Genomic DNA, 57,671 nt, shown 5'->3' with positions numbered 1-57,671 from the left:
TCGGCGCGCCGGTCGTGGGCATCGCGACGGCCCGGACCGGCCCTCCGCGGCTCGTGCGTTGCGCTCGTTGCCACGGGCATTCCGCCGAGGGCATGCGGTTCTGCAAGTACTGCGGCGCGCCGCTCGACGAGGGCGAGAAGGCCGCCCGCGCGGAGGCCGAGCCGCCGTTCGCCGAGCCCGTGACCGCGGGGCGAAGGGACGAGCGGCTCGTGTCCGCGTTCGTGGCCCCGGCGCCCGTCGCGCCTTCGGGGACGCCGAGTGGTCGCCTCCAGACGGGTCGGCTCGTCGTGATCGTGGAGGATGGCAGCGAAGGCAAGTCGTTTCCGCTCGTGGACCGCCAGGTCGACGTGGGCAGGTCGGAGGGGGACATCCTTCTGGCGGACGATCTGTACGTCTCCCCGCGGCATGCGCGCCTCCTGCCTCAGGGTGGTCACTGGATCCTCCGGAATCTGCACTCCACGAACGGGGTCTACCGGCGCATCCGGGAACCGCACGCGCTGAAAGACGGCGACTTGCTCCTCCTGGGCCTCGAAGTGTTACAGTTCGAAACCGTGAACGACGCGGAGCGAGGGCTCGGGCATGCAACCCAGCATGGGACCCTGTTGTTCGGGTCTCCCTCGACCCCGCGGCGCGCACGGCTCTGTCAGCGGACGGTCGAGGGCGTGACCCGCGACGTGTACCATCTGTTCCGGGATGAAACGGTGATCGGGCGAGAGGTGGGAGACATCGTTTTCACGGCCGACCCTTTTCTGTCGAGGCGGCACGCGGTCCTTCGCAGGAGCCTGATGAGCGGGGAGTTCACGATCACGGATCTGGACTCTTCCAACGGCACCTACGTGGCGATCCGCTCGGACGTCACCCTCGACAACGGCGACTATCTCCGCATCGGCCAGCACCTGTTCCGGGTGGACCTCTCGTAGTGAGCCCATGAGCGAACAAGCCTCCCGAGAGACGCAGCCCGACTCGAACCGCCCCGCGGACAGCGCCGAGGGTCTGCCCAGCGAGCGCAAGCCGAAGAAGCCGGCTCCGATCAAGCTGCGCTTGTTCGGCCGTACGGACGTGGGCCAGGTGCGCGAGCACAACGAGGACAACTTCATCGTCGCGGACCTGACGAAGGCGAGCCGCGGCTTGATGGAGACCGATCGCAACCAGGTCGTCGGCGAGCGGGGCGTGCTGCTCGGCGTCTGCGACGGCATGGGTGGCGCGGCCGCCGGCGAGGTCGCCAGCCAGCTCGCCGTGGACATCATCTTCCAGAAGATGATCTCGGGTGAGCCGCCGAAGGATCACGACGACATCGCGGCGAGGCTCGTGCACGCGATCGAGTCGGCGGGCCTGCGCATCTTCAGCGAGGCGAAGCTCGATCGCACGCGGCGCGGGATGGGCACGACGTCCACGGTGTCGGCGCTCGTCGACGATCACCTCTTCATCGGCCAGGTCGGCGACAGCCGCGCGTACATCCTGCGCGGCGACAGGCTCGTGCAGGTCACGCGTGATCAGTCGCTCGTGAACCAGCTCATCGAGGCCGGTCAGCTCACCGAGGAAGAGGCCGAGACCTTCGAGCACAACAACATCATCCTGCAGGCGCTCGGCACCTCGGACAGCGTGCAGGTGGACCTCACGTTCGTCGAGCTCAAGCGCGGCGACACGCTCCTGCTTTGCAGCGACGGCCTCTCGGGCATGGTGCGCAACGAGGAGATCCGCGAGGTCCTGCGCACGATCGACGATCCGCTCGAGGTCTGCAAAACCCTCACGGATCGGGCGAATCAAGCGGGCGGCCACGACAACATCACGGTCGTCGTGTCGAAGTTCGAAGGCGAGGCGCTGCCCGAGCCGACGGAGGAGGACATCGCGGGGCTGCGCTATCGCAAGTACCAGCTCCCCGAGCCCATGCCGCCGAGCTCGCTCACGGCCCCCGATCCGAGCCGCCGTGTCAAGGAGCTCGATCAGCCGAAGATTTCGGTGCCGCTCACGCCGCTGCCCTCGTCGACCTCGTCCGAGGGGCACCGCCGCGAGAGCGACTCCGAGCGGCGGGAAGACGCCTCCAAGGACGGAGAGGGTCCATCTTCGTACGGGCCGCGTTCGCACGGCCCAGACGATCCGATCCACATCCCGACCGACGGCGCGCCGCAGTGGCTCATCGTGATGATGATCGCGAGCGCGCTCGCGTGTATCACGATCGCCGGCTACTACCTGCTGAAGCCCTAGCGTTCGGCTGGCGAAGCCCGGCCGCCAAAAATATACTCGCGGGATATGCCGAGCGAGGTGCCGCGCGAGGCGATGGACGCGGACGGTCGTGTGGACGTCGCGACCGCGCAGCGCATCGTGGAGAACGCCGTCGCGCGCGCGACGAGCGGGCCGGACAAGAGCGCGGGCATCATCGAGGCGAAGGTCGCGGAGGCGACGCGGCGAGGCGCGCGGCTGAACGCATTGCTCGCGTTCGGCGTGGCCGTGACGCTGGTCGCGCTCGGGGTGGCGGCCCTCGTCGTGTACCGATCGCAGCGCGCGGCGGCGATCCTGAAGGCCGAGGCGGGGCTCGACGCGCGACCGGTGGCCGCACCCGTGGGCACGTTGCCGACGAAGGTGCTCTCGGGGCGCGAGCTCTACGAGCAGAACAAGGGCGCGCTCTACGTCCTCGCGTACACGCAGAACCGCCGCATCAGCGGCTGCTGCAGCGCCTTCGCGATCGGCAAGAACATGCTCGTGACGAACGCCCACTGCGTCACGTCGTGCGGGACCCGCGGCGGAAAGGCCGTGGTCGTGCAGAACGAGTCGGCGGGGAAGGTCGAGCTCGAGGTCGTCGCGCAGCGCGCGCACCCGACCTACAACGCGAGCTCGAAGCGCGCGGATACGCCCGACGTGGCGCTGCTCCGCGTGAAAGGGACGCTCCCCGTGGCCGTGACGCTGGCGAGTGACACGGAGCTGCGCGCGCTCGGCCCGGGCGACGACGTGTACGTGCTCGGCTTCCCCGGGCGTGTGATGGATCCGGTGAGCCCGTCGGCGACGTTCCTGAGCGGGCACCTCGGCCGGCTGATGGGCTTCGACGAGCAGGCCACGTCGGCGGACAAGGCCACGGTGATCCTGCACGACGCGGTCACGCGCGGCGGCAACAGCGGCAGCCCCATCTTCAATCAGTACGGCCACGTCATCGGCGTCCACGCGGCCCACGTGGACGACGAGGAAGACATCTCCATCGCCGGGCAGAAGACGAAGATCGTGCAAGCCTCTCCCTACCGCATCGGCATGCGGATCGATCTCGTCCGCGGGGTACCCACGCCGTGAACCTCCGGATCGTGCACATCGCAGGGCAAAAAGCCGGGACGTCGCAGCTCTTCGAACGCGACGTCGTGCGGCTCGGCCGCGCGCCGGACAACGACGTCGTCTTCGACGCGAACCACGATCGCGAGGCGAGCGGACATCACGCGGAGCTGCGTCGCGAGGGCGGCGCCTGGTACGTCGTGGATCTCGGGAGCCGCAACGGGACGTTCGCGAACGGGCAGCGGATCCAGCAGCGCTACCCGCTCGCCCCGGGGACCGAGGTGAGCTTTGGCGCGAAGGGCCCGCGGATCCGGATCGAGCTCGTGCCCGCCGCGCCGCCGATGCTGCCGCTGCAGCCGATGCCGCCCATGCAGCCGATGCAGCCGATGCCGATGCCGCCGCCGCTGGATCTCGCGCCCGCCGCTGCGCCGCGCGTGCAGATCGCGCAGGCCGTGCAGCCGGCGCCTCCCGCGGGCGCGCGCGTCGGACAGCGGACGATCGCGATGATGATCTCGCAGGCCGTGGCCGTGGCGAGCGGGCGTCAGAAGTTCGGACGGACGGCGGAGCTCAACGCGATCGTCGAGGAGAAGGTCACGGCGGCGACCGCGTCGCAACGGAGGACGGCGTATGCGCTCGGCGGGCTCCTCGTCGTCGCGCTGCTCGCGCTCGGCGGGCTCATCTTCTGGAGCACGCGCTCGCAGGACGATATTCAGCGCCTTCGCGAGGAGCTCGCGCAGATGGCGCCGGAGGATCCGCGTCGCAAGGAGATCGAGGGCCGGCTCGGCAACCTCCACCCGTCGAACGCGAGCTTCGGCCGAAACCTCTACGACCGATCGAAGAAGGGCATCTTCATGCTCGCCGCGAAGGGCGAGGGCTTCTGCACGGCGTTCGCCGTCCGGCCCTCGGTGCTCGCGACGAGCGCGCACTGCATCCAGGAGGCGAAGGCGAAGGGCTCGGTCGTCGCGCTGGAGAACGAGGGGCGCGGGCAGGCGCGCTTCGACGTGATCGAGATGCGCACGCATCCCAGCTATCGCCCGACCGATCAGGAGAGCATCACGCCCGACGTCGGCGTCTTGACCATCCGGGGCCGCTCGGCCGTCGTGCTGGAGATCGCGACGAAGCAAGAGCTCACGGGGATGGGCGCGGGCGACGACGTCTACCTCATCGGCTTTCCCGGCCGCTTGATGGACGCGACGAACCCCGCCGCGACGTTCCTCGCCGCGCACATCGGCCGCGTCACGGGCGCGTCCGGCCGGCCTGCGGCATACCAGGACGCCTGGCTCGTACAGCATGACGCCGCGACGACACGCGGCTCGAACGGCAGCCCCGTCTGGAGCGGCCAGGGCAAGGTGATCGGGGTGAACTCGGGCGGCTACCTCGAAGAGGGCGAAGAGAAGATCGCAGGTCGGAAGACGGAGGTCGTGAAGGCCTCGCCCTACAAGTTCGGCATGCGGATCGATCTCGTCGAGGCGCTCCTCAAGTAGTCACGATGTTGAGGCTCGCGATCCGCAGGCTGCTGCTCATTCTTCCGACGTTGATCGGGGTCTCGGTCGTCACGTTCCTGTTCCTCTCGTACGTCCCCGATCCGACGGACGATCCGGCGCTCGCCGTCACGCCATCCGAGCGCGCGCGCCTGCGCCGTGAGCGGTTCCTCGACTTGCCGCGCTTCTTCAACCTCGGGACGCGTGACGTCCGCGCGCGCGCCGCCGAGGCGATGCACGCGATCGTCGACGGCGACGTCGATCAAAAAGCGCAGGGGCGCGAGGAGCTCGCGCGGCTCGGCGGAGCGGCGCTCCCGCACGTGCTGCCCGCGCTCGACTCGCTCGCGCCCGGGCCACGCGCCGAGGTCGCGCTCGCGCTCGCGCCCGTCGGCGAGCGGATGGGCTTCGCGGGCGAGCGGCTCGCGGATCCGGCGCGCGCGGTGGCGTTCTGGACGCGGTTCTGGGACGACCGCGGCATCGAGTTTCGCCGCGCGTCCGTGCGCAGCGCGGTCCGCAGGCTCTCGCGGTACGGCAGCACGTCGCGCGCGGCCGAGCTTCGCGAGCTCGACACGTTCGTGCTGGAGGACGTGCTCGGCGCGCTCGAGCATCCGACCGACTCCGCCTCGTTCGAGCGGGCCCGGGCCCTCGTCGACATCGCCGCGCACGTCACGGGCCGCGACGATCGCATCTCGCCCGGCGACGACTACGGCACGGCCCTCGCCTGCGTCGAGCGGTGGGGCTCGTTCTGGATGGTCTACAAGAACGACTTCGTGACGCTCGACGGCCCCTCGCGGTTCGCGGGCATCGTGCTCGAGACGCGCTACGGCAAGTGGGCGCTCGGCGCCGTCACGCGGCGGCTCGGCGTGGGCATCGACGGCGTGCCCGTCCTCGATGGCATCGCGCAGCGCGCGCCCGTCACGCTCACGCTCGTGTTCGGCGCGATCGCTCTGGCGTACGCGGCGGCCGTCCCGCTCGGGCTCCTCGGGGCTGCGTCGCGCGGGCGGCGTCGCGACGGGCTCACGGCGGCGATCGTGCTCGTGCTCTATGCGATCCCGACGGCGTTTTTCGCGATCCTGGCGGCGCGTGGCTACCCCGGGCACGGGCTCTTCTTGCCCACGGTCGTGCTCGCGCTCGGCCTCGTGGCCGCGCCGGCGCGTCAGGCGCGCGCGGGCCTCGCCTCGGCGTTCGCCCAGGACCACGTGCGCGCCTCGCTCGCGCGAGGGGCGAGTCGCGCGCGTGCGCTCGTCGTTCACGCGCTCCCCGGCGCGCTCCTCCCGGTCGTCACGCTCGCCACGCTCGAAGCGCCGATGGCCCTCGGCGGCGCCTTCGTCGTCGAGCGGGTCTTTGGCCTCGAAGGCCTCGGCGCCGCCACGATCGTCGCCGTGCAGTCGCGGGACACGAGCTGGCTCATGGCCGTCTCGATCTTCATGGCCGCGACCGCGACGATCGGGGTCATCATGACGGACCTCGTGTACACCGCGCTCGATCCGCGGCTCGCGCAGAGCATCCTGCGCCAGAGGCCGCGCACATGAGCCACCGCAGGATCGTGCTCCGGCGCGTCGCCCATAGCCGCCGCGCGGGCCTCGGCGCCGCGCTGCTCGGCTTGCTCGTGCTCATCGGCGTCTTCGCCGAGATCCTCGCGGCCCCCGCGCCGCTCGTCGCCGTCGGCCCGCGTGGCGTCGAGCTCCTGCCCGCGATCGTCCACGCCGAGCGGTACGAGCGGCTCTCCGAGGACGAGATCGCGCGCTCCTATGCGGACGCCTTCGCCGTCTGGCCCCTCGTGCGATCCGGCCCGACGGCGCCGAGCGCGGCGGGCGCCTTTGCGCCCTCGTCCCGCGCGCATCCGCTCGGCACCGACGAGAAGGGCCGCGACCTCTTCGCACGCCTCGTCTACGGCGCGCGCACGGCGCTCGGCCTCTCGCTCGCCGCCGTCCTCGTGAGCGCGCTCCTCGGCGTCCTGCTCGGCGGCCTCTCGGGCATCCGTGGTGGCGCCTCGCGTGACGTCCTCGTGCGCCTCGTCGAGACCGTCGACACCTTCCCGGCCATCCTCGTCGTCGCGCTCGTGCGCGCCATCGAGCGCGAGCCTTCCGCGCTCTCGCTCGTGCTCGCCGTGGCCTTCGTGCGCTGGGCCGAGGTCGCGCGCCTCGTGCACGCGGAGACCTTGCGCGGAGCCTCGGAGGAGTACGCCCTCGCGGCGCGCGCCCTCGGCGCCTCGCGCGCGCGCATCTTCCTGCGCCATGTCCTTCCGAACGCGCTCGGCCCCGTCACCGTGAGCTCGGTGTTTGGCGTGGCGTCCGTCGTGCTCCTCGAAGCGGCGATCTCGTTCCTGGAGATGGGCGCGCCGACGTCGGCGGCGTCCTGGGGCGAGACGCTCGCGCAGGGCGCGCGAAACCCCGCCGCGCTTCGCTTGCTCGTCTTGCCGGTCTTCTTGCTCCTCGTGACCGTGGGCGGCTCGTACCTCGTCGCCGATGCGCTGCGCGACGCGATGGATCCGCGCGCGGCCCGAAAGCGACGCGACGAAACGTACGATTCGTTCGGTCGTTCCGCGGACGAGCCGCACACGTCCTGATGACGATACGTCACCATCCGTGATGGGCTTGCAACGCGTCGCGCACCCGACGTACGTTGAAAAAAGCCCGGTCTCCTTGGAAGGCTTGGGCTCGGCCCGGCGTGCTGACCAACCTCGCCGGGCCTCTTTTCATTTCAGCCGCAAGGATCGCGTTCTCACGACTCGACGGAGATGAGATCCACGGCGAAGCATCGGAGCGCGTGCAGGCTGCGGCGTTGCCAGTGCATCTCGGGGTTCGAGAGGAGCCGGATCTTGTACTCCTTGCTCCTCTCGAGCTCGCCGATCTCGCTGATCCACGACACGAAGCTCTTGAAGCAGGACGAGTTCATGAACTCGAGGTTGCGGAAGTCCACCTGCACCTCGGCGGCGCTGATCCGCAGGGCCTCGGCGTGCACGCGCGGCAGCAGCGTGTCGAGGCTGTCCTTCGCGGCCATGTCCGCGTTGCCCGAGAGGCTGAGGACGAGCGAGCGGCCCTCCGCGCGCACGTTCGCCGAAAAGTCGCGGAGCGCGACCGAGAGATCCGAGGCCGCGCTCACGAGCTCCTCCGCGTCGTGACGGTCGTCTGCGCCAGGATCGTGACCCTGTCGTCCTCGATGGTGTGGCTCATCGTCATCTCTCCTTCGGCACGCACGCGCACGAGGCCGAGCCCCGAGCCCACCTTCCGCTTGGCGCTGCGCGCCATCGCGATCTGGTAGTGGCCGAAGGGATCGTCGTGCCGGCTCATCTCGTCGAAGATAGTGGCAAGCGTTGCGATGTGCTCGGCGTTCGCCCGGTTCATGAGCCGGATGGAGACTGTGCTCGACGTCTCGCCCGGCTCGAACTTGACGGATAAAAACGTCGCGCCGTCGCTCGCATATTTGACGGCGTTCTCCAGGAGCTCGTGGGTCGCGAGCGCGATGCGCGACACCGTGTCCTGGTCCTCGATCATCCGCTCGTAAAAGTCGGACAGGAACCTGCGAACGATGGAGATGAGCTCGACATTGGGCTGGAACGTCAGCTCGAACGCGGTTGGTGTCTCGATCATCGTTCCTCGCGGTCCTGGATCCCGGGCGCGGCGGTGCGCATCGGCTGCAGAATCTATCTCAGCCTTCGGCGCGCGTCTCGCTCGCCCTGTACCGCACGACCACGAGCGTCACGTCATCCTCTTGACCTTTGCCGTCTGAGAAGCGGGCCACGTCGTCGAGGATCACGTCGCGGATCCGCTCCACGGGTTCGCCCGCGAGCGCCTCGATCTGCGCCGTGAGCCGTTTCATCCCGTACATCTCGCCCGACGCGCTCCGCGCTTCCGTGACGCCGTCCGTGTACAGCACCATCACGTCTCCGTCCTGCAGGACGAGCTCGTCGTCTTGCACCGTCCGCGCGACGTCGCGGATCGCGCCGACCCACGGGCCGAGTGTCGGGATCGTCTCGATCTTCCCGGTGCTCGCGCGCAGGATCACGATGTCCTCGTGCGCGCCGGCGAACACCACGCGTCCGCTCCGGTGGTAGCGCATCACCGTGAGCGTCACGTGCTCGTCGTTGCGCAGGCGGTTGCGGATGTTGTCGTAGAGCACGAGGTTCAGCACGCGCACGAGGTCCTTCGGCCGTGCCTCGGGATCCTCCCGCCCGAGCGCCGCGATCGCGCTCTGCACCATGAGCATCACGAGCCCCGATTGCAGGCCGTGCCCCGCCACGTCGCCGATCGCGAGGACGCCGCCTCCCTCGACGGGGAAGACGTCGTAGTAGTCGCCGCCGACCTCGCTCGCCGGGATCATCCGCGCCGCCACGTCGAGCCCCGGCACGTCGAGGCGCCGCGGCAAGATCGACGTCTGGATCCGCGCGCTGATCTCGAGCTCTTTTTCGAGCCGCTCCTTCGCCGCCATCTGCTCGCGTGACTCCGCGATCTCGCGCGCCATCCGGTTCATCGCCTCCCCGAGGGCGCGGATCTCCGTCGGGCCTTGCACCGCGGCCCGCGCGTCGAGCTTTCCGCGCGAGACGTCGCCCACGAACGCCATGAGCCCATCGAGCGGACGCGAGAGCCTGCGCGAGAGCACGAGCGCGAGGGCCGCCGCCGCCGCGAGCGCGACGAGCGCGATGAGCGCGACGCGCACTTCGAGCTCGCGGGAGGGAGCGAGCGCGCGGTCGAGCGAGCGCGCGAGGTGAACGGTCCGCGCCTTGCCCGTGCCTGTCTCCAGCGTCCGCGACGTCGACAGATACGGCCCGCCTTCGGGCGCGGGTGACGCCGTGAACATCCGGAGCACCTCGCTCGGCGCCTCCGTCCCATCTTCGAGCTTCGAGTGCGCCACCACCGTGGGCCCATCCGTCACGGCCACGAGGCTGCCCGTCTGGAGACGCACCTCCTCGACGAGCGCATGGTCGAGCGCGAAGCCGAGCACCAGCACGCCGACCGTGTCGGTCCCGAACGAGAGCCGCCGCGCGATCACCTCGTAGAGCTTGCCGTCGTTCGTCCAGAGCCCGGACGTCTCGCCCTCGCGCAGCGCGCCCGCCACGATCGGATCCTTCGACATGTCGAAGCCCGACGCCTTCGGATCGGCCACGTCCGCGAGCAGGATCCCCGCTCCGTCCGTCATCAGGAACAGATCGCTCTTCACGGCTTTGCGCAGCTCGTCGGCCACGCCGTAGACCGTCTCCGGCGACACGTCCTCCGTCGCCACCACCGCCTTGAGGCGCGGCTCTTCCGCCACCACGTGCGCCTTCACCGCGTGCGTTCGCAGCCGCTCGGTGCGGTGCGACGCGAACACGCGCGCGCTCCGTTCGAGCGCCTCGCCGAGCTCCTCCCGTGCGCGCCGCTCCAGCACGATCGCCGCGCTGCCCGCCGTGGCCACCGTGATCGCCGCGATGAGGAGCACGATCCAGAGGAGCAACGAGCTCCGGAACTTCATGGCCGCGCCACCACCGTCTTCGGCAGGTGCTCGCGCCCCTTGCCGCTTCGGTGTCCGCCGAACGGCATCTCGATCTTCCCCATCGAACGTTCCTCCACGGGCACGCCGAGCGCCTCCGAGAGCGCGGGCGACATGGAGCGCCACGCCACGTCGATCACGAGCGAACCCGCCTTGGGCGCGTCGAGCTCGAACGCGAACGTGCGCGCCTCGCCCGCCGCGATCCGCTCGTCGATCTTCTCGGCCCGCGCGGCGTAAAACGGCACCTCGCGCCCTGCTTCGTCCACGAGCACCCGCCCGATCGTGCGCTCCTCGCGCGCTTGCGCTCGTCCCTTCTCGTCGAGCGCTTGCACGCGCACGACGACCTGCCTCCCGGGCAACCCCGACGGCACCGCGTGCCCCGCGCCTTCGTTCTTCAGCTCCACGGACACCACGAGCTTACCTGCTCGTGTTGTCGCCGATGCCACGATCACGAGCGCCTTGCGCACGAGGTCGCCCTTCTCGCCCATGAACCCGTGCTGCCCCAGGCGCACCTTCCGCGCGCTGCCCGTCGCTGCGTGGTCCACCTCCGGCGGCATGTGGCAGTCCTGGCACGCCGTCCCCGAGACCGAGAAGCTCGACGCGCGCCACTCGGCGTACTCGTTGATGATGGGCAAGCTCTTGCCGTCCGCGAGCGGCATCGAGAACGTGTGACAGCCGCCGCAGAGGCGCGCGTCGCGGAACCAGGGCGCGCAGCCCATCCTGTGGAAGTAGTTGTCTTTCCCGTCGCAGTACGGCCCGAACTTGCGGTTGGCTGCGAGGTCGAACGTGTAGCGCGGCTCGGCCGCATTCTCTCCGACGTCGCGGATCGCGTGGCACGCCTCGCACGTCACGCCCTCGTCGATCACCCTCTCCGTGGGATCGGTGAGCGTCGCGAGCGGCGCGTGGCACGTCTCGCAGACGACGTTCTTCGCGCGGTCGCGCATCGCGACGTAGAACGGCGAGCTTCGCGCGCGCGCGTGTCCCGACGTCTTCCACTCCGCGTGGAGCGTGCCGTGACAATCGCCGCATCGATCGGCGGGGAACGCGCGCGCGCGCGGCGGCGCGAGGGAGGGTTTGTCCGGGGACGAGGACGCGGGCGCCTTCGTTTCGACGTTCGTTCCCGCGCGCTCTTCGCCTTCCCGTGACGCTTTGGGATTGCAGGCGAGCGTGCAGGCGAGGAGCGCCGTTACTTGTACCGACCGTATGGCGTCCCGTCCTTTCTCAGATGCCGTTTCGACGCCGTGCCTTCCGCGAGCGTCGGCTTGAACGCCGAGGTCCCGCCCGCCGTCACCGTCACCTCACCCCGCACCTCCGGCCCGTGCGCTTGCCACGCCACGACCGGGTAGGTCCCCACCGGCGCGTTCTTGATCTGGAACGATCCATCCGCGCCCGTCACGGCGTAGAAGCCGTTGTCGAGCACCTTGATCTTCGTGACCATGTGCGGGTGGATGTTGCAGTAGACGTCCACCACGCCGGCCTCGCGGAACGTGACGGACTTGCTCTCGCCGCTCTTGTAGAGCCCGAGATCGAAGCGCGCGGCCTTCGAGACCGAAAAGACGTTGTGGAAGACCTTGTCGTCGTTCGGGAACTCGACGGTCGTCCCTTTCACGATGACCATCAGCCCCGGCGTGAAGGCGAGGTTCTTCTGGCGGATCTCGCGCTTGCCGGCCGGGGCGGCCGCGCCGGGCACGTTCTCCAGGTAGACCACGATGCCCGATCGATCGGCCTTCGGCGCGTCGTCCACGAGGACCGTGACCACGCCCGAGACGTTCCCCACGGCCGGCGCCTCGGCGCGGCTCTCTTGCGGGGCGAACAAGGACAAGGTGAGCGGCAGCGTCACCGCGCCGAAGGTGATCACGAGGCCTGTGGGGCGAGAGCAGAGACGCATGCGCCATTCTCCTCGGGAGCTTCAGTATTTCAGGAGCATCGAGCTCGTGAACACGTCGTTCGGAAACTGGGGGGCGCGGCCCAGCTCGCGGTTCAGATTGTACTCGGCCTTGAGGATGAGATGGGGCCCGAGCTCCATCCGCACCCCGGCCGTCGCGCGCAGGACCTGGGACAGGTAGACGAAGCTCGCGCCGCTCCGATGTATCGCATCGCGCGCGTCGACCCGGGCATAAGGTGTGAGCCAGTTCAGCACCCGATAGCCCACCTGAAGATAACCGCCGCGGTACCGGAGGCAGGGGGCGAGGCCGCACTTCGTGTCCCCCGGCGCGCTCTTCCCGGCGAACAAGCCGTGCATGACCTCGGCCGTCACATCGAAATCGTGCCAATCGAGGTGCAGGTCCACGCCGACGTGCTTGTGCAGCGCGTCCTCGGCGTTTTGCAGGTCCTGCGCGCCGATCGAGCCCGAGAGCCCGACCTCGAGGCCGGCGCCGAGCGGCGCGCGTGAGGCGATCCGGCCCGCCACGGTCTTCCAGTCGTTCCGATCGATCTCGCCGTGAAATGGGAAGTTCTCGCTCCCGTGGCTGCCGTTCGTCACGGCCACGTTCAGGATCATCGCGCCGTCCCAGAATTTTCCGCGCGCCTTCAGCCCGAGCGGAGAACCGCAGGTGTAGCGGCAGAGCAAGGACGGCGTCACGGTGAGCCGGTCGGGCGCCTCGCGGCTGCGGTACTCCCAGCCGAGCACCGAATCGAACTTCCCGGCATAGAGGCTGAGCTCGAACCGCTCGATCGGGACGAGGTACTCGGCGTACGCGAGCTTCACGTCGATGAAATCGCCGAGCGCGCGATCCCCCGGCGCCGACACGTCCCTCGCCCGCGGCACGAAGTCGATCGACGCCGTCAGCGTGAGGTCCTCGCGCGGCGCCGCGAAGAGCTGCATGTTGAGCGCGTTCACCGCGAACGACGATTTTCCGCCGCTATCGATCGCGTCGAACGTGAGCGCCCGCGATTCGCCCGTGTCGGCCGGCTCGCCGCGCGCGTTCACCATCGTCGACAGCGGATCCCCATAAAAGACCCACGACGCCGGGATGTCGCCCTCGTACTCCGGGAAATACCTGTACCCCGTGTCGCTGCGTATGCCCGCGCCCGTCCCCGTCGCCCGGAAAAACCCGAAGTCGAGGTACCCACCGAGCTTGCTCACGAGCGGCAGGAGCCGCGTGATCTGCTGATCGAAGAAGGTCGCGTCGTCCTCGAGCTTCGCGACCTTCTCGCGCGTCGCTTCGTTCTGTTTGGCCGCGCGTTCGAGCTCCGCCACGCGCTCGCGCATGCGACGGTTCTCTTCTTCGAGCGCCGCGAGCCGCGCGTCGAGGCGCTCCGTCGCCGTTCGTTCGCGTGCCTCCGGAGAAGCCTTCCCGTCCCCGTCGGCAGCCTGCGTCGCGCGCGGCACGATTCCGACGACGGACAGGAAGAGCACGATCACGAGCGGCTTCCTCACGTCCTCTGCTCCAACGCGCGACCCTACAGGCACCGGCGCGCCCCGTCGAGCGTTGATTGCGCTCCCGCTTCTCTCTTCGCTTCGGTATGATGCCTCCCGTCCAGGGGGCGCAATTGTTGTCCGAACCCGTGAGCGATCCTGCCGTGCGGCGAGGGGAGCCTTGAGCCTGGCCGCGCTTCCCAGCGAGCTCCTCGCGCGTTTTCGCGGCGTGGCGCTCGAACGGCTCGACCGCGCCGAGGTCGATTGGGGCAACTTCATGCACGGCGACGCCGGGCCCGAGATCGCCACCGCGATGCAGCAGGAGCTGCACACGCTCAAGGGCGAGGCCCGCATGATGCACTTCGGCGGGCTCGCCACGCTTTGCCACGCGCTCGAAGGCCTCGTCGCGGCCGTGGCGCGGCGCAAAAAGCGCGTGCCCGAAGAGGTCGACCTCGTCGTGACCATGGCCATCCGGTTCATGGTCGTGATGCTCCGGCGGAAGGACGCGGCCCCGAGCGCCGGGATGGATGTCGACGGGTTCGTGCACCAGATCGAGGAGGTCCTCGCCGAGGTCTCGGCCGACGAGCCCGAGAGCCGCGCGCCCATCCCCGAGGCCCGCTTTGCCGTCGTCGACCTGCCGGATCGCGTATCGATGTCCACGCAGCAGCGCCTCGCGGCCCTCGCGACGCGCGTCTTCCTGGAGCACGTCGCGGCCGGGCGCGTGCGCGGGCGGCTCGGCGACGTCGTCCGCGCGCTCACCGCGGAGGTCACCTCGCTCTCGGCCGTCACGCTCGGCCCGCGGCTCGCGCCGCACGAGGAGGCGGCGCGGGGCCTCGCGGAGAGCCTCTGCAAGGAGGTCCGCGTCGCCTTCGACGTGGACGACGTGCGCGTGCGCGCCGAGGTCGCCGAGTCCGTGGAGGTCGTCCTCCTGCACGCGCTCCGCAACGCGGTGGATCACGGCATCGAGCGACCCGAGGCGCGCAGGGCCGCGGGCAAGGCGCCCGTCGCGTCGATCCACGTCTCGGTGCGGCAGAAGGGCGGCGAGATCGAGATCTCGGTCGAGGACGACGGCGCGGGCGTGAACCTCGAAGCGGTGCGGGCGCGCGCGATCGACCTCGGCATTTCCACGCCGGAGATCGCCCTGCGCGCGCAGGACGACGAGCTCACGGAGCTGCTCTTTCGTCCGGGGCTGTCCACGCGCACCGAGGTCACGGACGTCTCGGGCCGCGGCATCGGCCTCGACGCCGCGCGCGCCGCCATTCAGCGGGTCGGCGGGTGCATATCCATCTCCACGCGCCGCGGCCAGGGCACGACCCTCCGGCTCCGCGTCCCGCAGGCGAGCCACGTCCTGCCCGTCATGTGTTTTCCTGCGCGGGGCGCCGACCTCGTCCTCGCCGTGGCGACCGGGCCCGGCGTCCGCGTCTTGCCGGCCGAAGGTGGGATTCCTGTCATCGATCCGGTGGAATACTTCGATATGGCGCCACCGGGCGGCGCGCGGAGCGGCGAGGGCGTGCGGATCGAGGTTCGGCGTGGGGAAGCGCGCTTCACGTTGCGCGCGGGCGGCGAGCCTTACGCGGCCGTGGCGACGCGCCTTTGTCCCACGGCCGACGATTGCCCTGCCGAGATCGTCACGGTGGACGGAGCCGAGGTCCTGCTCGTGCGGCCCGAGGTATTCTGACTCCGTCCATACCCCCGTTTTTCCGTCACGCGCGCGAATCGTGCCCTATGGTTACGTCCTTCTTGCCGTGGCAACGGCTCCTCGATACGATGCCGCCAATGGCCCGGGCATGACGCGCGGGAGCCCTTACCCTCGGGAAGCGAGAGGCAGCCATGAGCGCGACGAAGCGACGGATTCTCGTGGTCGACGACAGCGAGATTTGCCGCGAGCTCGTCAAGCTGCTCCTGCAATCTCGTGGCTTCGAGGTGATCACGCTCGACTCGCCGTTCGGCTTCGGCGCGGCCGTGGCGCGTGAGCAGCCGGATCTCGTGCTCGTCGACGTCAACATGCCGGCGCTGCACGGGGGCAAGCTGGTCGAGGTGGCGCTCCAGAAGGGCATCCTGACGTGCCCCATCGTTTTTCACTCCGACCGGCCGGCGCGGGAGCTCCAGAGCCTCGTTTTGAGCACGGGCGCATCGGGGTTCATCCCGAAGACGAACGACGGCGACGAGCTCGCCTCGCGCGTCGAAGAGTATCTGAATGGCACGTGGCAAAAGCGGGACCGCGCGCCGGAGAGCATCCGGCCGAGCACGGCGCCGCCGGGCCCGCGCACGGACGTGCCGCCGCGCATCGCGCGGGCCTCGGAGGTGCCGCCCCTCTCCGGCTCCTCGTCCCAGTCCTTGCCCCCGCTCTCGGCGGCAGCGCTTTCGGCGGCGCGCACCGCGGACGCGGCGCCCATGTCGCAGCGCAACTTCGACGCGCCGCCCCTCTCGCAACGATCGCCGGACGCCGCGCCCCACTCGCAGCGGACGATCACCTCGTCCACGGGCTGGGTGCGCGGAAAATTCTAGGTTCGGCTAGGGTAGGTTGCAGGTCGTGTTGACGTAGGTCCGCCAGACCTGCTGGGCCGTTCCGGTGGGCGTGCCGATTGCGCTCGTCAGCCGGGCGTTGCGTCGGATGAGCCGGGCGCAGCCGTGGTTCTGGAATCGCCGGAGATACTGCGCCGCCGCGTTCTTGCATTCCACGACTTGCTGCCACGTGCACGTCCGCTCCGGCTCCGGCAGCGGGATGAGGGTTCCATGCGAGTCCCGATGGTAGCCCCAGGGCATGGGCGTGTACCCCTGCGCGATGTCCTCACACGCCTGATTCGCCGCGTCCCAGCCCATCTTGAATGGATTCGTGGTGCAAGCGGCGTCGGCGACCGCGCTCGTGAAGAGGCCCGCGATCAGCAGCGCGGCGCCCGTCCAGGTGATTTTCATCGTGATTCCCCCCTGCGGGAATGCCGTGATCGACCGCCTCGGCCGAGCAGGCAGCCCCGTCTGCAGGGGACATGGAGCCCGTCCGTCCGGCGTCAATCTCCCGCCGCGCGCCCGAGCACCCCCGCGCCGAGCTCTGGATGGTCCGTCATGATCCCGTCGACGCCCATCGCGACGAGCGCGCGCATCTCGGCCTCGTCGTTGATCACCCACGCGTGCACCTCGAGCCCACACGCGTGCGCGACCTCCACGAAATACGGCGTCACGATCGGGATCCCGGCCAGCATCGTCGGAACCTGCAAGGCGAACCCCCGCGCCACGTAGCCCGGGTTTCCCCCATTGCATAGAAACTCCAGCGACTCGGGCAAACTCATCCCCGTCAGCACGCTCGGCATGCGCCGCCGGATCTTCTCCATGAGCGAGCCCGCCTCCGCCGTCAGCAGCACCCGCTCCCGCCCGTCGTGCCGATCGAGCACCCATTGCACGGCGGAGACGAGCGCATCGTCGTCCACCTTGAGCTCGATGTTCAGCGGCACGCCCGGCAGCGACGTGAGCACCTCGGCGAGCGTCGGGATCCGGATGCCGCGGCCCCGGAACGGGTGGGCGCCGTCCGGATCCTGGAACCCGTATCCCGCGTCGAGCTCACGAATCTCGGAGAAACGTTTCTGCGAGGCCGGCCCCGCGCCGTCCGTCGTGCGCGCCACGTCCTCGTCGTGCAGGACGATCACCTCTCCGTCGGCCGTGAGGTGGACGTCGAGCTCGAGGCGGTCCGCCCCCGCCGCGAGCGCGGCGGCGAAGGCGGGCAGCGTGTTCTCGGGCGCCGCGGCCGAGGCGCCGCGATGCGCGAACAGGCGGGGGCGGGGGCCGTCCTTGTAATGCATGGCGATTACTGGATCGTCACCGGCACCGTGGCCGTGTTGTTGTCCAGGCTGACCTCCTCGAACTCGCGGCTCGGGTTCAGCTTCACCTGGATGAAGTAATCACCCGCGGGAACGTCCGTGATGTCGAGCCACTGGCAATCGAGCGTGTTGCCATAAAGATCCGACCAGCCGCGCTGGATGCCTTGATCCTCGCACGAATAGATCTTGTTGCAGCCCACGTTCGGGCCCAGGGCGATCTGCTGCGTGTCCTCCATGCAATACGCCTGCTTGCGCCCGGTCACGACCTCCTTGCCGTCCTTGTCGAGCAGCGCGTACGTCGCGAACCCGTTGAAGTGGTAATGGCCGTGGCAGGGCGAGAAGAGGAAGAGGTCCGGCCGCTCCGACGGCGGCGGCACCGTCAGCGTCGCCATGCCCTGGTTCTTCGCCTCCACGCTGAAGCGCAGGAGCTTGCGCTGGCCCGTCCCGCCCACGCACGCCTCGACGAACGCGCACGAATTCGGGCTCACGTCGAGCGTGTCGAAGAGGATCTCCTCGGCGAGCCGCTTCTCGTCGATCACGAGGTCCGCCATCGGCTCGTTCGCCGCGTGGCAGCCGCAGTCCGTCCCGCAGAACTCGCCCGCGCCGCAGGGCGGGTCGCAGACCGGCGCCTCGTTGTCGCAGTTCGCGAAGACCTGGCATTTCGACGTCGCCGGCACGCAGAGCGAGCCCTCGGCGCACGTGCCGCACGTCCCGCCGCAGCCGTCGTCGCCGCATTGCTTGTCCTTGCAGTCCGGCACGCACGGGTCGGGCCGGCAGCGGCCCTCGGCCGTGCAGGCGAAGCCCGTATCACACGTCCCGCAGTCGCCGCCGCAGCCGTCGTCCGTGCCGCAATACAGGCCGTCGCAATGCGGCACGCAGCCGTTCGCCGTGAACTTCACCTGAAGATCGAACGCGCCGTACTGGGAGGCGTCGAACCCGTCGACGATGAGGTAATACGTCCCCGGATCGAGCGCCGCGTCCACGCGCGAGCCGTAATCGCCGGGCGGCGAGGCGTCGTCGCTGCAGCCCACGGTCGCGGCGGGTTTGTCGTCCAGGCATTCGTTCGCGGGCGTCGCCGGATCCTCTTTCCGGATGTGCAGCACCGTGTCGTAGCCGTAGACACCCGCCTCGATGCCGAGCTTCTCGGTCAGCGTGAACGTGTAGACGAGCTCCACGGCCGTGCTCGTCGAGTTGCACGTCGGCACGACCTCGTGCAGGCCGTTCGTCGTGTCCCCCGTGATGTGGTGGACCCCGACGAGCTCCGTGCCCGCCGGGAGCAAATCGAGCGGCGCCGCGCAAGAACCGGCCTGGTTCGCAGGTTTGCACTCGTTCGTCGCGTTCGCGCACGCCTGGCCGTCGGGACAGCTCCCGCAGCTGCCGCCGCAGCCATTGTCGCCGCAGACCTTGCCCGCGCACTCGGGCGTGCAATCGGAGGTGCACGAGGCGCAGTTGGGCCCGAGCACGTGGTTGCAGGTGTCCTTCTCCTCGTCGCAGCTGTCCGTCGTGCAATCGGCGCCGTCGTCGCACGGGATCGGCCCGGCCACGCACTGGCCCGCCACGAGCCGCTCCGCGCCGTTGCAGTAGACGCCGTCGCTGCAGGTGATCTCGGTCGCGGGCGAGGTGATCGGCAAGCCGAATTTCCCGCCCTCGTACCGCGCGTCGAAGGTCAGCTTGAAGAGGCCCGTGCGCACGGGCGCGGTCAGCGTGCCCTGGAACGTGCCGTGGCCGCCCGGCTCCACCTCGGCTCCGAGCGCGAGCGACGCGCTCGCGAAGCCGTGGCCCTCCGGGAGCGCGAGCGTGACCTCGCCGGGCACCCACGTCGCATCCCCGCTGTTTCGTGCGTCGACCTTGACGTTGACGGCGCCAGCGGGCTTGGCGCGCGCGTCGATCGTGACGACCGCGTCCGCGATGTCGAAGTCGGAGACGTCGTCCGAGCAGCCGGGAACGAAGAGGTGGAGCGCGGGGAGAAAGCAGAGCGGGATGAGCCGTCGATATCGCATGCGAAGCCTCGCCTTTGGGGTCCGGGAGGGGCCGCGGGTGCGGCCCTCGGATCCCGCATGATAAGCGGACCCGCGGCGCGATCCACGCGCGAAATGTGGCCCCGCGCGGCGGACGTCCTCGGCGGCGGGCGCCGCGGGCTCAGCCCCCGGCGGGCTCGGGGTGCTCCGCGATGTAGTCGACGAGCCCTTTCCGGGCCTTTTTGCGCAGCGCGCCCTGGAAGAATGGCGTCCAGCCGAGGACGAGCCCGGAAGGCCCGAGCGCCATGCGTGTCCAGCGCCAGAGGTCGAATCGGTCCGTGTGGCGGTAGATCTTGCCGTCGCGAAACTCGAACGAGGCGTCGATCACGTTGTGCACGTGCCGGCCCGTGGCCGAGAACGAGTAGTGGGCCTCCCAGTGCGCGCTGCCCTTGGAATCGTCGGCATGCACGGCGCTGAATTCGAGCGTGAGGTCTTTCCCTCGCTCGCAGAGCATGCGCCACATCCCGCGCACCTCGGCCGCGTCGAGGCCCACGAACACCGAGTCCGTGAACGTGACGTCGCGGTGATAACAGGCGATCATCCCCTCGGCGTCGCGCTTCTGGAACGACCGATAAAATTGTTCGATCAAGGCTTGATTCGGGTTCATGGCAGGCGGGCGAGCGGACCACGGGCCGCCGAGGACGTCAAGCGGCGGGGCGCGGCGAGCCCGTGCGTGTCGTTCGGGCGTTGACGCCGCGCCCAGATTCGACCAGACCCACCGCTCGACCTAGGGGAGCCTCGGGCTGAGACGGGCTGCCGCGCTTCTTGTGGCGGGCCGAACCCTCGGAACCTGAACCGGTTCGTACCGGCGGAGGGAAGTGTCATGAGCACCGTGAAACAGCAGCGGGTCGACGAGGCCCGCCTCCAGACCATCACGCGCGGGCCGCTGCCCGGATCGAAGAAGGCCTACCAGCCGGGTGTCCTCCACCCGGACCTGCGCGTCCCGCTGCGCGAAATCTCGCAGACGCCGACGCGGGAAGGTCACGGCGACGCCGTGCGCCTCGTGCCGAACTCGCCCGTCTGCGTCTACGACACGAGCGGCCCCTACACCGATCCCGAGGCGGAGATCGACGTCAAGAAGGGCCTCCTGCCGCTGCGCGCCGCGTGGATCCGCTCGCGCGAGGACGTCGCGGAGCTTCCGCGCGTGAGCTCCGAGTATGGCCAGAAGCGCCTCGACGATCGCTCGCTCGACGCATTGCGGTTTCACGCGCCGCGGAAGCCCCTGCGCGCCGCGGCCGGGAAAAACGTCACGCAGATGCATTATGCGCGGCGCGGCATCATCACGCCCGAGATGGAGTTCGTCGCGATCCGCGAGCAGCAGCGGGCCGCGGACCGGATTCGCAAGCAGCACCCGGGCCGCTCGTTCGGCGCGGTGATCCCCGAGCGGATCACGCCGGAGTTCGTCCGCGACGAGATCGCCCGCGGCAGGGCGATCCTCCCGGCGAACATCAATCATCCCGAGATCGAGCCGATGATCATCGGCCGGAACTTCCTCGTGAAGATCAACGCGAACATCGGCAACAGCGCGGTCACCTCCTCGATCGAGGAGGAGGTCGAGAAGATGGTCTGGGCCATCCGCTGGGGCGCCGACACCGTGATGGATCTCTCCACGGGCCGGAACATCCACGAGACGCGCGAGTGGATTCTTCGCAATGCCCCCGTCCCGATCGGCACCGTGCCCATTTACCAGGCGCTCGAGAAGGTCGGCGGCAGGGCCGAGGACCTCACCTGGGAGATCTACCGCGACACGCTGATCGAGCAGGCCGAGCAGGGCGTCGATTACTTCACGATTCACGCGGGCGTCTTGCTCCGCTACGTCCCGCTGACGGCGAATCGATTGACGGGCATCGTCTCGCGCGGCGGTTCGATCCTCGCGAAATGGTGCCTCGCGCACCACGAGGAGAACTTCCTCTACACGCATTTCGAGGAGATCTGCGAGATCATGCGGGCCTACGACGTGAGCTTCTCGCTCGGCGACGGCCTCAGGCCCGGCAGCATCGCGGACGCGAACGACGACGCGCAGATGGGCGAGCTCGCGACGCTCGGCGAGCTCACGCAGATCGCGTGGAAGCACGACGTGCAGGTCATGATCGAGGGCCCGGGCCACGTGCCGATGCACATGATCGAGCACAACATGACCGAGCAGCTCCGCATCTGCCACGAGGCGCCGTTTTATACGCTCGGGCCGCTCACGACGGACATCGCGCCCGGCTACGACCATTTCACGAGCGGCATCGGCGCCGCCATGATCGGCTGGTTCGGCACGGCGATGCTCTGTTACGTCACGCCGAAGGAGCACCTCGGCCTGCCGAACCGCGACGACGTGAAGGAGGGCGTGATCACGTACAAGATCGCGGCGCACGCGGCCGATCTCGCGAAGGGCCACCCCGGCGCGCAGGCGCGCGACGACGCGATGAGCAAGGCGCGCTTCGAGTTCCGCTGGGAAGACCAGTTCAACCTGGGCCTCGATCCGGAGCGAGCCCGCGCGTTCCACGACGAGACGCTCCCGAGCGAAAATGCCAAGGTCGCCCATTTCTGCTCGATGTGCGGCCCCCATTTCTGCTCGATGAAGATCACCGAGGACGTGCGCAAATACGCAGCCGAGAAGGGCGAGGTCGTCCCGGAGAAGGCGCTCGTGCGTGGCATGAAGGAGAAGAGCGCCGAGTTCGTCGAGGGCGGGAGCGAGATCTACCGCAAGGTCTGACGCGGGGCCTCTCAGCGCCCGGGCAAAGGTTTGTCCGGGCGCTTGCGCGGGCGGCCGAGCAGGCGCCTCCCCGCATCGAGAAGATGCTCGCGCAGCGTGTCGTCATCGATGCCCGCGTATTCGGGCGCGCCGCCGACCATCGCGAGCCCCGTGAACACGACATGCACTGCGATTGCGTCGGCGAGGCTCGGGTTTTCTCCGGCGAGGACCGCTTTCATCCGGGTCTTGATGTCCTCGCCGCGCGGCGCCTGGAACGTCCTGTTGACGACGCGCTGGATCCCCGGGTCGCTGTTGTACAGGCCGAGCAGCGAGCGCTGACGGACGATGAGCTCCACGAACCCCGAAAGCGCGTGATCGATCTGCGCGCTCCGACCCCGCTTCGCGCGCGCCTCTTCGACGATCTGGTCGAGCTCCTGGACCGCGGGCGCGGCGACGGCCTCCGTGATCTCGTCCTTCGTCTTGAAGTGGTAGTAGACGGCGGCCTTCGTGACGCCGAGCTCGTCGGCGATCATCTGCAGGGACGTGCCCTCCACCCCGTGTTCGCTGAACAGCTTCAGCGCGGTGTCGAGCAGTCGTGATCGGGTGTCGGTGGCGGCGGTGGCGGTCATGCCTCTCCTCGCGGAACGCCAGACAGTACTCCGGTCCGCGCCGCGCGGCATGCTTTCCGATCGGCTAGGCGCGAACGAGCGCTCGACGTGTCACGTCCCTGCCGGTCGGCTTGTGCGGCGCTTGCCGATCGGCTAGCCTGGCGGGCACCCTGAATCGAGGTGGAACATGTCAGCCGATGCCGTTCCGACGTTTTCCGTCACCCGAACCTGCCCGTACGCGCCGCCTGCGGAGCATCGCCGGCTCCGTGAAGAATCCCCCATCGCCAAGGTGAAATTGCCCAATGGGCGCGTCGTGTGGGTCGCCACGAGCCACAAGGACATCCGCGCGATCCTGTCGGACCCGCGGTTCAGCTCGAACCGACGCAACCCCAATTTCCCCACGCTGGCGCACGAGCGTCCGCCGTCGAGCGCGCTCAAGCCGCTCCTGCTCGAATTGGATCCGCCCGAGCACGGGCCTGCGCGCCGGGCCGTGCTCGGCGAGTTCACGCTCCAGCGGATGAACGCGCTCACGCCGCGCATTCAGCAGATCGTGGACGAGCACATCGACGCCATGCTGGCCGGCCCGCGCCCGGTCGATCTGGTGCAGGCGCTCTCGCTGCCGGTGCCATCGCTCGTGATTTGCGAGCTGCTCGGCGTGCCCTACAGCGACCACGAGTTCTTCCAGACGCGCTCGTCGCACATGGTGAATCAAAAGACGCCCGCCGATTTGATCGCGCGATCGGTCGGCGAGCTCATGATGTATCTGGGCAAGCTCGTGGCGGCGAAGGCGCAGAATCCCACGGACGACTTGCTGAGCCGCCAGATCCAGAAGCAGCGCGAGACCGGCGACGTCGATTACGAGGGCCTGGTCGGCACGGCCTTCCTGCTCCTGATCGCCGGGCACGAGACGACCGCGAACATGATCTCGCTGAGCACGCTCGCCTTGCTCCAGCATCCGGAGCAGCTCGCCGCCATCCAGAAGGATCCGTCGAAGACCATCGGCGCCGTCGAGGAGCTCTTGCGGTATTTCACCATTGCGGAGTCCGCGCTCGGTCGGGTCGCCATCGAGGACGTGGAAATCGGCGGGGTGCTCATCCGGGCCGGGGAGGGCATCTTTGCGCTCGCCAATACGGCGAACCGGGATCCGGAGGTCTTCGCGAAAGCCGACGATCTCGACCTCGAACGAGGCTCGCGGAACCACCTCGCGTTCGGCTTCGGCCCGCACCAGTGCCTCGGCCAGAACCTCGCCCGGCTGGAGCTTCAGATCGTGATCGATACGCTGTTCAAGCGGATCCCCGGGCTGCGGCCCGCCGTGCCCGTGGAAGAGCTTTCGTTCAAGGAGAACACGACCGTCTACGGCATGAACGAGTTCCCGGTCACCTGGTGATCGCGCCCCGAGGCTCTCTGGCCCTCGGCCCGCCTTTGCCGTAGCATCCTGGTTCTTTGCTTGGACCAGGGAGGGCGCATGGCATCGGTCGGCATCATCGGGGGCGGGTTGAGCGGGCTCGTGGCGGCGAAGACGTTCCTGCGGGGCGGGTTCGACGTCACGGTCTTCGAGAAAGAGGACGAGGTCGGCGGCGTCTGGGCGCGCTCGCGCCGCTACCCCGGCCTCCAGACGCAAAACGCCCGCGACACCTACGCATTCTCCGATTTCCCCATGCCGAGCCACTACCCCGAGTGGCCCGAGGGCGCCCAGGTTCAAGCCTATCTGAAGAGCTACGCCGACCATTTCGGCGTCACGCCGCGCGTCCGCCTCCGCACCCAGGTCGGCGAGATCCGCCGCCGCGACGGGGGCGGGTTTGTCGTGGACACCCGGCCCGTGGGCGCCTCCGAATCCGAGCGGAACACCCACACCTTCGACCAGGTGATCATCTCGAGCGGCCTCTTCAGCTTGCCGCACATCCCCGAGACCCCGGGCCGTGAGGCGTTCGAGGCGAACGGCGGCCGCGTGCTGCACACGACGTCGTTCCACGACACGAGCGTCGTGCGGGGCAAACGCGTGGTCGTCGTGGGCTTCTCGAAGTCGGCGTGCGACGTGGCGTCGATCTCGGTGGACCACGCCCGCGAGGTGACGCTCGTCCACCGCAGCCTCGGCTGGAAGGCGCCGCGGTTCCTCTTCGGGCTCGTGCCCACGAAGTTTCTGCTCTTGAGCCGCTTCTCCGAGATGTTTTTCCCGCACCCGCGCGCGGACGGCTTCGAGCGCGCGCTGCACGAAAAAGCCGGACCGTTCGTCGCCTGGTACTGGGACCAGGTCATGTTCGCGCTCGACAAGGACCTCGGGCTCACGAAGACGGGCCTCCGTCCCGAGCTGTCCCTGCGCGGCGTCGGTTGCTCGCTGAACATGGCGCCCGTGGGCTTCTACGAGGCCGCAGAGCGCGGGGCGCTGAAGCTCCACCGGGGCGAGATCACGCGTTTCCACGAAGGCGCCGTCGAGACCACCGACGGCAAACGCATCCCGGCCGACGTCGTGATCTTCGGGACGGGCTTCCGCCAGGAGTTCCCTTTCCTCGAACCCTCGCTCCGGCGCGTCGTGCAGGACGAGGAGGGCACGTTCCGGCTTTATCGCGGCCTCTACCACCCCGACGTCCCGGGGCTCGGCTTTTGCGGCTTCATCAACAGCCTCTACAGCCAGCTCACCTCGGAGGTGGGGGCGCGGTGGCTCTGCGAGCTCTTCCGGGGCCGGATGAAGCTGCCGCCGCGCGAGGAGGTGATCGCCCGCATCGACGAGCACCTCGCCTTCCGCAAGCGCGAGCGGCCGGACGCGTTCACGGCCGGATCCTGCGTCGTGCCGTGGAATTTTCATTATATCGACGATCTTTGCCGTGACATGGGAGCGCGCGTGCGGAGGCTCCCGCAAAATCCCTTCCGCGAGTTCCTGCTTCCGGTGGATCCTTCGCTCTACGCGGACCTCGAGGAGGAGCTCGATACGCGCGCCCGCGAGGCGCGTGATCGCAACGAAGCATGCAAAACCCCCGAGACTTCAAGAAGCTCTTCAAACGCCTTCTCCTGAGCCCCGTCGCGGGCATGTCCTGGGAGGACAAGCTCGCGTTCGTGCGCGCCTACATGCGCGAGCTCGAGTCGCGCAAGGACCCGATGGAGGAGTCCGCCGAGCTCGAGCCGGCGATCGAGATCGTCCCGTTCGAGGCCGGCCGGAGGCCCATGGACGAGGCGCTCGGGCCCGGGCTCGGCGCGAGCGAGCACGCCGGCCTCGTGTCGACTGCGACCGAGAACACGAGCACCGACGACCTCTGCCTGCTCTACCAGGTGAAGGACCTCTATGCGTACGTCGCGCCGTTTCAGCGCTCGTTCGAGGTCCGCATGTCCGTCGCGTTTCTTCCCCACGTCGAGGGGCATGGCGCGCCTTGCCCCGTGCCGGGGCTCCAGGGCGTCGCGCTGAAGCCGCAGGTCGTCTCGGCTGCCGCGTATCCGTTCCCCGCGATCGCGGACGCGTCGTGGACCGAGTTCTACAAGACCGTGTACGCGGCGACGTTGAGCCCCGCCGACCTCGTGCCGCGCCGTGAAGCGAGCCCCGAGGCGCGCGGCTACGACTGGTCCGAGGTCGACGCGTCGCTGCGCGCGCGGACGCCCGACGGCGCCGATCCGTTCACCCTCGCGAACCTCTTCCACCAGAAGATCCGCGTCACGCTGGCCCTCCACACGGACGGCAGCAAGTACGTCGCCGAGGACACGATCGACGCCGAGATCTACGACACGGGGCGCTTCGGATCGCTCTACGCGCGGCTGCTCGAGCGGCTCATCCCGGCCGACACCAAGCTGCAAGCCGAGGCGCTGGAGATCCCGGATCTGCACGTCGGATATCACCCGTGGTTCCCGGTCCTCACGATCGGGATGGACAAGGCGATGCTCTACCTGCACGCCATCCGGCAGGACCTCGGCGAGCAGCGGCGAAACCTCCCGGATCCTGCGTGGCTCTTGCGGGTCGGCCTCTACCTCGAGCTGCTCACGTGCCTCGGCATCTTCGAGGCCGTGCGGAGCGCGCACCCGGATCTGCTCTCGCCGGCGGAGCGCCAGGTGTTCGAAAAGAGCCCTGTTTTCGCGAAGATCCGCGAGCGGATGGACGTCGCGGCGTGGAAGCGGGTCTGGGCCATGCGCGAGATCGTCCCGCGTTCGTCGGACCTGCTCGCCGCCGGGCCCGTGAGCTTCGCGAACCTCCTGCGCAAGCAGAAGGCGACGCTCGCGTTCTTGCATGCGCACCACGAGGATCTGAAGCACGCGATCGCCCTGGCGGGGCCGAACGTCGAGAACGCGCAGGAGACGTGGCATCGCGTCTTCCGCGACGCCGAACGTGCGGTCCTCAAGAACGGCCTCGCGGCGTTCCCGGAGCTCGGCTGGCTCGACAAACGCACGCGTGACTTCGCCATGTGGCATCAGCGCGGGGTCTTCGGCAGCTATGCGCTGCCCGAGTCGCTCACGGGGGCGTTCGGGGATCAGGACGGCCTCTTCCCCTCGGCGTGCCGGCAGTATCGGCAATCCATGAACGAGGTCGCGCGGTTCGCTCGTGAGCGTGGGCTCATGGATCACACGGGCGACGAGTGCATCCCGCGCACCGCGAGCCTCTTCGAGGCGTACATGCGCGGGGACAACGCGCTCGTCGACGCCTTGCAGCGGCGCGACGGCTACGGCGGTGGGCTCGACGCGGCTGAGCCGCTCTCGCTCGGCCCTGAGCCCACGCATGCCGAGATCGCTGGGCTTTTGCGGCGCGTGCCGGTCTTCAAGCCGCTCACGGATCGCGAGGTCGAGCGGCTCGCGCAGAAGACGCGGCCTGTCGTGTATGGCCCGCATGATCGCGTGGTGCGCGAGGGCGATCGGGGTTCGTCGCTCTTCGTCCTCGCTTCCGGCACGGTCGAGGTCCTCGTCCGGCAGCAGGGTGGGCAGGACGTCGCGGTCGCCACGCTCGAGCGTGGGGCTGTCTTTGGCGAGGTCGCGCTGCTCACGGGCAGTGAGCGCACGGCTACGGTGCGCACGACGTGCGAGTCGACGCTCTACGAGATCAGCAAGCAGGCGCTTGCGCCGATCATCGAGTCGCGCCCGCAGCTCGTGGTCGAGCTCGGCTTGCTCATCGCCGCGCGTCAGCTCGATCGCGAGGGGCGCATGCGGCAGGCGAGCACGGACGGGGTCGCGGGGCGGATTCGGAAGTTCTTGCTCGGCTAAGTGCCGTCGAGCAGCCAGTTCATGGCCTCGACCTCGTCCTGAAAAAACGCGAACGAGGGCAGGCCTTGCTCGGCGGACATGCGGGCGAGCTGCATCCTCGTGAGTGTGCTCGACACGATGTTTGCGGCTCGCACGCAGCCGTTTTTCTGGGCGACCTCCATCGTTCTCTCCACGAAGGCGCTCACGTCGGGCTTCTGGGCTGCGAACTCTGCGGTGTTTGCGAGCACGCGCCAGCGCTTGCCCCAGAGGGGCTGCGTCACGCGCGCGAACTCCTCGTAGTAGGCCCTTGCTTGCTCGACCGTCCAGAAGCCCCAGACCTCCAGCCGCACGAGCCTGCGTTCCCGCTCCACGCGGATCACGTGGCCGCTCCGGGACCGCGTGGATGACTTCATCCGGTCGAGCGAGGATGGCGGCGTCGAGTGCCGGCCCGTTCGTGATGGCGGCTTCGTCGGGTCGCTCGGCGGGGGGTACGAGGGGCGGGAGCCGCGGGCGGCGGGGACCGGGGTCGATTCGTACGAGACCGAAATGAATTGTTCTCGCGGCGGAGGCGGCGTGAGCTGACTCGCGGCTGCGGTATCCGCGGGGAACAGGGCCTCGGAGAGGGCGATGAGCGCGGCGGAGGCGCTCGGGAACCGGTCGTCGGGGTTTCGCGCGACGCACCGTGAGAACCAGGCGTCGACCGCTGCGGGCAGCTCCACGCCGTGGCGACGGCGCGCGCGTGCCGTGGTGGCCTCGGGCAGCGGGCTGTCGAGGCAACGTGCGAGTGTGATGATCGACGGCGCCTTCTCGAACTCCTCGGCCCAGTAGGGCCCGCCGGCGAGCAGCATGAAGGCCGTGTGTCCGAGTGCGTAGACGTCGACGGCGGGGCCGATGGGCTGGTCCATGAAGATCTGCTCGGGCGCCATGAAGTAGGGGCTCCCGAGGATGGTCTTCGTTTGCATCCCGATGCCGAGGTGGCCGTCGGCCTTGGCGATGCCGAAGTCGAGCAGCTTGATGCACGGCGAGCCGTCGTCGCGGTGCGTGAGGAAGAGGTTGTCGGGCTTGATGTCGCGGTGGACGATGCCTGCGGCGTGGGTCTTGTCGAGCGCGAACGCGGCTTGCGCGAGGTAGGTGCGCACCTCGCCTGGGGGCAGGGCGCCGCGCTCGGCGACGACCATGCCGAGGTCTCGCCCGCGCAGGAGCTCCATCACGAGGAACGGTAGCCCCGAGGGCCCGTCCACGCCGGCGTCGATCACGCGCACGATGTGATCGCTCTCGAGCTCCCCGAGGATCCGTGCCTCGCGATCGAAGCGCGCTCGGAAGTCTGCGTGCTCGGCGAGCAGGTTCGGGTGGATGATCTTCAGGGCGCGACGGCCGGCCGTTCGCTCGTCCGTGGCCTCGTAGACCGCGCCCATTCCGCCCGTGCGGATCGTGCGCACGACGCGGTAGCGCTCGTGAAAGAGCTGCGCCGGGGCGAGAAGGAAGATCGGCACCGTGTCCGCGCCGGAACCCGACATGGTGCGAGCCTAGAGGCAGACAAACGGCGATTCAAGGCGCGCCGAGGTCGTCGTCCTCGGTCTCCGCGGGGCGCCCGAGGGCCGCGCAGAGCTCGGTCCATGCCTCTTGCATCGACGGGAAGCGGTTCGCGGGCTGGCTCGCGAGCACCCGCGCGACCCACGGATCCACGGCCTCGGGGAGATCGGGGCGGAGCGCGCGCAGGCTCGGGCGTGGGTCGGTCGAGACGGCGCGCAAGAGCTCCACCATCTTGCGCGCCGGGAACGGGAGCCGGCTGCCGATCATGCGGAAGACGACGGCGCCGAACGAGTAGACGTCGGCGCGGTGATCGAGGTCCTTGGGTTTGCCGGCCCAGATCTCGGGCGCCATGTACGTCGGGGATCCGGCGATGGTGCCGTCGCGCGTGACGGTGAAGCCTCCGACCTCCTTGGCGAGGCCGAAGTCGAGCAGCCTCACGCGGCCTCGTGCGCGCGTCCGCAAGACGAAGATGTTCGCGGGCTTGACGTCGCGGTGCACGATGCCGCGCGCGTGCGCGGCGGAGAGCGTCTCGGCGACGGGCCGCATGATCTCGAGCGCGCGATCGACGGACATGGGCCCGCTCCTCGCCTCGACGCCTCGCACGTAGGCTTCGAGGTCCTTGCCTTCGAGCAGCTCCATCACGATGTAGAGCGTGCCGTTGTCCGAGCGGTTGAAGGCGAGGATCTGCGTCGCGGCGGTGCCGCTGAGCAGGCCCATGGCGCGGGCCTCGCGCGCGATGCGCGTCGTGAAGACTGGCTCGCTCGTGATGTTCGGCAAGAGGCACTTCACGGCGACGGGCGCGCTGAGGTCCATGTCCTCTGCGCGGAACACGTAGCCGTGGCCGCCGCTGCCGATGAGGTCGAGGAGCTTGTACCGGCCGTCGATGACATCACCCGCTCGATACGACATGGTGCTCCTCGTCTTGCCGCGTCTTGCCGCCGCGGCAGGCCGTACGATACCCAAGGGGCCCCGAGGGCCGCAACGGGCAGACGGATCTGGGCTATCGTTCGTCGCGATGATGCGACGAACCTCGATGCTTCTTCCGCTCCTCGTCGTCCTCGGCTGCTCGGGCGAGGGCCTGCCGCCTGCGCCTGCGCCGACGACGAGCTTGCCGCCTGCGTCGCCCCCGGCTGCGACGAGCGCCGCCGCGGAGACGCCGGCGCCGAAGGGGCCCGTGGCGCCGATCGCGAAGAAGGATCCGCGCGTCACGGAGATCCACGGGGTCAAGCTCGTCGACGACTATGCGTGGCTGCGCAAGAAGGACGCGCCCGAGGTGCTCGAGCACCTGCGCGCGGAGAACGCGTACAGCGAGGCCATGACGGCCTCGCTCACGCCGCAGAAGGAGCGCATCTACGGCGAGATGCTCGGCCGGCTCCAGGAGACCGACGTGGAGGTCCCTTTCCGGGAGGGCGCGTATCTTTATTACACGCGCACCGAGAAAGGGAAACAATACCCCATTTACTGCCGCAAGGCCGTGAAGGGCGGGGACAAGGCGCCCGAGGAGGTCGTGATCGATCCGAACGAGATCGCGAAGACCGAGAAATACGTCGGCCTCGGCCCGCTGGCCCTCTCCGAGGATGGCAATCTCCTCGCGTACGGGCTCGACACCACCGGCTTCCGGCAATTCGTGCTGCGCGTGCGCGACCTCAAGACGGGCAAGGACCTCGTGGATCGGGCCGAGCGTGTCACGTCGATCGTCTTCGCGAAGGATGGAAAGACGCTCTTTTATACGGTCGAGGATCCGGTCACGAAGCGATCGCACAAGTTGTTCCGGCACGCGCTCGGCGACGAGGCGGCGAAGGATGCGCTGCTCTACGAGGAGAAGGACGAGCGGTTCCGGCTGTTTTCGGGCCGATCCAGCAGCAAGAAGCTCATCTTCGTCCAGTCGAACAGCCACACGACGAGTGAGGTCCGCTTCCTGCCCGCGGACAAACCCACGGCGCCCCTCACGCTCGTGGAGCCGCGGGAGCAGGACCATGAATACGACGTGGATCATCGCGGCGACGAGCTCGTGATCCGCACGAACAGCCCCGCGAAGCCGGGGGATCCGAAATCGACGAACTTTCGGCTCGTGGTGGCCAAGGTTTCGTCCCCGGGGCGCGCGTCTTGGAAGGAGACGATCCCGCACCGCAAGGACGTGATGATCGAATCGGTCGAGCTCTTTTCGACGTTCGCCGTCGCCTTCGAGCGCGAGGACGGCCTGCGCCAGATCCGCGTGCTCGATCCGAAGAAGCTCTCGCTCGACGGCTCGCACAAGATCGCGCTGCCCGAGCCGGTCTTCACGCTGCGGCAAGGGGAAAACCGCGAATTCGATGCGCCCTTTTATCGGTTCCGATTCGAATCGCCGACGACGCCCTCCACGGTCTACGAATACGAGCCGAAGAAGCGCGCGCTCGTGCTGAAAAAGCGCAATGAGGTCCCGAACTACGATGCCGGTCGGTACGAGTCGAAGCGGGTGTACGCGACGGCCAAGGACGGCACGAAGATCCCGGTCTCGCTGCTCTACAAGAAGGGGACGAGCCCGGACGGGAAGAACCCGCTCTTCCTTTATGCGTACGGCTCGTACGGCTTCCCCATCTTCCCCATGTTCTCGGCCCCGGCGTTCTCGCTCGTGGACCGCGGCGTGGTCTGCGCGATCGCGCATATCCGCGGCGGCGGCGAGCTCGGCGAGACGTGGCACGAGGCCGGGCGCATGAAGACGAAGATGAACACGTTCACCGATTTCGTGGACGCGACCGAGGGCCTCGTGCAGATGGGCTGGGCCGCGAAGGATCGAATCGCGATCCAGGGCGCGAGCGCCGGCGGCCTGCTCATGGGCGCGGTCCTGAACATGCGCCCGGACCTTTATCGCGCCGCGATCGCCGACGTGCCGTTCGTCGACGTGATCAACACGATGCTCGACGAATCCCTCCCGCTCACGGTGGAGGAGTTCGAGGAGTGGGGCAATCCGAAGAAGAAGGACGAATTCGAAACCATCGCCCGCTACAGCCCCTACGAGAACGTCGCGAAGAAGGCGTACCCGTCGATCCTCGTGAACACGTCGTACAACGACAGCCAGGTGATGTACTGGGAGCCCGCGAAATGGGTGGCCAGGCTGCGCGAGCGGAAGACGGACCAGAACCCGCTCCTCTTGCGCATTCACCTCGACCCGGCCGGGCACGGGGGCAAATCCGGGCGTTACGAGCGAATGCAGGAGATGGCGTTCAAGTACGCGTGGCTCCTCGACAGGCTCGACGTGAAGGACGGGACGTAGAGAGCCCCTGGCCGCAGCAGATGGGCTGGCCCCTCCGGGTCCTTGCGGGTTCTCCATCCGGGCGGCATCCATGAGGGGACCACACGGGAGGGGGTCCCATGAACCGCGCGCGCCATCCGGAGGACCAGTATCTCGATTTGCTACGCCGCTTGATCGACCGAGGCTCGCGCCGGATGGACCGCACGGGCGTCGGTACGCTCGCGCTGTTCGGGGAGCAGATGCGCTTCGAGCTTTCGGCCGGCTTCCCGCTCTTGACCACCAAGAAGGTCTATTACCGCCAGGCGCTGTACGAGCTCCTGTGGTTCCTGTCGGGCGACACGAACATCCGGCCGCTCCTGGCGAACAAGGTCCACATCTGGACGGATTGGCCGCTGGCCCGTTATCGCAAGGAGACGCGCGAGGAGATCAGCCACGACGCGTTCGAGCGTCGGGTGCTGGAGGATGAGGCATTCGCCGCCCGCTGGGGCGACCTCGGCCCTGTGTACGGCAAGCAATGGCGCCGCTGGGAGACGAAGGACGGACGCGAGATCGACCAGATCGCCCGATTGGTGGAGAGCATCCGCAAGAACCCCACGAGCCGCCGCCTGCTTTTCACCGGCTGGAACGTGGGCGAGCTCGAGCGCATGGCCCTGCCTCCCTGCCACATGACGTACCAGTACTTCGTCGCCGACGGGAAGCTGTCGGGCCTCCTGTTCCAGCGCGCCGCCGACACGATGCTCGGCCTACCCTGGAATCTTTTCGAGGGGGCTCTCTTGATTCACATGCTGGCGCAGCAGTGCGAGCTCACGCCAGGTGAGCTCATCTGGCAGGGCGGGGACGTGCACCTCTACGTCAATCACATCGTCCAGGCCGAGGAGCAGCTCCGCCGCGAGCCTCGGCCATGGCCCACCTTGCGGATCCTCCGCAAGCCGGACAGCTTGTTCGATTACCACGTCGAGGATTTCGAGTTTTCCGGCTACGACCCTCACCCGCACATCAAGGCGGATGTGGCGGTATGAGGATGGAGCCTCGCGTCGCCATCATCGCCGCCGTCGCGGACAACGGCGTCATCGGCATCGAGAACCGCCTGCCCTGGCGGCTCCCGGGCGACCTCGCCCATTTCAAGGCCACGACCATGGGCAAGCCCATCCTCATGGGCCGCAAGACCTGGGAGAGCATCGGCGAAAAACCTTTGCCCGGCCGCAAGAACCTGGTCGTCACGCGGAGGGAGGACTATCGCGCGAACGGCGCCGTGGTCTGCCACGGTTGGGAGGAGGCGATCGGACGGGCGCGGCTTTTCGCAGCGGAGGGCGGCGCCTCCGAGGTCGTGGTCATTGGCGGGGAGGCGCTCTTCGCGGAGGCGCTCGAGGTGGCGGACCGGCTGTATCTGACGGAGGTCCACGCCCGGCCCGCGGGTGATTCCTACTTCCCCCCATTCAACCGGGCGGAATGGCGGGAAATCGCGCGCCGCGACGAACCGGCGCAGGGAGCGGAGTCTCCCGCGTACAGCATCCTCGTGCTGGACCGGAATCGCGGAGCCTTCTGATTTCGTGTCGCGCGCTCAGCCGCGGGCGATGTCCGCGTTCAGATCCACGGCGAGCGCGTTTGCCTCCGCGCGCCGTGGATCGTTCGGGTTCGAAAGGTGCGGGTTCGCATTGAAGATCTGCCAGAACTTCGTGGTCCCGTTCGGATCCTTCGCCTCGACGTGAAAGGCGATCGGCCGCAGCGGGTCGGCGCTGTGGTACCGCACCGTGACCTTCATCCAGCCCGTCCGCGGCAGCCCCGGGCGGTGCGCGCCGCTCGCGTCGAGCATCCGCGCGATCTCGACCTCCATCGCGTACCACGGCCCCCCGTTCATGTTCACGAGCCCGTGCATGGCCACGAGGTTCACGGAGCTATTCGGACCGCCGAACCGCTCGGCGATGAGGTGGCCGCGGTGATCGAAGGGCGAGCGGCTCGATACGCCGAACGCCTGCTTGCGGGGCAGATCCACGTTGCGCACGGGCCCCTCGATCGAGAGCGTCCGCGCTTTGCGCGCCGGCAGGCGCTCGACCTGCGCGCGGAACGTGAACCCGAGCGACGCGTCGAGCCCCTGCCGTTTCACCCAGACGATCGTGCCCATGGCCCCCCCGGGATCCTCACCGCGCTCGGGGCTGCGGGGCCACCTTGCGACGCTTGCCGCGCTCCTGCATCGCCCACGCGATGCCGTCCTTCAGGCTGCGCACCGAGATGACGCCGTGCACTTCGATGCCCAGGCTGATCAGCGTCTGCGCCACGTGGGGCTGGATCCCGGTCAATACGGCCGTGGCACCGAGCAGCTTGACCGCATGCGCCGTGCGCACGAGCGCCTCGGCGACCTGGGTGTCGACCGTCGTGATGCCCGTCACGTCGAGCAGCACCGTCTCGGCCGCCATGCGCACGACCCCTTCGAGGAGCGTCTCCAGCACGACCTGCGCGCGCTTCTCGTCGATACGGCCGACGAGCGGCATGGCGAGTACGTCGTCGGCGATCGGGATGAGCGGCGCCGAGAGCTCGCGGAGCGCCTGCTCCTGCGTGTGAATGAGCTCGGCCCGCAGCGCCTCGTTCCGCTCCGCGTGCTCCTCCGCGCGCCGCCGATCCGTGACGTCGATCCCGACGGCCTGAAACGTCGCGACGTTGCCCGCCTCGTCGAAGATCACGCGATCGATCCAGTTGAGCCAGCGCACATCGCCCCCGGGCGTCAGCACCCGGTGCTCGCAGGGGAGGACCGGCTCCTTCGGCCCGAGCCGGGCGAGCACATCGGCGATGAGCGGCTGATCCTCCTCCGGGACGAGCGGCGCGAAACGGCGGCCGACCAGCTCCTCGCGCGTCTTGCCGAAGAAGCGGCAATACGCGTCGTTGACGAACGCGAGGGTGCCATCGAGGCTGAACGTGCAGATGAGCTCGCGCTGGTCCTCCACGAGCGCGGCGTACATCTGCGTCCTCAGGTAGAGCTCCCGCTCTAGCTCCGCATTGCGACGCTGAAGCTCCGCGACCTGTGCTGCGAGCGAATCCGTGTCGTGGTTCATCCCCTCGTCCCGTTGAATCGATCGACGGTAAGGCATCTCGCCTCGTCGAGGCAAGGCCAGCGTGGGGAAAATCCCGATGAACTAGGGTGGAACCGGGGGAGGGAGGCGGGCGTTACGCTGTCACGAGACGCTCGACCTCGCCGTACGTCGCCGCGATGGCCTCGTCGAGCTTGCCGGCCTCGGGGCCGCCGGCCTGCGCCATGTCGGGCCGGCCGCCGCCGCGCCCGCCCACGATCGCGGCGACGTTCTTGATGACGTCGCCGGCCTTCACCCGGCTCGTGGCGGCCTTCGAGACCATCACCGCGAGCTGCGCCTTGCCCGCGTCCACCGCGCCGACGAGCACGAGGCTCGACTCGCCGAGTTTGTCCCGGAGCTTCTCCGCGATCTCGCGCAGCGCCGCCGCCTGCGTGCCGTCGGGCATGCGCCGGGCGAGGACCTTGACGCCCGAGATGTCGCGGGCCTCCGCGAGCATCGCGTCGATGCCGCCGCCCCCGCCGCCGGGGCCGCCGCCCTCGATGAGCCGGCGCTCGAGCTCGGCGACCTTCTTCTCGAGCTCCCGCTCGTGCGCGACGATCTTGCCGATCTTGTCCGCGAGGTCGCCGCCCTGCGCCTTCGCGACCTGGCGCGCCTTCTGGATGTCGTCCTCCAGGCCGCGCACGTAGCCGAGCGCGTTCTTGCCCGTCGCCGCGAAGACGCGCCGCACGCCGGCCGCGACGCCGCCCTCGCCCGTGATCTTGAACAGGCCGATGTCGCCGAGCGCGCGCGCGTGCGTGCCGCCGCAGAGCTCGATCGAGTCCTGCGTCATCGTCAACATGCGGACGACGTCGCCGTACTTCTCCTCGAAGATCGCGACGGCGCCGCGCTTGCGGGCCTCGTCGACGGGCAGGACCTCCGTGAGCACCGGCGCGTTCTCCAGGACCTTGCCGTTCACGAGGTCCTCGATGCGCTCGACCTCGCCCGGCGTGAGCGGTTTGTTGTGCGCGAAGTCGAAGCGGAGCATGTCCGGCCCGACGCGCGAGCCCTTCTGCTGCGCGTGCTCGCCGAGCACCGTGCGCAGGGCCCAGTGGAGCAGGTGCGTCGCGGAGTGGTTGCGCCGCGTGGCCGAGCGCGCCGCGTGATCGACGGTGAGCGTGACCTTCTGGCCGATGCCGATCTCGCCCGCCTCGACGACGCCCTCGTGCAGGACGAGGCCGGTGAGCGGGCGCTGCGTGTCCGTGACGCGGATGCGCAGATCGCCGGCCGTGATCACGCCGGTGTCGCCGACCTGGCCGCCGCTCTCCGCGTAGAAGGGCGTCTCCTTCACCACGACCTCGACGCGGCTGCCCGCGCCTGCCCGGTCCACGAGCGCGCGGGTGGGTTTGCCTTCGCCGTTTTTCGTTTCGACCGCGAGGATCGCGACGACCTCGCTCTCGCCCGCCTCGCGCTCGTAGCCGGTGAAGACCACGGGCGCCCCGAGTTTTTCGCGCGCCTGCCGGTAGGCAGGGTCGAGGGCGGCGGTCGGATCGATCGGACCGTCGGCCTCGTCCGCGCCCTTGATGATCTTCTCGGCGCCCTCGAGATCGACGCCGTAGCCCTGCTCGCCGCAGATGACCTGCGTGAGATCCAGCGGGAAGCCGTACGTCGTGTAGAGATCCGCCGCCGCCGGCGCCGAGAGGGCCTTGTCGCCCTTCTCGCGCATCTCGTCGAAGCGCTCGTCGAGGATCTTCATGCCGCGCTTCAGCGTGGCGCGGAAGCGGATCTCCTCGTCCTCGGTGACGCGGGCGATGAGCTCACGCCGATCGCGGAGCTCGGGGTAGACGTCGCCCATGCGATCCACGACGAGCAGCGCGACCTCGTGGAGGAACGGTTTTTCGATGCCGAGCCGGTAGCCGTGGCGGATCGCGCGGCGCATGACGCGGCGGAGCACGTACTCGCGCCGCTGCTTCTCGGGCATCACGCCCTCGGCCACGAGGAAGGCCGTCGTGCGGGCGTGGTCGGCGATGACGCGCATCGAGACGTCGTCCGGCGCGAGGCTCGCGCCGTACGTCTTGCCCGCGATCTCGGCCGCGCGCTCGACGAGCGGGCGCAGGAGGTCGGTGTCGTAGTTCGACGTGACCCCTTGGAGCACGAACGAGATGCGCTCGAGGCCCATGCCCGTGTCGATGCTCGGCGCAGGCAGCGGCGTGACGGGCGCGTCCTTCTCCGCGCGGTCGTACTGCATGAAGACGAGGTTCCAGATCTCGGTCCAGCCGGAGCCGTCGAGCCGAGGCTCCTCGCCGAAGCGCCCGAGATCGACCTCGTCGCCCGTGAAGAAGTGGATCTCCGAGCAGGGGCCACACGGGCCGGTGTCGCCCATGCTCCAGAAGTTGTCGGCCATGCCGAGCCGGAGGATGCGATCGTCGCCGAAGCCCGTGACCTTGCGCCAGAGCGCGGCCGCCTCCTCGTCCGCGGGGAAGTCCTTCTCGCCCTTGAAGACGGTGACGACGAGCCGCTCCTTCGGGATGCCGTAGACCTTCGTGAGCAGCTCCCAGGCGCTCGTGATGGCCTCTTCCTTGAAGTAGTCGCCGAAGCTGAAGTTGCCGAGCATCTCGAAGAACGTGTGGTGGCGCGCGGTGACGCCGACGTTCTCGAGGTCGTTGTGCTTGCCGCTGATGCGGATGCACTTCTGGCTGCTCGCGGCGCGCGTGTACGGGCGGCGATCCTTGCCCGTGAACACGTCCTTGAACGGGACCATCCCGGCGTTGACGAACATCAACGTTGGATCGTTCTGCGGGACGATCGGCGCGCTCGGGACGACCTCGTGGCCGCGGGAGGCGAAGAAATCGAGGAAGGTGCGGCGAATCTGATGGCTCGAGGCGGACATGGCGCCCGCCCATCTACCATGTTTCGCGCCTCAGAACATGATCCCGAGGTACCAGCGGAGCGTCTGCGCCGTCTCGGTGTCGAGCACGGGCGCGGGGGTGTTCTCCGGGGCGGCCTCGTAGCGGCTGGCCTCGCCGGGCAAGTAGTCGAAGCCGCCGAGCGGGAAGAGCACGCCGTACTGGAGCATCGTGTAGAAGCCGCCCATCTGATCGGGCTTGTCGTTCAGCGTGCCGTCCTTCGCCTGGAAATACAGCGAGAAATCGAGCTCGACGCCGAGGTCGCGCTTGTTGCCCGGCGTCTGAATGAACTCGCTCGCGCGGCTCCAGATGAGCGCCGCGCTGCCGCCGAGGCGCTGTCCGTTCGGGTCGCGCGCGAAGTCGTACTGCACGGACGGGCGGAAGTAATACCCGCCTTGCACGCGGCTCATGATGTTGCGCCAGAGGATGAGGTCGACGCGGTAGTCCGGGTGGAAGCGGCCCATCGAGTACGTCCGGTCGGCCGTGAGCTGTCGCTCGACGCCGCCGCGAGGCGGCGTGAGGCCCTCGACGTCGGGATCACCCGAGGCCCAGCCGAAACCGAGGTCGAGGCGGAGTTTGTCGTCGAGCGCGCGGAACTCGGACTGCGCCGCGACGATGAAGTTACGCACGGTCCAGCCGGTGTCCTCGGCGTCGAGCGGGTTGCGCTCGACCGTCGTGTTGCCCGCGGTCTGGAGGTTCTCGATGGTGCCGTAGGTCATCGAGGCCTCGGCCTCGAAGCGGAACTTCTTGTAGAGGAACTGGAACCAGAGATCGGGCGTGAAGAACTGCGCGCCGCGGCGCGCGTAGCCGGTGCGGATGTCGCTCGCCGACTGACCGAACGTGGCGCTCGTCGCGGGATCGGTGGTGTCGTTCGCGAGGACCTGGTTGCGGTAGGCGAAGTAGACGCCGCCGTTGATGACGGGCAGGCCCTTGGCGAGATCGAGCCGCGCGAGCTCGGGATCACGCTTGCGCGCGGCCATGAACACGTACTGGCTCACGTCGTCGAGCTGGCCGAGATCGTAGGGCTGGCCCTGCTGCTCGCGGAGCGACGCGCTCGTCGGCCCCTCGCTGATGAAGTCCCACGCGCCGGCGAAGTAGAGGTCGTACTTCTTGATGCCGGTCACGAACATGATCCGATCGACCGTGCTCTGGTAGTCGGAGTCGTAGCCGTTGCCCTCGTTGTTGAGGATGCCGAGGCCCCACTGGTTCGGCATGCGGCCGAAGCGGAGCAGGCCGACGGGCGTGACGTACTCGCCCCACGCGCGCTTGACGACGATGCTGTCGACGGTGCTCGTTTGTCCCGCGACGGGCGCCCACGACGTCGTCGCGAGCGCGCCGATCGGCGCGTACCCGCCGCGCGCGCCGACGGTGTAGCCGCTGCCCTTGTAGCCGGCGGTGGCGTTGACGCCGACCGCGGGGTTGTTCCAGTACCCCTCGGGCGTCGAGCCGAGGACGAAGTTGTCGAGGATGTCGATCTGCGAGAGGACCCGGAGGTTGTCGCTGATGTGCAGCTCCGGCGTGAGGCGGAAGCGCATGTTCGCGCCGGCCTGCGTGTGGTTCTCGCAAGCCGAGGTGTTCGTGGGATCGTCGCCGCAGAGCGTGACGGTCTGGATCTGGCCCGACGTGGGGTAGTACGTGTTGTCGGGCGGCTGCGGCCAGAGCGCGCGATCGGGCAGCTCACGACGGCCGAGCGAGAAGTGATGGAAGAGCTCGGCGCGCGTGCGAAACAGGCCGTGGATCTCCAGGCTTGGTCGCGCCTGTGACCACCAGTCCTCCGCGAAGACGTCGCTCGGCCGCACGCCGACATCGCCCGTGGGCGGAGGACGATCGGCGCCCTGGCGCGTGAGCGCGCGCGCGTCGCGATCCGGATCCGGCGTGCCCGCGACGGGCGCAGCGGCCTTCGGCGCAGGCGTGGTCGTTTGCGGCGCGGCTTGCGGCGGCGTGCCGGTGGCGCCGCCGTTCGGCGGCACGAGCGGCTCGTCTGCGGGCGGCGTCGTCGTGGACTCCGCGGGCTGGGGCTCCGGCGGAGGCGGGGCCGCGGGCTGGGCCAGGGCGGGCCCTGCGACGCAGAGGCCGAAGGCGAGCGCCGCGAGGGACGCTGTCGTTCTCGTTCCCGATCCGTACGAGGAGCCTAGGTACCGCGACGAAATTCGCATGGCGCGTTTGCTGCGTGTGTCGCGCCGGACGGGGCCCCGCCTTGGAATCCGCGTGCCGCGCGCTTGGGGTGTCGTAACGAGGTTCGTCTCGCCGCGCTGCGCACGGCTCGTCCGGGCGCTCGGGCAGGGGCGATGTCTCACGCCGAGCGGGTGTGGTCAACGTGGATCGATGTTGGCCGCGTGGCCAAGGGACAGGTTCCGAGGTCCCTCGGGGAAAACCTGGCCCCCCGGGCCCTGGCGTCGCGGACGGCCCCAACCCGCGCCGCTCCCCCGCCGCCTGGGGGCGCGCTTTCCGTCATCCGGCCGGCGTATCGCGTCCAGTACGGCCAGAACGGCTCGAAATTTCAACCGAATCCAGGATCCCCGTTGCGGCGCTCGGGACGGTCTTCTATTCCTGCAATTCTCGTGTACCGCCGTTCCCAACGTGCAGGGTTGCTGTCCGCGCCAAGAGGGTTGATGAGAACGCGACTATCGCCAAGGCTGCTGACTCTTCTGGGACTTCTCTCCATCTCGCTCGCTCCGACGGCCGCGCTGGCCCAGGAGAGCAGCGCGGGGGGCGCGAAAGAGGGAGAGTTCTCCGTTCAGCGGTTCGAACCCGCGCCGGGCTCGAAGAACTACCTCACGGTCGCGGGCGCTCGCATGGACGCCGCGATGGGCTTCACCGCGGGCCTGCTGGTGAACTACGCGAACAAACCGTTCGTGGTGAAGAGCTGTAGGGCGCAGGCGGACTGCAGCTCGCCGAACGCGACGATCCAGGACGTCGCGGTCATCAGCGACATGTTCACCGCCGACGTGCTCGCGTCGCTGACGCCAGTGCCGGCCGTGCAGATCGGCCTGCGTCTGCCCGTGATGTACGTGAGCGGCTCGGGCATCAACCTCGACACGGGCGGGCCCGATCCGAACGGCTTGAAGGCGTTCGGCGTGGGCGACGCGACGCTCGAAGGCAAGTTCCGCTTCTTCGGCGATCCGAAGACGAGCGCTGTGGTGCTCGGCGGCGCCGTCGACGTGTCGGCGCCGCTCGGGACGATCACGGCGAAGGACAAGTACATCGGGAACAGCACGCCGATCACGGCGGGCGGCCGGCTGATCTTCGACGGGTCGTTCGGCGCGCTCTCGTTCGGCATGAACCTGCGCGGCGTCTACCGCCCCGAGGCGCGGCTCGGCACGACGACGGTCGGTCCCTTCGAGTTCCGCTACGGCGCCGCGCTCGGCTACCGCGTGAGCCCGACGGTCCGCGTGATCGCCGAGGGCTTCGGCGGCACGAAGTTCAGCTCGGACAACGGGACGAATTCGCTCGAGGTCGACGGCGCCCTCCAGATCACGCCGCTCAGCTTGCCGCTCGCGTTCACGGTCGGTGGCGGCGGCGGCGTGCTGCAAGGCGTGGGCGTGCCGCTCTTCCGCGCGCTCGGCGGCATCGCGTTCGTCGCGGAGGTCGGCGACGAGGACAGCGACGGCATCAACGACAAGAACGACAAGTGCCCGTCGATCGCCGAGGACAAGGACGAGTTCGAGGACGACGACGGCTGCCCCGAAGACGACAACGACCAGGACAAGGTCCCGGACCTCCAGGACAAGTGCCCGCTCAAGCCGGAGACGATCAACGGCCTGCAGGACGACGACGGCTGCCCCGACGAGCTGCCGGATCGCGACAAGGACGGCATCGGGGACGCGGACGACAAGTGCCCCGACGACTTCGGCAAGATGCGCGTGAAGGAGTTCTACGGCTGCCCGGACAAGGACCAGGACGGCGTCGCCGACAAGGCCGACGGCTGCCCCGATCAGCCGGAAGACACCGACGGCTTCGCGGACACGGACGGCTGCCCGGATCCGGACAACGACGGCGACAAGATCAACGACGATCTCGACGAGTGCATCGACACGCCCGAGGTCTACAACGGCTTCAAGGACGAGGACGGCTGCCCCGACGAGTCGCCGGACTCGGACAAGGACGGCATCCCGGACGACAAGGACAAGTGCCCGAAGCAGCCGGAGAACTTGAACGGCTTCGAGGACACCGACGGCTGCCCGGACAAGGGTCCCTCGCTCGTCCAGGTGACGGAGGACGACATCAAGATCCTCCAGCGCGTCGAGTTCGCCACGAACAGCGACAAGATCCAGGGCGCCACGAGCTTCGCCGTGCTCAACGCGGTGTCGAGCGTGCTCGAGATCCACAAGGAGATCTTCCTCGTGGAGATCGCAGGCCACACGGACAACGTCGGCAAGACGGAGGAGAACCGGGCGCTCTCGCAGAAGCGCGCGGAGGCCGTGGTCAAGTACCTGATCGACAAGGGCATCGACAAGGCGCGGCTCCAGGCGAAGGGCTACGGGCCGGATAAGCCCATCGCGGACAACAAGCAGTCCGCGGGTCGCCAGAAGAACCGCCGCGTCGAGTTCAACATCCTGAAGTCGGCGAAGAAGTCCCAGGCGGCCCCCCCGCCGTGACGTGACCCCAACGTGGGGGGCTCCGGTCGGACTGCTTTGCAGTCCTTCCTCTGCCCCCTACACCCCCCGCTGCTCTCTGCCTGGGAGCGGCTACCGTTTCGATCCAAAAGGAACCAAATCCCGGGTCGGGTGTCCTGGTAGAGTCTTCTCGACAGGATCGGGGGCGCGCCTGTGCCTTCGCATTCCTTTCGATGTGGAGGCACCCCAGGATGTCCTCGAACCGCGCTCGTCCGCGCCTCGCCCTCGTCGTGCTGGCGCTCCTCGCCCTGGTTTGTCCGGGGCTGCTCACCGCATGTCGTGAACCGGAGCGGCCGCTCCTGCCACGATCCCAGACCTGGGCCGAGCTGCGGACGGTCCGCCGCGACGTCACGGTCGCGCCGCCCGGCGAGCCGGAACGACCTCCGTACCCGCGAGAGCGTCTCGTGGACGGAGAGGTCGTGCGGGTGCAGCAAGCCGGGCTCGCGTGGCTGCGGCGGGACGGCGGCGCGACGCTGCTCGTCCGAGGCCCCGCGGAGCTCGTCCTCCACGCCGACGTGATCGACATCAAGCACGGGCGCGTCTTCGTGGACACGCCCGCGACGATCACGACCGAGCTCGCGACGCCGACCGGTCCGCTGCACCTGGCGCAGGTGCGGGCGAGCATCGATGTGGCCCAGAAGGACGGCGCGACGGACGTGTACGTGCTCGCCGGCGAGGTGCGCACGGACGGCTCGGCGCGCGCGACGGCCGGCGAGCGGCTCACGCTCGAACCACACAAGGGCGAGCCGACGGCGAAGACGTCGCCGGTCTTGACGTGGGAGGACTGGACGGGCGGCCTCGCGACGACGGATCGCTCGGCCGAACCTTCGCCGTACGGCGTCGGCACGGTGGGCGCGCGTCGCCCGGGCGAGCAAGGCGCGCCGCGCTTCCCGCTCGCGATCCAGAGGCTCGACGTGCGCGTGTCGATCCAGGAGGACTTTGCGATCACCGAGGTCGACGAGGTCTTCTTCAACCCGAGCTCGGCGACGGTCGAAGGCGTGTATCGGTTCCGCACGCCCGCGGGCGCGACGCTGCACAAGTTCGGCGTGGACCGCGACGGCGTCGTGTTCTGGGGCTACGTCAAGGAGAAGCAGGCCGCCGCGGCGCAGTACCAGGCGAACGTCTACGAGGGCAGCAAGGAGGATCCGGCGCTGCTCGAGTGGGAGGCGCCGGGCGTGTACAAGGCGCGGCTCTACCCGATTTTGCCCGGACAATCGCGGCGTGTCGTCGTGCGTTACGCCGAGTGGCTCGGGCGCACGGGCGCGCGCGGCGAGCGGCGGCTCTACGTGTACCCGATGGCCGCCGAGGGCGCCGAGGGGTCCTTGCCGCACATCGAGGAGCTGACGGCGACGATCGATCTCGCGCGGGCCGGCGCACGTGAGGTGCGCACGGGGATGAGCGGCGCGCGCGAGGGCGGGACGATCTCGGTGCGCGCGCAGGACTTCGTGCCGAGGGCGGATCTCGCGATCGAGCTCTTCGACGACGGGCTCGTCGCGCCGCGCGGCTACACGGCGCCGCACACGATGGATCCCGAGACGGTGCCGCCTTCGGAGCGCGCGGACGCGATGCAACGCGCGAAGACGGAGGCCGACTACGTCATCGTGCCGATCCGGTCGGCGGACGTGCCGCTCGCGAAGGGCGGGCTCGATCTGGCGATCGTGATCGACACGTCGGCCGCGACGGACTCGCCTTCGCTCGCGATCGCGCGCGCGACGACGGCGGCGTTGCTCGCGCACCTCGGCAAGGACGATCGGGTGGGCGTGTTCGGAGGGGACACGTCGCTCGTGCCGGTCGTGCCGGGCAAGGAGGGGCTCGCGCCGATCGACGAGGCGGGGCGGCGCGAGGTGCTCGCGCGGATGTCGCGGATCGAGCGAGGCGGCGCGACGGATCTCGGGGCGATGTTGAGCCAGGCCGCGGCGCTGCTCGATCCGTCGCGTCGCGGCGCGGTGGTGTACGTCGGCGACGGCGCGCCGACGGTCGGCGAGCTCCGGTTGCAGGAGCTGCGCGATCGGATGGCGAAGCTGCCGCGGCCGGTGCGGATGTTCGGCGTGGGCGTGGGCGACGAGGCGGACATGGCGCTGCTCGAAGGCCTCGCGCGGGGCGGCTTCGCCGAGCGCGTGGCCGACGCGAACGCCGCGGCGCGCGTGGCGCTGCGGCTGCTCGAGCACGCGGAGCGGCCGGTTTGGCTTGGCGCGCAGGTGGATCTCGGGCCCACGGTGGAGCGGATTTTCCCGCGGGATCTCGGCGCGCTCGTGGCGGACGAGAGCATCGCGGTGATCGGCCGCGTGACGTCCTCGGGGCTGCCGACGTCGGTCTCGCTGACGGGGCCCTCGGGTACGGTCAAGACGAACCTGCAGGTGACGCGGCTGGAGGACGAGGGGGATCTGCGGCGTCGCTGGGCGGAGGGGCGCCTCTTGCAGATGATGGCCGAGGCGACGGGGCGCGCGGCGATGGTGGATCTCGGATCGCGCCACGCGATCATCACGCCGGTCACGTCGCTCTACGTGCCGACGAAGAACGAGATGACGCCGGAGGAGCGCGCGGAGCTCGAGCGCAAGAAGGGCATGGCGCGGAGCCTCGTCGAGACGAAGCGGCGGATGGGCTGGACGCCGATCATCAAGACGGACGTCGACCAAGAAGCAGAGGAGTCGGAGGACGTCGGGCCTGCAGAGGTCGCCGCCGCGCCCAACGCCGACAACAAGGAAGGCGGCACGGGCACGCGCGCGAAGGGCGAAGAGGGATCCATGGGGAACCCGAACACGCGCATCACGGGCAACCGTTACGGCGTGCAAGGGCCCGCGGACAACGCCGATCCGCACATCGCGCGGCAAGCCGCGCTGCGCGACGCGGCCGAGTTCGGGATGATCGGCATGCTCAACACGGGCGCGGGCGGCGATCCGAACGCGCCGACGGCGCCGTGGGGGCGTGACGATTCGCTCGGCAATGGGCCGACCTCCGCGACGGGCAACCAGTGGGGCAACACGATCGGCGACGCGTACGGCGCCGGCGGCCTCGGGATCTCGGGCATCGGCGAAGGCGGCGGTGGACGAGGCGAAGGCATTGGGCTCGGTTCCATCGGGACGATCGGGAACGGCGCGGGCACGGGCACGGGACAAGGGTTCGGCTCGGGGCACGGGCGACTCGGCGGCGCTCACGCGAGCGCGCCGCCGAAGATCATGGAGGCGCCGATCGCGATGCCGAGTGCCGCGGCGACGGCCTCGCCGGCGGCGCCTCCGCCTCCACCGCAGGCCGCGCCGAGGCCGCTTGGCGGCGTGACGAAGTCGAGCCCGCCGGGCGACCCGCTCTCCGGCGGGGACCTGGATGGCAAGCCGTCCGCCGGGGAGGGCTACTACAAGTTCGAGGAGACTCGGCAGGTCCTCGAGAAGGCCCTGAAAAACGAGGCGGCCAAGCCAGACGCCGCGAAGAAGGCCGCGGGGGGTGGCGGTGCGCGATCGAGCGGGATCTCGTTCGTGGTCCAGGTGGGCGATGTCCCGCATCAAGCCTCGCCGTGCAGCGGCGCTGCGCTCGTCCCGTTCGAGGAGCGCGTGGGCCTGTGGCGCGAGCGGTTCGGGCGCGTCGCGGGCAACGCGCAGGGCGTGCGGTCGGTCTATCGCACCGCGCTCTCGGCGTGCGAGGCGCCGACGTGGCGGGAGAGGTCGAAGCTCGTGTCGCTCATGCTCGACGCGATGCCTTCGATCGCCGCGAAGGTGTCGCTCTGGCGCGCGATGTTCACGGATCTCGGCGTGGCCGACTCGCTCTACCGCGGCATTCTCGCGCGGGTGCGAACGGCGCAGGAGATGCGCGAGCTGCACGCGGCGCTCGGCCTGAAGTCGATGGATCCGGGGCTCCTCGAGAAGCTCATCAAGGACACGAAGTCGCCTGACGAGCGGGTGAAGAAGCTGCGCGAGCTCGTGGCGCAATGGCCGGACGATTTCGCGCTCGCGCTGCGGCTGCTCGACATGCTGGAGGACGCGTCGGACGACGCGGGCGCGCGTGAGCTCGGCAGGACGCTCAGGTCGAGGCCCGACGCGGACGCGCGGGTGCGGACCGCGGTCGGCGAGCTCTACATGCGCCTCGCGGCGAAGGAGAGCGACGCGGGCAAGAAGGCCGCGTACGAGGCCGAGGCGCGGAGATCGTTCGGCGAGATCGTGGAGTTTGCCCCCGACGATCCGGTCGCGCGGCGCAGGCTCGGCGATCTTTTGAGGGCCCACGGTTGGTATGCGGACGCGGCGCGGCAGTACGAGACGCTGGCGCGGCTCGCGCCTGACGACACGAGCGTCTCGCTGCTGCTCGCGGCCGCCGCCGAGGGCACGGGCAAGCTCGAAGAGGCGATCAAGTGGACGGAGAAGGGCGGCGCGGCGGGCGCGCCCGACGCGGAGCAGAGCCCGGCCGTGACGGCGCGCGCGTTTGCCGCGACGTACCTCGCGTGGGGCCGGCTGCTCGCGCAGAAGAACGGCAAGAAGGACGAGGAGCAGACGCTGCGGGCGCGCCTGTTGCGGGTGATCTCGACCGAGCGCGCGGCCGGCAAGGGGCCGCGCGGGGCGCGGGTCTCGCTGACGTGGTCGCACCCCGAGTTCCACCCGTCGCTCTGGACGAACGGGCTCGGGACGCAGATGCCGGCACCGGAGGGCGACGTGACGCTGGGGATCGCGCAAGCGCTCCTCCCGATGCGCCCGGACGCGCGCGTGGAGGTGCGGCTCGAAGGCGAGGACGTGGAGCACGCCGCGCGCCTCGGCGCGGAGGCGATCCTGACGATCGTGTTCGACGAAGGGGAGGACGGCGAGACCATCGTGAAGCAATCGATCCGCTTCGCGCGCGGCGGCAAGCCGGTGCGGGCGTTCGCCATCTCGAAGGGTGAGGCCCGGGAGGTCGAGCCGTGAGCGACGAGCGACGAGAAGAGCAAGACGTGACGAGCACACCTTCCGGGGAAGCGAACGCGACGGCCGGAGAGGCAGCCGTTCGTCCCGAAGAACCCACGGTCGGCGCGGAGGAGAACGCGAGCGCGAGCAGCAGCGGAGGCGAGAGCGCGAGCGCTGACGGCGGAAGCGGTGACGGAAGCGGCGGCGGAGGCGGTGACGGAAGCGGCGGCGGAGGCGGTGACGGAAGCGACGACGACGACGACGACGCGCCCGCGGCCGCTGCGCCCGAGCCTCCGCGCGCGAACGAGCGCCGGATCGTCGTGGTCACGCGCGGCGAGAAGCTCGACACGGCCGAGTGGCTGCCCGTGAGTGATCCGCGCGCGCAGGAGCAGATCCGGCGGACCCCACCCGCGCCCCTGCCGTACGACGGCGGGACCATCCCGCCGGCGCTCTTCGCGATCGTGAGCTCGATCGTGGTCATCCTCGTGACCGTCGTCCTCCTGCGCGGGCAAGGCGAGCGCAAGCCGAGCCAGCCGCTCGTGCCGACGGTGGCCGATCTGCAGGCGGTGCACGCCTCGGTGACCGCCGCGGGCGCGCCCGTGCACAAGACGCGTCGTCTCTCCGAGGGCGACGTCGTCAAGACCGACGCGGACGGCCGCGCGCGCCTGCGTCTCGACGACGGCACGGGCCTCGTGCTCGATCGAGCGACGAGCCTGCGCATCACGCAGAAGGGCGTGGCCCTCGAGCACGGGCGCATCTTCGTGCAGGGCGCGCTCGGCGCGCGGACCGAGATCGAGCTCGGCGAGGCGACGGGCATCGTCAGCGGCGCGAACACCGGCATCGAGCGCTCGCGCGAGCGCCCGGCGAGCGCGAAGCTCTACGCGGCGAGCGAGGAGATCACGGTCCGCGCCGGCGGCGCCGAGAAGACGGTGCGCGCGGGCGAGACGGCCACGGTCGACGGGAGCAAGGTCGAGGTCGCGCCCGAGCGCGGCTACGACGACTGGACCGGCGGGATGGCCGCGCCGTGGGGCGCGAAGGGCGCGCCGCGCAGGGCCGTCGGTGAGCTCTGGGGTCGGCCGGACAAACCCGGGGACGCGGGCTCGCCGCTCACGATCCGCGCGCACGACGTCGAGGCGAACGTCGCGCGCGAGCTGGCCGAGACCGAGGTGCGGACGACGTTCTTCAACGCCGGCAGCACGTCCGTCACGGGCGATTATCGCCTGGCGATCCCGCCGGGCGCGATCGTCTCGCGGTTCGCTTCGGTGCGCGGTGGCAACACGAACGAGGGGCACATCGCGCTCGCCACGCGCGAGATGCGCGGCCCCGGGAGCCCGAGCTCGAGCGGCGAGGTGCTCGAGTGGGCAGGCGAAGGCTGGGTCCGCGCGACGATCCCGAGCATCGCGCCCGGCGCGACGGTGCAGGTGATCGTGCGGTACGTCGAGTGGCTCTCGCCGCGGCCGAAGGGCGACGGGACCTGGGTCGTGCAGTACCGCTACCCGATGGTCTCGGACGCCGCTCCGCCGCTCATCGGCGAGTTCTCCGCGAAGATCGACGCGACGCAGTCGAGCCCGAAGTCGATCGGCGCGGGGCTCGGGGCGCGCGTGACGGGCAGCACCGTCGAGCTGCGGCGGCCCGATTATCGGCCGACCGCGGATCTCGTGGTGGACGTGGCGATCGAGCCTTCGTCGTCGCCGGCGCGGCTCTTCGTGGCGCCGCCGTTCGCGGGGGACGAGGACGATCCGGCCTCGACGATCCTCGTGCGCACCGAGGTGCCCGAGGCGCGCGCCGAGGACGGGGTCACGCTTGCGCTCGTGCTCGACGTGTCATCGAGCGTGGAGCCGGCGCTGCTCGACGCCGAGCGCGCGCTCGTCGATGCGGTGCTCTCGGGCCTCGGGGCGCGGGACAAAGTGGTCGTGCTGGCCGCCGATCAGACCGTGCATCCCGTCGGCCCGGCCGCGATCGGCCCGGTGGACGAGGCGCGTCGCAAGGCGATCCGCGAGGCGCTCGGGCAGATCTCGACGGGCGGCGCGACGGACCTCGGCCGCGCCCTCGAGGCCGGCGCGGACGCGCTCCCGGCCGATGCGCCGGCGGGCATGGTGATCTACGTGGGCGACGGCTGGCCGACCGTTGGAGATCCAACGGTTGATCGGATCCAGGCGCGCCTCGCGCGCCGGCAGGGCGGGGCGCCGCGCCTCGGCGCCGTGGGCGTCGGGCCGCTCGTGAACCGCTTCGCCCTCGCGAGCCTCGTGCGCGGCTCGGGGCCGCTCCTCGAGATCGCGGACACGACCGACGCCGCGCGCGTCGCGACCGAGCTCGTCGCCGAGGCGCTCCAGCCCGCGGTGGCGGGCGTCGAGGTCGTGTTCGGCAACGAGGTCGATCGCATCTACCCGCGCTCGGCGCGGGCGATCACGGCCGGCGAGACGGTCTTCGCGGTGGGCCGCGTGCGCGGAGATCCGCCTCGCTCGATCACGCTCAGGTACCGGGACGCGCGCGGCGTGCACGAGGAGAAGCGGCCTGTCGTCGTGGAGCGCGCGCTCCGCGAGCAGGACGTGGCGCGGCGCTGGGCCGCGGCGCGTGTCGAGGAGATCGCGCTGAAGGGCAAGGGGCGCGAGGCCGCGACCGACGTGGCCTTGCGCGCCGGGCTGCTCACGCCGTGGACCGGCTTCGTGATCGGCGGCCCGCGCGTGTACCCGCCGACGCTGCTGCAGACGCGCATCCTCGACCTCTCGGCCGGGCCCGAGGCCGGCTTCTCGGCGGCGTTCGCCACGCCGCGCGCGGCGGCCGGGACGCTCATGAACGTCCCGCAGGAGACCGAGTCGGCCGACGACGACGACGAGGCCGCCTACAAGGCCGCCGTGGCCGAGGCCGCGGCGAGGCTGCTCGACGAGGCCGGCCCCTCGGTCCGCGCGTGCCGCGACTCGCGCGCGGCGCTCCGGCCCGAGCTCTCGGGCAAGCTCGACGTGGCCTTCTCGATCGACGGCGACGGCCGCGCCGAGAAGGTCCGCGTGAAGGGCGTCGCCGGCGCGGACGACGACGCGCTCGACCGATGCGTCGAGGTCGTGGTGCGCGGGATGATCTTCCCCGCGAGCGGGCTCAAGATCTCCATCGAGGTCTCGCGCACGCTCGGCTTGCCGCCGCCGCGCGCGACGTTGCGAGGGCGCAAGTGCTCGCCGACCTCGTTCCTGCCGCTGCCGCTCCGCCGCGGCGTGTGGCGCGAGCGGCTCGAACGCGGCCAGGCCGACGTGGTGTACGTCGAGGCGAAGCAGACGTGCGAGCTCCCGACGTGGACCGATCGCCGCGCGCTGCTGGAGCTCATCCTCGTGAACGAGCCGAATGGCCTCGCGCGTGTCGGCGTCGCGGGGCGGCTCGAGCTGCTCGGCGAGAGCGACGCGGCCGCGCTGCTCCGGCGCGAAGCGATCCGCCGCGCGCAGAGCCCCGAGGAGCTTTACGCGATCAAGAGCGAGCTCGTGGGCAGCGAGCGCTACCCGGTGGGTACGTTCCGCAAGCAGTACCGCGCGGCGGACGGCGACAAGGGGCGGCTCGCGGTCGTGCGTCGCTTCCTCGGGATCGCGCCGCACGACGCGCGGCTTCGGCGCCGGCTCTTCGCGCTGCTCGAAGCGCTCGACATGAAGGCCGAGCTGTCGGAGGAGATCCGTCGCGTCCGCCGCGACCCGTTCGCGGACGCGGGCCTGCTCGCGGACGCGGCGTCGGCGCTCTTGCGCATCGGCGACGAGGCGGAGGCGCGCCGCACCTTCGGCGAGCTCTCCGAGCGCGCGCCGCGTGACCCGTGGGCGCGCGCCTTCCTCGGCGATCGCCTGCGAAACGAGGGCTTCTTCGATGACGCCTCGCTCGCCTACGCGGTGCTCGAGGAGCTCGTCCCCGAGGAGCCTGCGGCCGTCATTCGCCTCGCGCTCGCGCATGCGGGCGCGGGCCGGCTCGACATCGCGCATCGCATGCTCGCGCGCGTCGCGCAGACGGGCGGTCGCGCGGGCGACGAGACGCTCGGCAGGCTCGCGGGCTACCTCGCGCATGCGCTGCTCGCCGAGGGGCGCGGCCGGCAAGGGCTCTCGGAGGGGGACACCGATCGCCTCGCGCGGGCCTCGCTGGAGCTGCCGTATCCGAACGCTTCCGTGGTCGCGCTCGTCCGCGCGCCTGCGGGCGCCCTCGCCCTCGACGTGAAGCTCCTGCGCGACAAGATCGAGGACTTCCTCGGTCCCGACGTCTCTGCGGCGGGCGTGGGCCTCTACGCGCTTCGCTTCGGCCTCGCGGAGAAGTCGCCGATCTCGCTGCGCCTCGCGCGCCCCGAGGAGCTCGCGCCCGCGCGCGCCACGAAGGTGCGCGTCGATGCGCTCGTGCCCGACGGCGACGGCAAGCCGCCGAAGCTCGTCTCGATCGACGTCGAGCTCCCGCCGACCGGCAAGCCCGTGACGCTCCGCTGGACAGGAAGCGCGTTCACGGTTGATTGACGCTTGGGGGCTACGCTCGGCAAGCCGAGCTGCGCCCCCAAACCCCCGAATGAGCGACGCGTCGAGCGGCGGCGGATCCAGGGGCCGCCGCTTGACGTCGCCTCCTCGGATCGGTTGTACTTTCCGTTCTAAACGTTCTGAAACGAACGTATCTCCTCGAAACCCCAAATCATTTCGGTGAAACGTCCTCGCGGCCGTGGCCTCTGGCGCCGCGCGCGGAGGCGTTTGCCGAAATGTTTGTGCACCAACAGTCTCGAAGGCGGGGCTCGTCCCCGGAGGCTTTCGTATGTCGAACCGATCGATCGCGCGTGTCGCGCACCTCGTGGTGCTCGCGCTCGCGCTCGCCCTCGTGGTCCTCGTGCCACGCGCCGCGCGCGCGGCGACGACCATCTCGGGCGGCAACGTCATCAACCAGACGTGGACCCCCGCAGGCAGCCCGTACATCGTGCAGGGCGACGTCACCGTGCCGAACGGCGCTTCTCTGACGATCCAGGCAGGCACCGTCGTGCAGATGGCCGGCACGGACAGCCAGCTCGCCGGCCTCGACACGAACCGCGTCGAGATCACGATCAAGGGCACGCTCAACGTGAACGGCACGGCGGCGAGCCCGGTGCAGTTCGCGGCGCAGAGCGGATCCGGAGCGTCGCTCTGGTACGGCATCGTGATCGACGCGACGGCGACGGCGGCGACGATCAACAACGCCTCCATCAAGAACACGAACACGGGCATCCGCAGCGACGGCACGGGGATGACGCTGGCGGTCGCGGACACGACCATCGACACGACGTCGAACGGCGTCTACCTCCTGGCGGGCACGCCGACGCTGACGAACCTGACGGTGCTGAACAGCTCGTACGCGGCGTACGTGTCGGGGACGGCGTCGCCGACGTTCAGCGGGTGCACGTTCCGCGGGCACACGACGGCGGGCCTGTACGTGACGACGAGCGGCGCGACGACGACGACGAGCGTGACGAACTGCGGGATCGCGAGCAACGGGGCGGGCAGCTACGGCGTGTACCAGTACGTGTCGGGCGGCGGGAACGGGACGCTGAACCTGACGAACGTGACGCTGCACAACAACGGCAGCTACGGCGTGTACGCGAGCTCGAACACGGGCGCCGTCTCGTCGGTGAACGTGAAGAACAGCAACGTGACGAATCACTCGACGGCGGGTGTGTACCGGGCCGGGTCTGGCACGACGAACCTGTCGACGACGTACTCGAACGTGTGGGCGAACGCGACGAACTTCAGCGGAGCGTCCGCGGGGACGGGGTGTTTTTCGTCGAACCCGCTGTACGTGGGAGCGCCGAACAACCTGCGGCTGACGTCCAATTCGCCGTCGCGCTACCAGGGAGACGCCGGGCAGGATCTCGGGCCTCTGCCGTACGTGAACGACGCGACGCCCGGGCTTTACGGGGTCTTGTGGACGAACACGACGCTGACGACGGCGGGGTCTCCGTACACGATCGCGGGTGATCTGACGGTCGGGAAGAACGTGACGGTGACGATCGACGCGGGCGTGACGCTGCAGTTCTCGTCGGGCTCCGACATCATGGGTTCGGGCCTGGACACGAACCGCGGAGAGCTCGTGGTGAAGGGGACGCTCGCGTCGAACGGGACGGCGGCGAGCCCGGTGACGCTGAAGGCGACGACGTCGGGGGCCTCGAACTGGTACGGCGTGGTCGTGGATCAGGCCGCGACGGCCGCGACCCTGACGTACACGAACATCCAGAGCACGAACACGGGCCTTCGCAGTGAGGCCGCGGGAAATGCCCTGTCGACGACGGGCGTCTCGATCGACACGACGTCGAACGGCGTCTACCTCCTCGCGGGCACGCCGACGCTGACGAACACGACGGTGCTGAACAGCTCGTACGCGGCGTACGTGTCGGGGACGGCGTCGCCGACGTTCGACGGCTGCACGTTCCGCGGGCACACGACGGCGGGCCTGTACGTGACGACGAGCGGCGCGACGACGACGACGAGCGTGACGAACTGCGGGATCGCGAGCAACGGGGCGGGCAGCTACGGCGTGTACCAGTACGTGTCGGGCGGCGGGAACGGGACGCTGAACCTGACGAACGTGACGCTGCACAACAACGGCAGCTACGGCGTGTACGCGAGCTCGAACACGGGCGCCGTCTCGTCGGTGAACGTGAAGAACAGCAACGTGACGAATCACTCGACGGCGGGTGTGTACCGGGCCGGGTCTGGCACGACGAACCTGTCGACGACGTACTCGAACGTGTGGGCGAACGCGACGAACTTCAGCGGAGCGTCCGCGGGGACGGGGTGTTTGTCGTCGAACCCGCTGTACGTGGGAGCGCCGAACAACCTGCGGCTGACATCCAATTCGCCGTCGCGCTACCAGGGAGACGCCGGGCAGGATCTCGGGCCTCTGCCGTACGTGAACGACGCGACGCCCGGGCTTTACGGCGTCTTGTGGACGAACACGACGCTGACGACGGCGGGGTCTCCGTACACGATCGCGGGTGATCTGACGGTCGGGAAGAACGTGACGGTGACGATCGACGCGGGCGTGACGCTGCAGTTCGCGGCGGGCTCGGACATCATGGGTTCGGGCCTCGATACGAACCGCGGAGAGCTCGTGGTGAAGGGGACGCTCGCGTCGAACGGGACGGCGGCGAGCCCGGTGACGCTGAAGGCGACGACGTCGGGGGCCTCGAACTGGTACGGCGTGGTCGTGGAGCAGGCCGCGACGGCCGCGACCCTGACGTACACGAACATCCAGAGCACGAACACGGGCCTTCGCAGCGACGCGCCGGGCACGGTCCTCTCGTCGAACAAGGTGTCGATCGACACGACGTCGAACGGCGTCTACCTCCTCGCGGGTACGCCGACGCTGACGAGCACGACGGTGCTGAACAGCTCGTACGCGGCGTACGTGTCGGGGACGGCGTCGCCGACGTTCGACGGCTGCCTGTTCCGCGGGCACACGACGGCGGGCCTGTACGTGACGACGAGCGGCGCGACGACGACGACCACGGTCCGGAACTGCGCGATCTCGAGCAACGGGGCGGGCAGCTACGGCCTTTACCAGTACGTGTCGGGCGGCGGGAACGGGACATTGAACCTGACGAACGCCTCCGTGCACGGCAACGGCAGCTACGGCGTGTACGCGAGCTCGAACACGGGCGCGGTGTCGACCGTGAACGTGAAGAACAGCATCGTCACGGGTCACTCGACCGCCGGCATCTACCGCGCGGGGTCTGGCACGACGAACGTGTCGACGACCTACTCCGACGTCTGGAACAACGCGACGAACTACAGCGGCGCGTCGGCCGGCACGGGCTGCATCTCGCAGAACCCGAACTACGTCTCGGCGCCGAGCGATCTGCACCTCTCGATGGGCAGCGTGTGCATCGACGCGGGCACGGCCATGGGCGCGCCCGCGAACGATCTCGAAGGCAAGATCCGGCCGCTCGACGGCGACGGGATCAACGGCGCCGCGCACGACATGGGCGCCTACGAGTACGCGCCGGCCTTCTTCTGCGGCGACGGCGTCACGAACGGCGGCGAGCTGTGCGACGACGGCGCGCAGAACGGCCAGTACGGCGCCTGCAAGGCCGACTGCACCGGGCCCGGTCCGCGCTGCGGCGACGGCATGGTGAACGGGCCCGAGATGTGCGACGACGCGAATGCGTCGAACACCGACGGCTGCTTGACCACGTGCGTCCCGGCCTCGTGCGGCGACGGCTACGTGCAGATGGGCGTCGAGATGTGCGACGACGGGAACATGTCGGACACCGACGGCTGCGTCATGGGCTGCAAGGTCGCGTCGTGCGGCGACGGCTTCGTGCAGGCAGGCGTCGAGCAGTGCGACGACGGGAACATGTCGAACACCGACGGCTGCATCATGGGCTGCAAGGCCGCGTCGTGCGGCGACGGCTACGTGCAAGCGGGCGTCGAGATGTGCGACGACGGGAACATGTCGAGCACCGACGGCTGCGTCGCGGGCTGCAAGCCTGCGTCGTGCGGCGACGGCTTCGTGCAAGCGGGCGTCGAGATGTGCGACGACGGGAACATGTCGGACACCGACGGCTGCCTCGCGAGCTGCAAGCCTGCGTCGTGCGGCGACGGCTTCGTGCAGGCGGGCGTCGAGCAGTGCGACGACGGGAACATGTCGAACACCGACGGCTGCCTCGCGAGCTGCAAGCCTGCGTCGTGCGGCGACGGCTTCGTGCAGGCCGGCGTCGAGGAGTGCGACGACGGGAACATGGTGAACAGCGACCAGTGCCCGTCGACGTGCAAGAACGCGACGTGCGGCGACGGCGTCGTGCAAGCCGGCGTCGAGGAGTGCGACGACGGCAACCTGACGAACGGCGACGCGTGCCTCAACGCCTGCAAGAACGCGACGTGCGGCGACGGCGTCGTGCAGGCCGGCGTCGAGCAATGCGACGACGGCAACGCGTCGAACACGGACACCTGCGTCACGGACTGCAAGACCGCGGCGTGCGGCGACGGCTACGTGCAGGGCGGCGTCGAGGCCTGCGACGACGGCAACCAGAACGACACCGACGGCTGCAAGAACAACTGCAGCTTGCCGGGCTGCGGAGACGGCATCGTCGGTCCGAACGAGGAGTGCGACGACGGTAACGCGTCGAGCACCGACGCGTGCCTCGTGACGTGCAAGAACGCGACGTGCGGCGACGGGTTCGTCCGAGCGGGCGTGGAGGCGTGCGACGACGGCAACACGGACGACACCGACGCGTGCCCGACGACGTGCAAGGACGCGACGTGCGGCGACGGGTTCGTCCTCGATGGCGTGGAGGAGTGCGACGACGAGAACAGCTCGAACTCCGACGACTGCGTGCAGGGCTGCAAGGCCGCGACGTGCGGTGACGGCTACGTCGAGCTCGGCGTCGAGACCTGCGACGACGGCAACGAGAACAACGACGACACGTGCTCGAACCTCTGCACGAGCGCGACGTGCGGCGACGGCGTGGTGCAGCCCGGGGAGGCTTGCGACGACGGCAACGCGTCGAACTTCGACGAATGCCTGAGCGGCTGCCTCAAGGCGAGCTGCGGCGACGGGTTCGTCTGGGGTGGCATGGAGGAGTGCGACGACGCGAACGGCGTCTCCGGCGACGGCTGCACCTTCGACTGCAAGCTCGAAGGCCAGGGCGGCGCGGGCGGTGGCGGCGGCGCGGGCGGTGACGGCGGCGCGGGCGGCGGCGGCATGGGCGGCGCCGGCGGCGAAGGCG

The 57,671-nt window shown here is 69.6% G+C and carries 36 protein-coding genes and 1 riboswitch (1 of these 37 running past the window's edge); of the genes, 19 read left to right on the top strand and 17 right to left on the bottom strand.

Translation table 11 applies throughout. From position 1 onward, the window contains the following. The 6 genes in view from QHF85_RS31825 to QHF85_RS31800 are tightly spaced (at most 45 nt apart) and all read left to right on the top strand, a layout consistent with a single transcriptional unit that may run on beyond the window. Window positions 1-920, top strand: partial view of an FHA domain-containing protein gene (locus tag QHF85_RS31825; protein WP_281331143.1) — the 3' portion only. It extends 700 nt beyond the left edge of the window; only the last 920 of its 1,620 coding nucleotides appear in the window; the start codon falls outside the window, past its left edge; it ends in the stop codon at window positions 918-920. 7 nt (window positions 921-927) lie between these two features. Beyond that, window positions 928-2,205, top strand: a complete 1,278-nt coding sequence (locus QHF85_RS31820) for a Stp1/IreP family PP2C-type Ser/Thr phosphatase (protein WP_281331142.1) — start codon at window positions 928-930, stop codon at window positions 2,203-2,205. A gap of 45 nt (window positions 2,206-2,250) precedes the next feature. Continuing rightward, window positions 2,251-3,279 (top strand): serine protease, encoded by a 1,029-nt coding sequence (locus QHF85_RS31815; RefSeq protein WP_281331141.1) that lies wholly within the window; start codon window positions 2,251-2,253, stop codon window positions 3,277-3,279. Then, window positions 3,276-4,739 carry an FHA domain-containing protein gene (locus tag QHF85_RS31810; protein WP_281331140.1) on the top strand — a complete coding sequence of 488 codons (1,464 nt, stop codon included), beginning with the start codon at window positions 3,276-3,278 and terminating at the stop codon, window positions 4,737-4,739. Before QHF85_RS31815 ends, QHF85_RS31810 begins: the two co-directional genes overlap by 4 nt. A gap of 5 nt (window positions 4,740-4,744) precedes the next feature. Continuing rightward, window positions 4,745-6,268, top strand: coding sequence for an ABC transporter permease (locus tag QHF85_RS31805; RefSeq protein ID WP_281331139.1), 1,524 nt, complete (start codon window positions 4,745-4,747; stop codon window positions 6,266-6,268). Then, on the top strand, window positions 6,265-7,305 hold the full coding sequence (locus QHF85_RS31800) for an ABC transporter permease (protein ID WP_281331138.1): 1,041 nt from the start codon (window positions 6,265-6,267) through the stop codon (window positions 7,303-7,305). The genes QHF85_RS31805 and QHF85_RS31800 overlap by 4 nt, the downstream gene beginning before the upstream one ends. Before the next feature lie 155 nt (window positions 7,306-7,460). On the opposite strand, the gene QHF85_RS31795 is transcribed toward QHF85_RS31800, so the two are convergent. From QHF85_RS31795 to QHF85_RS31770, 6 genes are all read right to left on the bottom strand, one after another. After that, window positions 7,461-7,841, bottom strand: coding sequence for a hypothetical protein (locus tag QHF85_RS31795; RefSeq protein ID WP_281331137.1), 381 nt, complete (start codon window positions 7,839-7,841; stop codon window positions 7,461-7,463). Further along, entirely contained in the window at window positions 7,838-8,329 is a 492-nt protein-coding gene (locus QHF85_RS31790) for a hypothetical protein (protein ID WP_281331136.1), read from the bottom strand. Before QHF85_RS31790 ends, QHF85_RS31795 begins: the two co-directional genes overlap by 4 nt. A gap of 58 nt (window positions 8,330-8,387) precedes the next feature. Then, window positions 8,388-10,187: a SpoIIE family protein phosphatase gene (locus tag QHF85_RS31785; RefSeq protein WP_281331135.1), complete on the bottom strand. Its 1,800-nt coding sequence runs from the start codon at window positions 10,185-10,187 to the stop codon at window positions 8,388-8,390. Beyond that, window positions 10,184-11,149, bottom strand: a complete 966-nt coding sequence (locus tag QHF85_RS31780) for a hypothetical protein (protein ID WP_281331134.1) — start codon at window positions 11,147-11,149, stop codon at window positions 10,184-10,186. The genes QHF85_RS31785 and QHF85_RS31780 overlap by 4 nt, the downstream gene beginning before the upstream one ends. Window positions 11,150-11,391: 242 nt before the next feature. Next, window positions 11,392-12,093, bottom strand: coding sequence for a plastocyanin/azurin family copper-binding protein (locus tag QHF85_RS31775; protein WP_281331133.1), 702 nt, complete (start codon window positions 12,091-12,093; stop codon window positions 11,392-11,394). Window positions 12,094-12,114: 21 nt separating this feature from the next. Next, on the bottom strand, window positions 12,115-13,584 hold the full coding sequence (locus QHF85_RS31770) for a hypothetical protein (protein ID WP_281331132.1): 1,470 nt from the start codon (window positions 13,582-13,584) through the stop codon (window positions 12,115-12,117). 160 nt (window positions 13,585-13,744) lie between these two features. On the opposite strand from QHF85_RS31770, the gene QHF85_RS31765 reads away from it, so the two are divergent. After that, entirely contained in the window at window positions 13,745-15,241 is a 1,497-nt protein-coding gene (locus QHF85_RS31765; protein WP_281331131.1) for an ATP-binding protein, read from the top strand. Between the two features lie 152 nt (window positions 15,242-15,393). Next, on the top strand, window positions 15,394-16,071 hold the full coding sequence (locus QHF85_RS31760) for a response regulator (RefSeq protein ID WP_281331130.1): 678 nt from the start codon (window positions 15,394-15,396) through the stop codon (window positions 16,069-16,071). A 6-nt stretch (window positions 16,072-16,077) separates the two neighbouring features. Here the strand turns inward: QHF85_RS31760 and QHF85_RS31755 are convergent, their stop codons facing one another. From QHF85_RS31755 to QHF85_RS31740, 4 genes are all read right to left on the bottom strand, one after another. Beyond that, window positions 16,078-16,479 carry a hypothetical protein gene (locus QHF85_RS31755; protein ID WP_281331129.1) on the bottom strand — a complete coding sequence of 134 codons (402 nt, stop codon included), beginning with the start codon at window positions 16,477-16,479 and terminating at the stop codon, window positions 16,078-16,080. 92 nt (window positions 16,480-16,571) lie between these two features. Next, on the bottom strand, window positions 16,572-17,357 hold the full coding sequence (locus tag QHF85_RS31750) for a glycerophosphodiester phosphodiesterase (protein WP_281331128.1): 786 nt from the start codon (window positions 17,355-17,357) through the stop codon (window positions 16,572-16,574). Window positions 17,358-17,362: 5 nt separating this feature from the next. Further along, window positions 17,363-19,375 (bottom strand): lysyl oxidase family protein, encoded by a 2,013-nt coding sequence (locus QHF85_RS31745; RefSeq protein ID WP_281331127.1) that lies wholly within the window; start codon window positions 19,373-19,375, stop codon window positions 17,363-17,365. Between the two features lie 139 nt (window positions 19,376-19,514). Then, the gene (locus tag QHF85_RS31740; RefSeq protein WP_281331126.1) at window positions 19,515-20,000 is read right to left on the bottom strand and encodes a nuclear transport factor 2 family protein; all 486 of its coding nucleotides are present in this window, start codon (window positions 19,998-20,000) and stop codon (window positions 19,515-19,517) included. A gap of 112 nt (window positions 20,001-20,112) precedes the next feature. Continuing rightward, window positions 20,113-20,228: riboswitch (TPP riboswitch) on the top strand. Between QHF85_RS31740 and thiC the strand changes: the two genes are divergently transcribed. Continuing rightward, entirely contained in the window at window positions 20,217-22,097 is a 1,881-nt protein-coding gene (gene thiC / locus QHF85_RS31735) for a phosphomethylpyrimidine synthase ThiC (RefSeq protein WP_281331125.1), read from the top strand. (Overlaps the previous riboswitch by 12 nt.) 11 nt (window positions 22,098-22,108) lie before the next feature. On the opposite strand, the gene QHF85_RS31730 is transcribed toward thiC, so the two are convergent. Further along, window positions 22,109-22,705, bottom strand: coding sequence for a TetR/AcrR family transcriptional regulator (locus QHF85_RS31730; protein WP_281331124.1), 597 nt, complete (start codon window positions 22,703-22,705; stop codon window positions 22,109-22,111). Window positions 22,706-22,871: 166 nt separating this feature from the next. Between QHF85_RS31730 and QHF85_RS31725 the strand changes: the two genes are divergently transcribed. From QHF85_RS31725 to QHF85_RS31715, 3 genes are all read left to right on the top strand, one after another. Then, window positions 22,872-24,071, top strand: a complete 1,200-nt coding sequence (locus tag QHF85_RS31725; RefSeq protein WP_281331123.1) for a cytochrome P450 — start codon at window positions 22,872-22,874, stop codon at window positions 24,069-24,071. 78 nt (window positions 24,072-24,149) lie between these two features. Further along, window positions 24,150-25,694 (top strand): NAD(P)-binding domain-containing protein, encoded by a 1,545-nt coding sequence (locus QHF85_RS31720; RefSeq protein WP_281331122.1) that lies wholly within the window; start codon window positions 24,150-24,152, stop codon window positions 25,692-25,694. After that, window positions 25,646-27,856: a cyclic nucleotide-binding domain-containing protein gene (locus tag QHF85_RS31715; protein WP_281331121.1), complete on the top strand. Its 2,211-nt coding sequence runs from the start codon at window positions 25,646-25,648 to the stop codon at window positions 27,854-27,856. Before QHF85_RS31720 ends, QHF85_RS31715 begins: the two co-directional genes overlap by 49 nt. Here the strand turns inward: QHF85_RS31715 and QHF85_RS31710 are convergent. Continuing rightward, window positions 27,853-29,352, bottom strand: a complete 1,500-nt coding sequence (locus tag QHF85_RS31710; RefSeq protein WP_281331120.1) for a serine/threonine-protein kinase — start codon at window positions 29,350-29,352, stop codon at window positions 27,853-27,855. The genes QHF85_RS31715 and QHF85_RS31710 overlap by 4 nt on opposite strands. 31 nt (window positions 29,353-29,383) lie before the next feature. After that, complete coding sequence (locus QHF85_RS31705; RefSeq protein ID WP_281331119.1) at window positions 29,384-30,277, bottom strand: serine/threonine-protein kinase; 894 nt, start codon at window positions 30,275-30,277, stop codon at window positions 29,384-29,386. A gap of 106 nt (window positions 30,278-30,383) precedes the next feature. Between QHF85_RS31705 and QHF85_RS31700 the strand changes: the two genes are divergently transcribed. The 3 genes from QHF85_RS31700 (at window position 30,384) to QHF85_RS31690 (ending at window position 34,146) form a co-directional block, all read left to right on the top strand. Beyond that, the gene (locus tag QHF85_RS31700) at window positions 30,384-32,621 is read left to right on the top strand and encodes a S9 family peptidase (RefSeq protein WP_281331118.1); all 2,238 of its coding nucleotides are present in this window, start codon (window positions 30,384-30,386) and stop codon (window positions 32,619-32,621) included. 98 nt (window positions 32,622-32,719) lie between these two features. Continuing rightward, window positions 32,720-33,619 carry a thymidylate synthase gene (gene thyA, locus QHF85_RS31695; RefSeq protein ID WP_281331117.1) on the top strand — a complete coding sequence of 300 codons (900 nt, stop codon included), beginning with the start codon at window positions 32,720-32,722 and terminating at the stop codon, window positions 33,617-33,619. A 2-nt stretch (window positions 33,620-33,621) separates the two neighbouring features. Next, on the top strand, window positions 33,622-34,146 hold the full coding sequence (locus QHF85_RS31690) for a dihydrofolate reductase (protein WP_281331116.1): 525 nt from the start codon (window positions 33,622-33,624) through the stop codon (window positions 34,144-34,146). Between the two features lie 15 nt (window positions 34,147-34,161). Here QHF85_RS31690 and QHF85_RS31685 read toward each other — a convergent pair whose 3' ends face one another. The 4 genes from QHF85_RS31685 to QHF85_RS31670 all read right to left on the bottom strand — a co-directional run bounded on the left by QHF85_RS31685 (window position 34,162) and on the right by QHF85_RS31670 (window position 40,661). After that, entirely contained in the window at window positions 34,162-34,722 is a 561-nt protein-coding gene (locus tag QHF85_RS31685) for a DNA/RNA non-specific endonuclease (protein WP_281331115.1), read from the bottom strand. A 16-nt stretch (window positions 34,723-34,738) separates the two neighbouring features. Further along, entirely contained in the window at window positions 34,739-35,647 is a 909-nt protein-coding gene (locus QHF85_RS31680; RefSeq protein WP_281331114.1) for a PAS domain S-box protein, read from the bottom strand. 112 nt (window positions 35,648-35,759) lie between these two features. Beyond that, window positions 35,760-38,489 carry an alanine--tRNA ligase gene (alaS, locus tag QHF85_RS31675; protein ID WP_281331113.1) on the bottom strand — a complete coding sequence of 910 codons (2,730 nt, stop codon included), beginning with the start codon at window positions 38,487-38,489 and terminating at the stop codon, window positions 35,760-35,762. 30 nt (window positions 38,490-38,519) lie between these two features. Next, window positions 38,520-40,661 (bottom strand): TIGR04551 family protein, encoded by a 2,142-nt coding sequence (locus tag QHF85_RS31670; RefSeq protein WP_281331112.1) that lies wholly within the window; start codon window positions 40,659-40,661, stop codon window positions 38,520-38,522. A 456-nt stretch (window positions 40,662-41,117) separates the two neighbouring features. Between QHF85_RS31670 and QHF85_RS31665 the strand changes: the two genes are divergently transcribed. The 4 genes from QHF85_RS31665 to QHF85_RS31650 all read left to right on the top strand — a co-directional run. Then, entirely contained in the window at window positions 41,118-43,103 is a 1,986-nt protein-coding gene (locus QHF85_RS31665) for an OmpA family protein (protein WP_281331111.1), read from the top strand. A gap of 209 nt (window positions 43,104-43,312) precedes the next feature. Further along, complete coding sequence (locus QHF85_RS31660) at window positions 43,313-48,001, top strand: VIT domain-containing protein (protein ID WP_281331110.1); 4,689 nt, start codon at window positions 43,313-43,315, stop codon at window positions 47,999-48,001. After that, a complete protein-coding gene (locus QHF85_RS31655; protein ID WP_281331109.1) occupies window positions 47,998-52,446 on the top strand; it encodes a VIT domain-containing protein in 4,449 nt (1,482 codons plus the stop codon). Before QHF85_RS31660 ends, QHF85_RS31655 begins: the two co-directional genes overlap by 4 nt. A 286-nt stretch (window positions 52,447-52,732) precedes the next feature. Then, window positions 52,733-57,671: DUF4215 domain-containing protein (locus tag QHF85_RS31650; RefSeq protein ID WP_281331108.1), on the top strand; the 4,939-nt coding region annotated here is incomplete at its 3' end.

This window comes from Polyangium sp. 6x1 (assembly GCF_029946515.1).
Lineage (GTDB): Bacteria > Myxococcota_A > Polyangia > Polyangiales > Polyangiaceae > Polyangium.
This window is presented reverse-complemented; position numbering and strand designations above follow the sequence as displayed.

Bases quoted from the DNA above. Each gene is read 5' to 3' on its own strand.
- QHF85_RS31670 (WP_281331112.1), bottom strand. From the start codon at position 40,661: ATGCGAATTTCGTCGCGGTACCTAGGCTCCTCGTACGGATCGGGAACG.
- QHF85_RS31730 (WP_281331124.1), bottom strand. From the start codon at position 22,705: ATGACCGCCACCGCCGCCACCGACACCCGATCACGACTGCTCGACACC.
- QHF85_RS31710 (WP_281331120.1), bottom strand. From the start codon at position 29,352: ATGTCGGGTTCCGGCGCGGACACGGTGCCGATCTTCCTTCTCGCCCCG.
- QHF85_RS31800 (WP_281331138.1), top strand. From the start codon at position 6,265: ATGAGCCACCGCAGGATCGTGCTCCGGCGCGTCGCCCATAGCCGCCGC.
- thiC (WP_281331125.1), top strand. From the start codon at position 20,217: ATGAGCACCGTGAAACAGCAGCGGGTCGACGAGGCCCGCCTCCAGACC.
- QHF85_RS31805 (WP_281331139.1), top strand. From the start codon at position 4,745: ATGTTGAGGCTCGCGATCCGCAGGCTGCTGCTCATTCTTCCGACGTTG.
- QHF85_RS31775 (WP_281331133.1), bottom strand. From the start codon at position 12,093: ATGCGTCTCTGCTCTCGCCCCACAGGCCTCGTGATCACCTTCGGCGCG.
- QHF85_RS31715 (WP_281331121.1), top strand. From the start codon at position 25,646: ATGCAAAACCCCCGAGACTTCAAGAAGCTCTTCAAACGCCTTCTCCTG.
- QHF85_RS31780 (WP_281331134.1), bottom strand. From the start codon at position 11,149: ATGCGCGACCGCGCGAAGAACGTCGTCTGCGAGACGTGCCACGCGCCG.
- QHF85_RS31725 (WP_281331123.1), top strand. From the start codon at position 22,872: ATGTCAGCCGATGCCGTTCCGACGTTTTCCGTCACCCGAACCTGCCCG.
- thyA (WP_281331117.1), top strand. From the start codon at position 32,720: ATGAACCGCGCGCGCCATCCGGAGGACCAGTATCTCGATTTGCTACGC.
- QHF85_RS31665 (WP_281331111.1), top strand. From the start codon at position 41,118: ATGAGAACGCGACTATCGCCAAGGCTGCTGACTCTTCTGGGACTTCTC.
- QHF85_RS31705 (WP_281331119.1), bottom strand. From the start codon at position 30,277: ATGTCGTATCGAGCGGGTGATGTCATCGACGGCCGGTACAAGCTCCTC.
- QHF85_RS31820 (WP_281331142.1), top strand. From the start codon at position 928: ATGAGCGAACAAGCCTCCCGAGAGACGCAGCCCGACTCGAACCGCCCC.
- QHF85_RS31690 (WP_281331116.1), top strand. From the start codon at position 33,622: ATGGAGCCTCGCGTCGCCATCATCGCCGCCGTCGCGGACAACGGCGTC.
- QHF85_RS31720 (WP_281331122.1), top strand. From the start codon at position 24,150: ATGGCATCGGTCGGCATCATCGGGGGCGGGTTGAGCGGGCTCGTGGCG.
- QHF85_RS31685 (WP_281331115.1), bottom strand. From the start codon at position 34,722: ATGGGCACGATCGTCTGGGTGAAACGGCAGGGGCTCGACGCGTCGCTC.
- QHF85_RS31700 (WP_281331118.1), top strand. From the start codon at position 30,384: ATGATGCGACGAACCTCGATGCTTCTTCCGCTCCTCGTCGTCCTCGGC.
- QHF85_RS31750 (WP_281331128.1), bottom strand. From the start codon at position 17,357: ATGCATTACAAGGACGGCCCCCGCCCCCGCCTGTTCGCGCATCGCGGC.
- QHF85_RS31745 (WP_281331127.1), bottom strand. From the start codon at position 19,375: ATGCGATATCGACGGCTCATCCCGCTCTGCTTTCTCCCCGCGCTCCAC.
- QHF85_RS31680 (WP_281331114.1), bottom strand. From the start codon at position 35,647: ATGAACCACGACACGGATTCGCTCGCAGCACAGGTCGCGGAGCTTCAG.
- QHF85_RS31785 (WP_281331135.1), bottom strand. From the start codon at position 10,187: ATGAAGTTCCGGAGCTCGTTGCTCCTCTGGATCGTGCTCCTCATCGCG.
- QHF85_RS31660 (WP_281331110.1), top strand. From the start codon at position 43,313: ATGTCCTCGAACCGCGCTCGTCCGCGCCTCGCCCTCGTCGTGCTGGCG.
- alaS (WP_281331113.1), bottom strand. From the start codon at position 38,489: ATGTCCGCCTCGAGCCATCAGATTCGCCGCACCTTCCTCGATTTCTTC.
- QHF85_RS31790 (WP_281331136.1), bottom strand. From the start codon at position 8,329: ATGATCGAGACACCAACCGCGTTCGAGCTGACGTTCCAGCCCAATGTC.
- QHF85_RS31760 (WP_281331130.1), top strand. From the start codon at position 15,394: ATGAGCGCGACGAAGCGACGGATTCTCGTGGTCGACGACAGCGAGATT.
- QHF85_RS31740 (WP_281331126.1), bottom strand. From the start codon at position 20,000: ATGAACCCGAATCAAGCCTTGATCGAACAATTTTATCGGTCGTTCCAG.
- QHF85_RS31755 (WP_281331129.1), bottom strand. From the start codon at position 16,479: ATGAAAATCACCTGGACGGGCGCCGCGCTGCTGATCGCGGGCCTCTTC.
- QHF85_RS31815 (WP_281331141.1), top strand. From the start codon at position 2,251: ATGCCGAGCGAGGTGCCGCGCGAGGCGATGGACGCGGACGGTCGTGTG.